Source organism: Nocardioides sp. URHA0020, assembly GCF_000620705.1.
GTDB lineage: Bacteria > Actinomycetota > Actinomycetes > Propionibacteriales > Nocardioidaceae > Nocardioides.
Window position 1 is genome coordinate 138,048 of record NZ_KK211172.1, and the last position, 57,671, is coordinate 195,718.

The window sequence follows — 57,671 nt, forward strand, 5'->3', positions numbered from 1 at the left end:
CCCTCTTCGCCGACCTGCCCCGCCACCAGGTCGAGGGCGCGATGGCCGAGCTCGGCCTGCGCGACTGGGTCGCCGGACTGCCGGACGGGCTCGACACGCTGCTCGGCCCGGGCGGCACCACGCTCTCCTCGGGCGAGGAGCAGCTGGTGGCGTTCGCGCGGCTGCTGGTGCGCGACGTACGCGTGGTGGTGCTCGACGAGGCCACCGCCCGGATGGACCCGCTGACCGAGGCGCGCGTGGTCCGGGCCGCCGACCGGCTGCTCTCGGGCCGCACCGGACTGCTGGTCGCCCACCGGCTATCGACGACCGCTCGTGCCGACCACGTCGCCGTGCTCGACCAGGGCCGGATCGTGCAGCAGGGGCCCCGCGCGACGCTCGCGGCGCAGCCCGGGCCCTTCCGGGCCCTCCTCGACGCCTCCGCCGACGAGGAGCGGGTGCTCGACGAGGTCTCCGACGCGGCGATCGGCGCCGTACGACGCACCGGTCCTCCGCCGCCCCTGGCCGAGCCGGACTCCGGGCCCCGGCTGGCGCGGGCGACCGCCGACGCCCTGGCGATCCACCCCGGGTGGGGCCTCGCCGGCGCGGCCCTCTTCTTGGTCGCCGCCCTCACCGGCGCGTTCGGTGCGGTCACCGGCTTCATCTGGGGCCGCCTGGTCCAGGACCTCGACCGCGGCGGCACGCCGGTCGGCCTGACCGTGGCGCTGGTCGGGAGCCTGATGATCGCGCCCTTCCTGATCGCGGAGGCGTTCCGTCGCTACCCGCGCTGGTGGATCGCGGTGATGCTCCGCGTGCGGATGGCGGTGCTCGTCGGCCAGACCCGCCAGCACCGGCTCACCCGCACCCCGCCCGGCGAGGTGGTGGCCCGCAGCATGGACGCCGACCGCTACGCCCGGTACGCCGACCGCTGGGTCGACCTCGTCAACGGCCTCGCGATCGTGCTCGTCACCACCCTGGTGGCGTGGAGCTTCCTCGCCGGCGGCATGCTGCTGGCGGTGATGGTCGTCTCGGCCGCCGCGTCCGCGGTCGGGACGCCGATCGCCGGGCGCACCGCCGCCGCGTCCTCCGCGGCGCGGGCGGGGTTCGGTCGCTCGCTGGTCTCGGCGCTCGAGTCGGCACGCACGGTCAAGCTCGCGGCAGCCACGCCCTCGGTCCACCGGCACCTGAGCGCGGTCGACGGCGGACGGGTGAGCGCCGCCGTGCGCGAGCACCGCATCCAGGCCTTCCTGGACGGCGTGCCGGTCGTCACCGTCCAGGCCGGAGTGGTCGCCTCCTGGGGTGTCCTGGTCCTCGGCGGGTGGGACCTCGCCACCGCCCTGCTGGTCGCCGCGGCGGTCAACGGCTTCGACTGGTTCGGCCGGGTCGCCGGAGCGGCGATCACCGAGGCACCCGGCACCCGCGCCTGGGCCCAGGCGACCTCCCGGCTGGCCGGCGGCGGCAGCCTGATGGTCCTGCCCGACGGCGTCGACCTCGTCAGCGGCGCGGCTCCGGCCCCCGTGCCGGCACCCCGCGAGCCGCTGCACCGCCTGGAGCTCGACGACGTCTCGGCGGTCCACGACGACGGCACGATCGGCGTGAGCGGGGTGAGCCTGAGCCTCGGCCCCGGCGAGCTGGTGCTGCTGCTGGGACAGATCGGCTCCGGCAAGTCCAGCCTGCTGTCCGCGCTGGCCGGCCTGGTCGGGCACACGGGAGGGATCCGCTGGAACGGCACCGCGGTGACCGACCCGGAGGCGTTCCTGCGGCCCGGTCAGGTCGCGCACGTGGCCCAGGTGCCGCGGGTGCTCTCCGGCACCTTCGCCGACAACATCCGGCTCGACCACCCGCGACCGATCGACGAGCCGGTCCACGACGCCCGCCTCGACGCCGACCTCGGGGCCGCGGGTGGGCCCGACTCCCTGGTCGGCCACCGTGGAGTGCGGCTGTCGGGCGGCCAGGTGCAGCGCCTGGCGTTGGCCCGCGCGCTCGCGACCGAGGCCGAGCTGGTGCTCGCCGACGACGTCTCGAGCGCGCTCGACGCCGCGACCGAGGTCGAGCTGTGGAAGGCGCTGCGCGCTCGCAACCGCACGGTGCTGGGCGCCACGTCCAAGCGGGCCGCGCTCGCGCAGGCCGACCGGGTCGTGGTGCTCGTCGACGGCGTGGTGGCCGAGTCGGGTCCGTGGCACCGGCTGGCACCGCGCTGGGGTCACCTCACCGGCTGACCGGCCCCGGCCTCCGCGGCGCGGCGCGGCGCGGCGCCTTAGCCGAAGAAGACCTGCGCCTCGGCGTACTCCGCCTCGCTGACCAGCTTGAGCTCGGCGGTGCCCTCGGCGAGCGGCACCCGGACGATGGAGGTGCCGCGCAGCGCCATCATCGTCCCGAAGTCGCCCTCGGCGACGGCGTCGATCGCCTGCAGACCGAAGCGGGTGGCCAGCCAGCGGTCGAACGCCGTCGGCGTACCGCCGCGCTGGATGTGGCCGAGCACGACCGCGCGGGCCTCCTTGCCGGTGCGCTTCTCGATCTCGCTGGCGAGCCGGTCGCCGATGCCACCGAGCCGGACGTGCCCGAAGTCGTCGACGTCGCCGGACACCAGGGTCATGTCGCCGCCCTCGCGCGGCATCGCACCCTCCGAGACCACGAGGATCGGCGCGTAGCGGGACTCGAAGCGACTCTCGATCAGCCGGCACACCTCCTCGATGTCGAAGGGCTGCTCGGGGATCAGCACGATGTTGGCGCCGCCGGCGATGCCGGAGTGCAGCGCGATCCAGCCGGCGTGGCGGCCCATCACCTCGACCACGAGGACCCGGTGGTGGGACTCGGCGGTGGTGTGCAGCCGGTCGATCGCCTCGGTCGCGATGTTGACGGCTGTGTCGAAGCCGAAGGTGAAGTCCGTGCCGGAGAGGTCGTTGTCGATCGTCTTCGGCACGCCGACGACGTCGACGCCGAGCTCCGAGAGCTTGGTGGCGACGCCCAAGGTGTCCTCACCGCCGATCGCGACGAGCGCGTCGACACCGTCGTTGGCGAGGTTCTCCTTGATCCGCTCCACGCCGTTGTCGAGCTTGAAGGGGTTGGTGCGCGAGGAGCCGAGGATCGTGCCGCCGCGGGGCAGGATGCCGCGGCACTGCTCGATCCCGAGCTCCATCGTCACGCCCTCGAGCGGACCGCGCCAGCCGTCGCGGTAGCCGACGAACTCGAACCCGTGGGCCTTCACGCCCTTGCGCACCACCGCTCGGATGACGGCGTTGAGTCCGGGGCAGTCCCCGCCTCCGGTCAGTACTCCGACGCGCATGGCGGCTCCCTGGTTCGAGACGTGTCGTTCCCGGCCCGACCGACTCTAGTGCGCCGAGGGCACCAGCGTGCCGAGCGGCTGACCGATCTCCTCGAGCAGGTCGCCGAACCACGGCTCGGACGGGTCGAACGCCTTGCCGCCCTTGATCCGGGAGAACTCGCACACCCGCAGCACGTCACCGGCCTCCTCGTCGTGACCCACGACGCCGCTCTCGCCGCGCAGGGCGGCGTCGACCGCGAGGTCCGAGCACGCACGGATGAGAGCCAGGTCCTCGTCGTTGGCCGCCGCGGACCGGGCGAAGTAGCCGCTCTTCTGGACCATGGTCTTCTCCGCCCCGACCATCCCGGCGAACTGCTTGGCGAACCACGCACCGGGGTTGACGCTGTCGAGCTTGACGTGGCCGAAGGCGTCCCGCTTGGGCTCCTCGCCCCGGGCCAGCATCTCGTCCACGATCGTGGACACGCCGGCGCCCTCGGAGAGGAACACGTTGACGCAGCCGGTCTCGTCCATGATCGCCCGCAGTCGCTCGGCCTCGGCGGCGACGTCGAAGTCGAGCTCGGGGACGTAGACGCCGTGCAGCTCCCAGGAGCGCCGGGTGTTGCCGGCGAAGCCGGCGAACTCCTGCGCGGCGAGCCACTCGCGGTACTTCACCGCGGTCGCGGCCGTCAGCCAGCCGCAGTGGCGGCCCATGACCTCGTGCACGATCAGCATCCGCGGGTTGGAGGAGTGCTCGGCGATGACGTTGCGGGCGAAGAGCGCGCCCTGCTCGGCGGCGGTCCAGGCACCCAGCGACTGCCGGATCGGCACGACGTCGTTGTCGATCGTCTTGGGGAGTCCCACGACGGTCAGCTCGTAGCCGTTGTCGTGCAGGTACGCCGCGAGGTCCGCCGCGGTCGTGTTGGTGTCGTCGCCGCCGATCGTGTGGAGGACGTCGACGCCGTCCTTGGTGAGCTGCTCGGCCGCGACGTGCAGGGGGTCCTGGCCCTCGGCCACCAGCCCCCGCTTCACGCAGTCCTTGACGTTGGTGAGCTTCACTCGGCTGTTGCCGATCGGGCTGCCGCCGAAGCCGTGGAGCAGGTGCGCGCGCTCGCGGTCCTCCGGCGTCACGGTGACGTGCACCCCGCCGAGGAGACCGGCGTACCCGTCGAGGTAGGCGATGATCTCGATCTCCGGCTGGAGCTCGGTGTAGCGCTCGATCAGGGCACCGACCGCCGAGGACAGGCACGGGGCGAGGCCACCGGCGGTGAGGAGGGCGACGCGACGAACGGTCATGGGCCTTCTACTTCTTCCTGGAGCGGACAACGCTTTAGTCCTTTCTAGACTAAAGGAACATCGCGCCGAAATCGCTAGGGTCAGCCCATGACCTTCTCGATCGTGGCCCGCTCCTCCGACGGTGAGTCCTGGGGCGTTGCCGTAGCCTCCAAGTTCCTGGCCGTGGGTGCGGCCGTGCCCGCCGCCGTCGCCGGCGTCGGCGCCATCGCGACCCAGGCCGACGCCAACGTCGCCTACAAGGGCCTGGCCCTCTCCCACCTCGACGACGGCGCCACCGCCTCGGTGGCCCTGCAGCGGCTCCTCGAGGAGGACGAGGGCCGCGACCACCGCCAGGTCGGCATCGTCGACGTCGACGGCAACGCGGCCAGCCACACCGGCGAGGCCTGCCTTGACTGGGCCGGCAGCGTCACGGGCGACGGCTACGCGATCCAGGGCAACATCCTGACCGGCTCCGAGGTCGTCGAGGCGATGGAGGCGGCCTGGACCGCGTCCTCCCCCGACGCCCCGCTCGCCCACCGGCTGCTGGCCGCGCTCGCCGCCGGCGATGCGGCCGGCGGCGACTCCCGCGGACGCCAGTCGGCGGCGCTGCTCGTCGTACGCGAGGAGGCGGGGTACGGCGGGCTCGACGACATCGCCGTCGACCTGCGCGTCGACGACGCCGCTGCCTGCGGGGGTGACCCGATCAGCGAGCTGGGCCGGCTGCTGGCCCTCAGCGACCTCTACCTGACCGCGTCGACCGACGACGAGAAGGTGCCGGTCACCCCGGAGCTGCTCGAGGAGCTGGAGGGGCTGGCGACCGCGGCCGGGCACCGCGACTTCGCGGCCTGGGTCGGCACCGAGAACTACGAGATGCGCGTCGCCCCCGACAGCTCCTGGATCGACGTCCGCATCCTCGAGATCATCCGCGCCGAGCTGGGTCCCGGGCGGGAAGCCGACCGGTGAGCGTCCTCGCGATCGACGCCGGCACCACCGGCGTCACGGCCCTGGTCGTCGAGCCCGACGGCCGGATCTCGGCCCGTGGCTATCAGGAGTTCGCCCAGCACTTCCCCCGGCCGGGCTGGGTCGAGCACGCGCCGGAGGAGATCTGGCAGGCGACGCTCGAGGCCACCCGCGACGCCCTGGCCGCCACCGACGCCAGCGCCCTGCAGGCGGTCGGCATCACCAACCAGCGCGAGACCGTGCTGCTCTGGGACCGCGAGACGCTCGGGTCACCACGCCGCGGGATCGTGTGGCAGGACCGGCGTACGGCGGAGCTGTGCAACCGGCTGCGTGGCGAGGGCCACGAGGACCGGGTGCGCGAGCTCACCGGCCTGCGGCTCGACCCCTACTTCTCCGGCACCAAGCTGATGTGGCTGGCCGAGAACGAGCCGCACACGTGGGCGCTGGTCGAGTCCGGTCGGTATGCGATCGGCACGGTCGACTCCTACCTGATCGCCCGGATGAGCCGCGGCACCTACCACGTCACCGACGTCTCCAACGCGTCCCGGACGTTGCTGCTCGACCTCGAGTCCGGCGACTGGTCCGACGAGCTGCTGGGGCTCTTCGGAGTGCCGCGCGACGCGCTGCCGGAGCTGGTCCCCAACTGGGGAGAGCTCGCGGCGACCGACCCGACGTCGTTCCTCGGGCTGTCCCTGCCGATCTCGGGGATCGCGGGCGACCAGCAGTCGGCGCTCTTCGGCCAGACCTGCTTCGACGTGGGCGACTCGAAGTGCACCTACGGCACCGGGTCGTTCGTGCTCACCAACACCGGCTCGACGATCCAGCGCTCGGACGCGCTGCTGGCCTCGGCTGCCTGGCGCTCCCCCGACGGCGAGCTCACCTACGCCTGCGAGGGCTCGATCTTCGTCACCGGCGCGGCCGTGCAGTGGCTGCGAGACGGCCTCCAGATCGTCGGCTCCGCGGCCGAGAGCCGGGCGGTCGCCTCGACGGTCGAGGACAGCGACGGCGTGGTGTTCGTGCCCGCCCTCACCGGTCTCGGCGCCCCGCACTGGGACCCGCAGGCGCGCGGGCTGATCGTGGGCCTGACCCGCGGTACGACGCGCGCCCACATCGTCCGCGCGACCCTGGAGGCGATCGCCTTCGAGGTGCGCGACGTGCTGGACGTGATGCCCCAGCTGTCCTCGTTGCGGGTCGACGGTGGTGCGGCCGCCAACGACCTGCTCTGCCAGCTGCAGGCCGACCAGGTCGGCGTACCGGTGGAGCGGCCGAGGGTCGTCGAGACCACCGGCCTCGGCGCCGCCTTCTTCGCCGGCCTGGGGGTCGGGGTGTGGGACTCCACCGACGACCTGCGCGACACCTGGGCGCTCGAGCGCCGCTTCGAGCCCACCTCCGACCGTGCCTCCGCCGACGCCGCCCACTCCCGCTGGTCCCGCGCGGTCGAGCTGGCGAAGGGCTGGGCGGACTGAATCGTCGGGGTAGTCCCTGACGTTCCCGGGGTCATTCCGCGCCCACGACCCCGCAAGCGTCAGGGACTACCCCTTCAATTTCGCCAGCGCCGCCGCAGCAGCATCACGGGCCTGGGTCGCGGCGGCGAGCTCGGACTCCGACTGGGAGCGTGCGTCCTCCGCGTCGGAGAGCTCGTCGTCGGTCTCCTCGGCGGAGGCCTCGAGCTCGTCCATCCGGCTGCGCAGCTCGGCGATCTCCGCCTGGAGCTGCAGGCCGCGGGCCTCGAGGTCCTCGACGGCGGTCACCGTCTCGGCGTGCGCCGCGGTCGCCTCCGAGACCGCCGCCTCGGCCTCCTCGAGCGCCGCGGCAGCGGCGGCGACCGCCTTGGCGTCCGCCTCGGGATCGGGTACGACGCGCAGGTCCGGCCGCGCCGGTGGGGCGGCCTCACGCGCCGGGGCGTCGAAGCCAAGCGCCTCGGGCACGGCCACCGCGGCCTCCACGTCGGCCGGGTCCAGGCCGGTGCTGGCCAGGGCGGTGGTGAGCATCCCGCTGCGCAGCGCCTGCCCGCACCGCTCGTCGACCATGGCCGCGGTGAGCGTCGCCTCGACCTGCTCGGCGACCGCCTCGGTGACCCGCGTGCCCTCCTCGCGCGCGATCCGCCGGGCGCCCGTGGTCACCGCGGCGGTCAGCTGACGGCGCTGGCGGCTGAGCGCCCGCAGTTCCTCGGCCGACATCGAGGCCTGCGCCTCGCGCAGCGCGGCACCCACGGTGAGGACCTGCTCGACCTGGGCGGTGTCGCGGCGGACCAGCAGGTTCACGACCCAAGCCGCCGTCGAGGGCTTCTTCAGGGCCTTGACGCGCGGGGCCAGCGGCGTGCCCTTCAGCTCCTTGGCGCGGGCGTCGCGAGCGGGGGTGAAGTCCGGCAGCGGCAGGCCGTAGAGCTCGTCCGCGATCTCGAGGAGGTCGGCCACGCCCACACCCTAGGACGAGCCGGTGGCGCCCGCTCCGGGTGGTCCGACCGGGTGGCTCCCGGACCTGTCAGGCGGGCCGCACGTACCGTCCGCGTCGGTGCACCAGTGGCTCGTCGTCGTCGCCGACCGTCACCTGCTGGACCACGCAGGTCAGCAGCGTCGACCACCCCACGTCGGCGGCGGACTCGAGCGAGACGCCGGCCCAGGTCGGCGCGTCGCTCAGCCGGGGCCCCCAGGTGGTGTCCTCGAAGGACGCCAGCCGCCACGGGCCGCCCGGCGCCGGTCCGGTGCCGGCGAAGGCCTCCGCCAGGTCGCGGTGGCGCCACGACAGCAGCTGGACGACGGCCCGGCCGGTCCGGGCCACCACCTCGGCGAGATCGCTGTCGGGGTCCACCAGCAGCAGCACGTGGGCCGGGTCGCCGTTCGCGACCATCAGCGAGGAGACCGTCAGGCCGGCACGCCCGGAGCCGTCACCGGCCGTGACGAGGCTGACGGCGCCACCGAGGCGACCGCGCAGGCGGCGTACCGGATCGGGATCGGGATCCGCGAAGGGATGCGTGTCGTGGATGGTCACGACGCGAGCTTCGACTCGCCGCCCTGGTCGCCGTCCTTCTGCGCGTCCGCCTGGGCCTTCGAGAGCTCCTTGGCGCGGGTCGCGTACATGTCGACGTACTCCTGACCGGAGAGCCGCATGATCTCGTACATGATCTCGTCGGTGATCGACCGCAGGATGTAGCGGTCGTTCTCCATGCCCTCGTAGCGGGAGAAGTCCAGCGGCTTGCCGAAGCGCACGACCGGGCGGGTGAAGCGGCCGAAGGTCTTGCCCGGGGGCGCCACGACGTCGGTGCCGACGACCGCCACCGGGATGACCGGCGCCTTCGACTCGAGCGCGAGCCGGGCCACGCCGACCTTGCCGCGGTAGAGCTTGCCGTCGTGCGAGCGGGTGCCCTCGGGGTAGATCCCGAAGAGCTCGCCCTCGGCGAGCAGTCGCTTGGCGGAGATGATCGCGCCCTCGGAGGCGTTGCCGCCGGACCGGTCGATAGGGACCTGGCCGGAGCCCGAGAAGAAGGTCTTCTGCAGCCAGCCCTTGAGGCCGGGGGTCGTGAAGTACTCCGCCTTCGCGACGAAGGTGACGCGCCGCGCCAGCGTGAGCGGCATGAACAGCCAGTCGGCGTACGACAGGTGGTTGCTGGCCAGGATCGCGGGGCCCTCGACGGGGACGTTCTCGGCGCCGGTGACGCGCGGCCGGAAGACCAGCTTCAACCACGGCCCGAGCGCGATCCACTTCAGGAACCAGTAGAACACCGCAACCTCCGCCCACCCCTCGAGTCCGTCTCGCGCAGCCTAGGGCATCGCCGCGCCGCCCGACGTGGTGCACACTTCCGCCATGACGATCCACCCGCTCGCGACGCCGTACTCCGCTCCCGCCCAGCCGGAGCTCACCGGCGGCCGCCGCATCGGGGTGCTCCTCAGCCACGGCTTCACCGGCCAGCCGGCGTCGATGACGCCGTGGGGCCAGCACCTCGCCCGGCTGGGGTACGCCGTGGAGGTCCCCCGTCTGCCCGGCCACGGGACGACCTGGCAGGAGCTCAACACCCTGCGGTGGTCGGACTGGTACGCCGAGGTGACGCGGTCGCTCGACAAGCTCGTCGCCGAGAACGACGCCGTCGTCGTCGGCGGTCTGTCGATGGGCGGCGCGCTCGTGCTCCGCCTCGCCGAGGACCGCCCCGAGGTCGCCGGTGTCGTGGTGGTCAACCCGGCGGTCGCGAGCAAGCGGCTCGACGTCAAGCTGCTCCCGGTGCTCAAGCACCTGGTGGGGTCGTTCCCCGGCATCGCCAACGACATCAAGAAGGAGGGCGTCGAGGAGCACGGCTACACCAAGACGCCGCTCAAGGCGATCCACTCCTTCATGCAGGCGTGGCCCGTGATCATCGGCGACCTCCCGAAGATCACCGCACCGCTGCTCTACTTCCGCTCCACCGAGGACCACGTCGTCGACGAGGCCTCCCAGCCGCTGATCACCAGCGGGGTGTCCTCGCGCGACGTCACCGTCGTACCGCTCGAGAACAGCTACCACGTCGCCACCCTCGACCACGACGCCGAGAGGATCTTCAGCGACTCCGCCGCCTTCATCGCCCGAGTGACGGCATCCTGACCAAGGATTCACGTCGGGGGCATACGCTCGTCGTGTGCCGGACCAGCCCCACGACGACGACTTCGACCTCGGACGCGACGCCGAGGCGCATCTCGCCGCCGACGAGCTCGCGTGGCAGTCGATCATCGCCAACTACGGCGAGCGCGCGCAGATCGACGAGCCGCCGCCGGTGGCCCCACCCGTCGCGCCGGTCTCGGACGCGCCGTTCGGCGGACGCTTCGGGGACCCCCGCGCGCTGGAGGGGTACGACGAGGAGCCCGAGGTCCCGGTCGACGACGACGTCGAGGAGGGCTACGTGCCGCCCGAGCCGCCGCCGCTACCGCGGCTCAGCCCCGACCGGGCCCTGGCCTGGGCGGGCGTCTTCGGCTCGCCCCTGGTGCTCCTGCTGGCCCTGATCCTCTCCCTCTCGATCCCGACCTGGCTGGGCTACCTCCTGGTCGTGGGGTTCGTCGGCGGCTTCATCTACCTGGTCGTCCAGATGCCCCGCGAGCCGCGGGACCCCTGGGACGACGGCGCGCAGATCTAGCGGAGCCGAGCAGCGGGTCCGGTGACGGCGGTCGGCGAGCGCGCGAGGTCGTGACCGACGGGGCGGGACCGGGCGTTACTGTGCACCGGTGAGCGTCAACGAGACCGTCGAGATCACCGGCCACCTGATGGACCACGGCATCCTGTCGCGGGTCCTGGACGACATCCGTGAGTACGCCGGTGACTACACCATCGACCGCTTCGACGTCGGACGGGAGACCGACGACGCCTCGCACGCCGTCATCACCGTGATCGCCGACGACGACGAGGCGCTGCAGCGGCTGCTGATGCGGCTGCAGACCCGTGGCGTCAATCAGGTCGACCCGGGCGTCGCGAGCGTCGCCGAGGCCGACCGGGACGGCGTCTTCCCCGACCGCTTCTACTCGACCACCAACCTCGAGACGCGGGTCCGCATCGACGGCGTGTGGCTCGAGGTCCCGAACCCGGAGATGGACTGCGGGCTCATCCTCGAGCGCGACGCCGACGGCAGGCCGGCCAGGGTCTTCACCCTGCCCATGTCCGACGTCCGCACCGGCATGCTGGTGATCACCGGCGCCGACGGCGTACGCGTGACCGTGCCGGCGCCGGACGCGAGCGCCGAGGCGTTCGGCTTCATGGAGTCCGAGGTCTCCTCCGAGAAGCCGCAGGCGGTGCTCGTGCGCCAGGTCGCCGACGGCATGCGCGAGGCGAAGGCCGAGGGCAAGAAGGTCCTCTGGGTCGGTGGCCCGGGCGTCGTCCACACCGGTGCGGCCCCCGCGATGGTCGCCATGGTCAACGCGGGGTACGTCGACGTGCTCTTCGCCGGCAACGCACTGGCCACCCACGACATCGAGTCCTCGCTCTACGGCACCAGCCTCGGGGTCGACCTGGCCATGGGCCGAGGCGTCGAGCACGGGCACGAGCACCACATCCGGGCCATCAACACGATCCGCAAGTCCGGCTCGATCCGGCAGGCCGTCGACGACGGCGTGCTGACCGGCGGCATCATGCACGCGCTGGTGACCGAGGGCAAGCAGTTCGTGTTGGTCGGCTCCGTGCGCGACGACGGCCCGCTGCCCGACGTCTACACCGACGTGATCGAGGGCCAGCGCGCGATGCGGGCCGAGCTCACCGACGTCGGCTTCTGCCTGATGGTCGCGACCATGCTGCACTCGGTCGCGACCGGCAACATCCTGCCGGCCTCGATCCCGCTGGTCTGCGTCGACATCAACCCGGCGACGGTCACCAAGCTCGCGGACCGCGGGTCGTCCCAGGCCCGCGGCATCGTCACCGACGTCGGGCTGTTTCTCGAGCAGCTCGCCGTCGAGCTCGTGCCCGCGTACCGGCGCTCCTGAAGGTCTGACGCGCCAGGTCGGCGGCGCCGATCGCGCCTGCCTCCGGGCCGAGCGCGGCTCGCACCACCGGTGGGACCGTCCGGTGCGGCGCGCCCACCAGCGACTCGCGCAGGGCGCTGCGGGCCGGTTCGAGCAGCAGGTCGCCGGCCGCGGACAGGCCGCCGCCGATGACCACCACCTGCGGGTCGAACGACGCCACCAGGTTGGCCAGCCCCACCCCGAGCCACTCGCCGACCTCGGCGAAGGCCGCCAGCGCGACCGGGTCGCCCGCCTCGGCGGCAGCGGTGATCGCGGGCCCGGCCAGGTCCTCGACCCCCTGCGCGCGGACGAACCGGGTCAGGGCGTTGCCGCTGCAGTACTGCTCCCAGCACCCCGTGCCGCCGCACTCGCAGGCGCGGCCGCCGGGGACGACCTGGGTGTGGCCGAACTCCCCGGCCATGCCGTTGTAGCCGCGGATGACCTCGCCGTCCAGGATCAGCGCGCCCCCGATGCCGGTGCCGAGGGTGACCATGACGGCGCTCTCGGCCTCACCGACCGCGCCGTACGCCAGCTCGGCGCGCGCTGCGCAGTTGGCGTCGTTGTCGAGCACGACCGGGGCGCTCCAGCGCTCGGCGAGGCGCGCACGCACGCCCTCGTCCTGCCACGGCAGGTGCGGGGCGAACCGCACCCGCTCGCCCTGGGCATCGACGAACCCGGCAGCCGCGATGCCGATCGCGCCGACCCGGCGTACGCCGGCGATCTCCTCGACCGCCTCCGTCAGCGCGTCCTCGACGAGTCGTGCCTCGACCCGGCGCCCGGGGGTGGTCCGGACCGCCGTACGCACGACCCTGCCGGACCGGGACACCGCCGTCGCCAGGACCTTGGTGCCGCCGATGTCGACGCCGATGAAGAGGCTCACCGGGCTATTCGATCAGACGGACCGGGTCTCCGCTGACGTACGCCGTCCAGGTCGTCGTGTCGTTGACCGACGCCCCGCCGCCGAAGGTCACGTTGAGTCGGAACCAGCACCCGCCGATGCCGGTGTAGTGGCAGGTGTAGTTGGACGGGATCGGCACCGCGACCGTCTCGGACTTGCCGTTCCACGACGAGTCGATGCTGATCGAGCAGGTCGGCAGGCTCTGCGTCTTGAAGCCGGAGCCCTTGCAGTTCGTCAGCGCGACCGCGGCGTCGGTGGGTGGCACCACGGTGAGCGAGCCGCTGGAGGCGGCGTCACCGATGTCGAAGAACTTGAAGACCAGCGTCTGGCCGGCGGCGGCCGGCATCAGCCGGATCAGGTTGAACGTCTGCGACGCGCCGGTGGCGTTGGCGTAGATCGACATCTTGCCCAGCGCGGACACCGAGAGCGATCCCGCAGGGATCCCCGCCCCGTAGCCGCGCACCGCGAACCGGTTGCTGCCGCCACCCTTGACCGCGGTGTCGTCACCGGTCTGGCGGTACATGGCGAAGTCGGCGAGGTTGCCGGTGGGCTCGTAGCTGCCGGTGGTGGACGTCTTGGGCACGGCGCCGCCGAGCGCGACGTTCGTGCGGACCTGGAGGTAGTAGTCGCCGGCCTCGGTCGGGGTGAAGGTGCACAGGGTCACCCACTGGTGGAAGACGCGAGCCAGGGCCCGGTTGTAGTCGACACTGGACTGCTGGAGCGTCGTGGCCGTCACCTTGTCGGAGGCGTACCCCGGGTACTGCTTGGTGCACCCCGGCTGGGGAGTCGCCGCTCGGGGGTTCTGGGAGTCGGAGGGCTGGCGCAGGCCGAACGAGGTGATCGTCGCTCCCGACGCCGCGTCGGACATGTTGTCGCCGGTGCAGAACGAGTTCGGTGACGTCACGGTCTTGAAGTAGCGACTCTTGGCGTCCGACGTCGCGTAGTCGTTCCAGTTGTCGCTCGTGACGGTGCCCGTCGGAGCCGTCTTGCAGAAGTCGTCCGTCGCGACGAAGGCCGGGTCGTAGAGCTGCAGCGTGATGGCATGGTTCACAGCCGCCGGCTGGATGCGCACCATGTAGAAGTAGCCCATCGGGTCGAACTCGTCGTTCGTGGTCCCGGTGCAGCCCGAGACGTCCGAGGACGCACAGTTGCGGACGGCGTACTGGTCGCCGTTGCCCTTGGTCACGTTCGGACCGTTCACGTTCATCCAGAACTGCGGCGTCGTGCTGCAGATGGCGTCCGCGGGGACCGTCAGCTGCGAGGCGACCGGTCCGGACAGGGTGTTGCCACCCGCGGGCTCGTTGCCGAGCGTGTTGCACGGACTGCCCATCGGCTGAGGACCCGTGTAGTCACTGACAGCGCGCCGGCTGATCGTGGTGGTGCCCAGCCCGAACATCCGCCCGAAGATGTTGTTGACCCTGCTCGTCACGGTCACGTCGAGCTGGCTCGGCTGGGTCCCCGGCTTGACGGTCACCGAGGTCGTGCCCGAGTTGGGGTAGCCGTTGCGCATGGCGATGTTGCGCGCCGTCGAGGTGGCCGAGGCGATGTCCTGCGGCATGTAGATGACGCCGGCGGAGGCGGCCGCGTCGGCAGCCTTCTGCACGCGTTGCGCCTCGGCGTACCACCGGGCCACGTCGACCGTGATCGCGCACAACCCGAACAGCAGCGCGGAGATGAAGAGCGTCACGACGATGGCGGCGATGCCACGCTCATCTCGGACGCGCTCGGGCCGACTGCTCATGAGTGCGGGAAGGGGGACGTGGACTTGCAGGTGTCCGCGGACAGGGGCTCGAACCTGGAGACAGCGCGGTCGTCGACGCCGATCGCGTTCCGGAAGAGTCCGCTCACCCACTTGTGGGTGGCGTGCAGGTAGATGCCGACGGCATCTGCCTCGCCGGCACACGCGTTGATCGAGGTCGACGCCCAGGCACCGCTGAAGTACCTGAACTTCTCCGAGGCGTCATTCCACTTGAACATCACGCAGTTCGTCACGCCGGTGCAGCTGCTCGGCATGGTGCTGTTGCCGTTCGCGCCGGGATACCCCTTGTCGTTGGCCTTGAAGACCAGGACGTAGTCGATGGCGCTCTTCGGCATCGACATGCCGTTGCGCTGGATGGCGTCCGCCGCGATCTGGGCCAGAGCCGGCGAGCTGGCCGGCGTGCACGGTGGGGCGGAAGGGCCGGTCTCGCAGACCCCCGGGCCCGCAACGACCGCCCCCGTCGTCGTCGCGGCGCGTGATCCCACCCGCACGGACGACGCGACCGAGATCTGGTCGCGCACGAGCAGGGACAGCTCGATGATGCCGAAGAGCAGGGTGAAGAGGATGGGCAGCACCAGGGCGGCCTCGACCGCGACGGCGCCGCGCTGGTCGCGGGTCGTGCGGCGGTGCGAACAGCGAGCTCTCCGGGTCACCGGTCTCCCTTCCTGGGTGACCGGACGCTAGTGACGTCACCGGACCGGCACATCCCCTGCGGCCCAAAAGGACCCATGCGGACCACGAGGTCTGGCCACATGGCCGACACGAGTGGTGTCGAGGCTCGGGCCTGGCGGCCCTCACACCTCGACCACCGAGACGGTGGTTGAGGTGCGAGCCGCGCTAGCGGCGAGCCTCGAAACCACCGTGGCGACGTACGCGCGAGCCGCGCCGTCAGTGCGATGTGGTTTCGAGGCTCGGGCCTGGCGGCCCTCACACCTCAACCACCGCCACGGTGGTCGAGGTGCGAGCCGCGCCAGCGGCGAGCCTCGAGACCACCGCCACGGACCAGGGTCAGCGGCGCGAGAGGTCTGCCGCGCCGATCAGGCCCGCCTTGTTGCCCAAGCGCGCCTTGCGGATCTCCGGGATCGGGCGGAAGCCGCGGCCGACGAGCTGGCCGGCGAACGCCGTACGCATCGGATCGAGCAGCAGGTCCTCGGCCTCGCTCACGCCACCACCGATGACGACCACACCCGGGTCGAGGATCTCGGTCAGCGACGCGATGCCCTCGCCCAGCCAGCGCCCGAGCTCGGCCAGCTGCTGGCGCGCACCCTCGTCGCCGTGCTGGGCCGCCTCGGTGATCAGCGGACCGGTGATCCGGTTGAGGTCGCCGCCCGCGCGCTCCAGCATGCCGCGGGCGATCATCGCCCCGCTCATGGCCAGCGCCCGGGCCTCACGCACGAGGGCGGAGCCGCTGGCGTACTGCTCGAAGCAGCCGTGCTTGCCGCACCCGCACAGGATGCCGTTGGGCACGACGCGCATGTGGCCGATCTCGGCGCCGACGCCGTTGGCGCCGCGGTAGACCTCCCCGTCCAGCACGAGGCCACCACCGACGCCGGTGCCCACGGTGACGAGCAGCAGGTCGTCGGCGTCGTGCCCGGCGCCGAACGCGAACTCGCCCCACGCCGCGGCGTTGGCGTCGTTCTCGATCACGACCGGGAGCTCGACGCGCTTCTCCAGCTCGCCCTTGAGGTCCTCGTTGCGCCACGCGACGTTGGGCGCGAAGAGCACCACGGCGCGGGCCTTGTCGACGTAGCCGGCCGCGCCGACCCCGACGGTCTCGATCGGGTGCCGCTCGCGGAGCTGGGTCACCAGGCCGGCGATGGCTTCCTCGATCGCCTCGGCGTCGGTCGCCGGCGACTCCACGCGCAGCTCCTCGACGATGGTGCCGTCCTCATCCACGACACCGCCGGCGATCTTGGTGCCGCCGACATCGATCCCACAGGCCAGGCTCATCGGTCTCCCTCCTCGGGATCAGTTCGTACGTCGGGCTCGTCCGGCCAGTCGCCGGTGTCGTCCAGGTCGATGTGCTCCACCCCGCCCGGTGATCTGCGGGCGTCGGGCGTCGCCGCGACGAGCAGGCCGGACAGCGCCTGCAGCGCCGTCGTGGCCGCCGTCGCCAGCTGCTCCCGGACCTCGGGCCGCAACTCACGCACCAGGTGCACCGTGCGGCAGATCGGGCAGTAGGTGCACTCCGTAGAGCCCGTCGCCAGATGGGCGTCCAGGTCGGGCGCAGCGTCCTGGGCCCAGCTCGAGAGGGCGCCGAGGAGCTTGACGGCCTCCTCCGCCACGGAGCCGACGGCGTCCGTGGGGTCGGTCGTCGAGGGGTCGTCGTCCTGGTTCATGTCACCTTCCAGTCTCGTCCGCAGGGTCCTCGACGAACCGCACTTGCAGCTCCCCCTGCTCCACCCGGGCCCCGGCGACGCGGTAGCGCGCCAGACCGGATGGGAGCGTGATCAGCCGACGATACGATCCCACGGTCACGACGAGATCGTCGCCATTGCGCGCCAGGTGAACCTCCGCGCTCGACACCAGCGGCAGCGACAGCCGGAGGACCGCGCCGTGCTCGCCGCTGCTGATCCGGAAGGGACCAGGTCCGCTGCTGGTCGCCAACGGGTCGGCGTCGTCGTACAGCTCCCGCGCGAGCGCGGTCAGCGCCGCCACCCCGACAGGCTCGCCGGGACGGTACGGCGAGCGCCAGATCGGCAGCCCGGCGAAGGACTCCGTCACCCGCTCGAGCACCTCGTCCTGCGCCATGACCCAGCCCGCACGCCAGTCGTCGGCACCGTCGGCCGGGAAGATGCGGTTGGCCACGACGCCGTCGACGCGGTAGCCGAAGAGCGACAGGCTCGTGTACGCCCGGCGTGCCTCGGCGAGCACGACGTTCTCCGGGGTGAGCACGATCCGCACGCTCGCGTCCGGGCCGCTGAGCAGCCCGCGCACCTCGTCGAGCTCGGCGTGCAGCCGCTCCAGTGCGTCGAAGACGCCGTCGCCGGGCATCGGCACGCCGGCAGCCCGGCTCAGCACCGGCCGCAGCGCCTTGACGACGCGACGCTCGACCGGCAGCACCCGGTGCATGTACCAGCCGAGCGCCTCGGGCAGCGCCAGCAGCCGCAGCGTCTCGGCGGTGGGGGCACAGTCGACGACGATCACGTCCCAGGCGCCGGAGGTCGCCTGGAGCCGCAGCTCCAGGAGCGCCAGCACCTCCTCGGCGCCGGGGATGACCGTCAGCTCCTCGGCCGCGACCGGGTCGAGGCCCGCGACGTCGAGGATGGAGAGCAGGTAGCGCTGGATGTCGGCCCAGGACTGCTCGAAGCGCAGCTGCGCGTCGACCTGCTGGACGAAGAGCCGGTCGGCCACCTCGCTCGGCTCCGCGCCGATGGAGCCCGGCGTGCACCCGAAGGCGTCGGCCAGCGAGTGGGCCGCATCGGTCGACAGCACGAGGGTGCGCTGTCCGTCCGCGGCGGCCAGGGCAGCCGTGCCGGCGGCGATCGTGGACTTGCCGACCCCTCCCTTGCCGGTGAAGAGGAGGACTCTCAGAGCGACTCCACGCGCTTCTTCAGCCCCTTGAGCGCGGTGTCGATCAGGATCTTCTCGCCCTTGCGCTTGAGCATGCCGATCAGCGGGATCGAGACGTCGAGCGCCAACCGGTAGGTCACCTCGGTGGTCCCGTCGCCCTGGTCCACGAGCACGTAGGCGCCGTCGAGCGCGCGCAGCATCTTGCCCTCGACCAGCGTCCAGGTGACCTCGTCGTACCCGTCCCACTCGTAGGCGAGCGTGTACTCGTCCTTGATCGGGCTGACGTCGAGGGAGAAGAAGACCTGCTCGGCCCAGCCGTCGGCGTCCTCGGCGACCACCTCCGCGACGGTGACGCCCTTGGCCCACTCGGGGTACGCCGGGAAGTCGCCGATCACCGCCATGATGTCTGCGGGGGCTGCGTCGATCACGATCGACGAGGTCGTCTGCTCGGCCATCGTGCTCCCCTGGGTGTCGTGGGCGGTTCGGGCAGCGAGCGTACCGGATCGGCAGCCCCCCGCGGGCACGCGGTAACCTCAGCCGGTGCGTGAGTTCTCGACCCCCCTGACGACCGAGATCCCCTCCGTCGGCAACCTCACCGACGACGTGGTGACCAACGCCCGCGAAGCCGGATCAGCAGTGCAGTTCAGCCGTCGTACGGCGGCGGCAGGCGCCTGGGAGGAGGTCACCACCGCGGAGTTCCTGGCCGAGGTGAGTGCTGTCGCGAAGGGCCTGATCGCCGCCGGCATCGAGGTCGGCGACCGGGTCGCCCTGATCTCCAAGACCCGCTACGAGTGGACGTTGCTCGACTACGCGATCTGGTTCGCCGGCGCGGTCACGGTGCCGATCTACGAGACGTCGTCGGCCGAGCAGGTGCACTGGATCCTCAGCGACTCCGGCGCTCGCGCCGTGGTCACCGAGACGCCCGACCACCTGGCCCGGGTGCGCGAGGTCCGCGGTGACCTGGACGACCTCAACCACGTCTGGTCCCTCACCGACAACGCCGTCGACACGTTGAGCCGGCTCGGCGGTGACATCTCCGACGAGGAGCTGGAGCGGCGGCGTACGACGGCCACCCCCCTCGACCTCGCCACGCTCATCTACACCTCCGGCACGACCGGACGCCCCAAGGGCTGCATGCTCACCCACGGCAACTTCATGTTCGAGCTGGGGGTCGCGGTCGACGAGCTCGACGAGCTCTTCCTCGACCACGAGGGCGCGACGCTGCTCTTCCTGCCGCTGGCGCACGTCTTCGCGCGGATCATCCAGGTCGGCTGCATCAAGTCACGCACGCGCCTGGGCCACTCGGCCGACATCAAGCAGCTGCTCCCCGACCTGGCGGAGTTCCAGCCCACCTTCATCCTCGCGGTCCCCCGGGTCTTCGAGAAGGTCTTCAACACCGCCTCGCAGCGGGCCACCGCCGACGGTCGCGGGAAGATCTTCGACGCCGCCGCCGAGACGGCCATCGCCTACTCCCGTGGCATCGAGCGGGGCAAGGTCCCGGTCCGGGTCCGCGCCAAGCACGCGGTCTTCGACAAGCTGGTCTACGGCAAGCTGCGCACCGCTCTCGGCGGCGAGTGCAAGTACGCCATCTCCGGCGGCGCTCCCCTCGGCGAGCGGCTGGGCCACTTCTACCGCGGCATCGGCCTGGTCGTCCTGGAGGGCTACGGCCTCACCGAGACGACGGCGGCGCTGAGCGCGAACCTGCCCGACGCGACGAAGATCGGCACCGTGGGCCGTCCGCTGCCCGGCACCGCCGTACGCGTGGCCGACGACGGCGAGCTGCTCTTCCGTGGCGGCCAGGTGATGGCCGGCTACTGGCGCAACGAGGCCGCCACCGCCGAGGTCATGGAGCGCGACGGGTGGTTCCACACCGGTGACCTCGGCGAGGTCGACGACGAGGGATTCGTGCGGATCACCGGGCGCAAGAAGGAGATCCTAGTGACCGCGGGCGGCAAGAACGTCGCGCCGGCGGTCCTCGAGGACCGGCTGCGCGGCCACCTGCTGGTCGACCAGTGCATCGTCGTGGGTGACGGCCAGCCGTTCATCGCGGCGTTGGTCACCCTCGACCGCGACTCCGTGACGATGTGGGCGCACCAGCACGGCAAGAGCACCGACATCGCCGCCCTGGTCGACGACCCCGACCTGCGGGCCGAGGTCGAGTCCGCCGTCGAGGAGGCCAACAAGGCCGTCTCGAAGGCCGAGTCGATCCGCAAGTTCACGATCCTCCCGGACGAGTGGACCGAGGAGGGTGGGCAGCTCACGCCCAGCCTCAAGCTCAAGCGCAACGTCGTGATGCGCGAGCTCAAGGACGAGGTCGCCGCACTGTACGTCGGCTGACCAGGCCGGCCGCTGCTACCACCCGCGGCGCCCCTCCGTGGGCGTAAACGGGGACCCGCCGGCTCCGGTCCAGACCACTAGAACATGTTTCGGACAGATGTGGTCGAGAGACCCTAATCTGCTCCTGCTCAACCCCGGCGGGGGCGGGGGTTGGCGGCCTTCCGCCGCTGCCCATTTACGTCCGACCGCGCCCGGTTGCCCGAGCGCGGTCCCGCTCGGGAAGGTCTTGGCGACCGTGGCTCATCGGAAGTTCCTCCTCATCGGAGCGGTCCTCGCGGCCGTGGCCGGCGCGGCCCTCGTGTTCCTCTACGTGCGCTCCGCCGATGCCCGCGCGGAGAGCCGGTTCGACACCATCCAGGTCCTGCGCGCCACGGCGCCCATCGAGGCGGGCGAGACCCTCACCGCGGCGTCGCAGGGCGGCAAGATCGCGCTGCAGAACGTCCCGCGCGACCAGGTCCTGCCCGACGCGCTGAGCAGCATCGACTCGCTCGGCGACCAGGTGGCGCTCGTCAAGATCTACCCCGGCGAGCAGATCATCTCGTCCAAGTTCGGCAGCACCGCGGTGGCACCCAGCGCCCTCCAGATCCCCAAGGGCCAGATCGCGATCTCGGTGAACCTCGCCGACACGGCCCGGGTGGCCGGCTTCGTCAACCCGGGCTCCGAGGTCGCCATCTTCCTCAACGGCACGGACGACAAGGGGCCCTACACCCGGCTGCTGCTCGACCGGGTCACCGTGATCGGCGTCGGCTCCACGACGCCGGTGGCGACCACGACCACCGGCGAGGACGGTCAGGCGACCACCGAGTCGCTCCCCCGCACGCTCATGACCCTGGCGCTGGACCAGAAGGACGCCGAGCGGGTGATGTTCGCCAGCACCAACGGCGAGCTGGCGTTCGCGCTCCTCACCAGCGACAGCAAGCTCGCACCGGAGGACGGCGTGGACGCCAAGTCGCTGTTCTGACCCGTCACACCAGCACGGTTCCAGCGCACCAGGGACCGTGAGCACCACCTTGGAGGGAAGCTCGCAATGCCGATCGTCGTAGACCCGGACAGTGGCGCCGTCGCCGCGCTCCTGGCCACCCTGCCCGCCACCGCTCAGGGGTCTGCCCACGGCGTACCGAACGGGGAGCGCCTCCTGAGGTGGCTCGACGAGCACCCGACCGAGTACGTCGTCGTCATCGGCCCCAGCATCCCGCTGGAGGAGGCGCTGCTGCTGTGCGAGCGGCTCCGGGTAACGCGCCCCGCGCTGAGCCTGGTGCTGGTGCGGCCCAAGCTCGAGGCCGCCATGCTCACGCGAGCGATGGCCGCAGGTGTCCGTGAGGTCGTCGCCGTGGGCGACACCGCCGGTCTCCTGGGCTCGGTGTCCCGCGCCGAGGAGCTGCACCTGGCCCTGCGCGGACCCGGTAGCGCCGGTCCGTCCGGCCGGATCGTCACCGTCTTCTCCCCCAAGGGGGGCGTCGGCAAGACCACGCTGGCGGTCAACCTGGCCGTGGCGCTCAGCAAGGGCGGCACCAAGCAGGTCTGCCTGGTCGACCTCGACCTCGCCTTCGGCGACGTGGCGATCACCCTGCAGCTGCTGCCCACGCACTCGATCGAGCACGCGATCGGGTCGGAGATGGCCGTCGACCTCCCGCTGGTCCAGAGCCTGCTCACCAAGCACGAGGCATCGATCATGGTGCTGGCGCCGCCGAACCATCCCGACGTCCGCGAGCGGATCACGGCACTGCTCGTCTCCCGAATCCTCGGGGCGCTGCGCACCGGGTTCGACTACATCGTGGTCGACACGGCTCCCGACTTCGACGAGCACACGCTGACCGCGCTCGACGAGACCGACGAGTGCGTCATGGTCGCGACGCTGGACCTGCCGACGCTGAAGAACGTCAAGATCGGGCTGGCCACGCTGGACTCGCTGGCGATCGCCGCGGGTCACCACCACGTCGTGCTCAACCACGCCGACGAGGACACCGGGCTGTCGATCCAGCAGGCCGAGGAGATCCTGGGTCGCACCATCCAGGTCCGGATGCAGAGCTCGATCGACGTCGCGCGGTCCACCAACCTGGGCGTGCCGATCATGTCGAGCCAACCCGACCACGCGGTGAGCAACGCCATCCGTGGGCTGGCCGCCCAGCTGGCCGGCGGCACCGGCGAGCCGCACGCCGTCGTCGAGGACGACCGCCCCTCCCGCAGGTCCAGCCGCCGGATGAAGCTGCGGAGATGACGCGATGAGCACCCTGTCCGAGCGACTCGCCGCACTGCGCCAGGCGCAGCAGTCGACTGCGCCCGCAGCCACGGCCCGGCACGACGTCGTCGAGACCCAGGCGGACACGCCGAGCGGTGGCAAGCGGCGGTCGACCCCGCCGCCGGCCGAGGTGCAGGCTCCGGTCCGTGTCGGCCGGGCCGGGGCGGACGAGGACCGGCTCGACGAGGTCCGGGCGACCGTGCACGGCGAGCTCCTCAAGACCCTCGGCCCGCAGCTCTACGAGTCCGACCTGGACGAGGACGAGCTCGACCAGGAGCTCCGCACGATCCTCGCCGACGTGCTCGGCGCGCAGGAGCGCCCGCTCAGCGCGAGCGACCGGCTCCGGGTCACCCAGGAGATCCGCGACGACATCATCGGCTACGGCCCGATCGAGCCCTTCCTGCACGACGTGGAGGTCTCCGAGGTCATGGTCAACGGCCCCGACAGCATCTTCGTCGAGCGCAACGGCCGACTGACGGCCGTGCCCGCCCGGTTCACCGACGAGAACCACCTGCGACGCACGATCGACAAGATCGTCTCCCGGGTGGGACGACGCGTCGACGAGTCCAGCCCGATGGTCGACGCGCGGCTGCCCGACGGGTCCCGGGTCAACGCCGTGGTCCCGCCGCTGGCGGTCGACGGCTCCATCCTCACGATCCGCAAGTTCGCCGCCGACCCCTTCACCGCCGACGACCTGGTGCGCTTCGGCACGCTCACCCGCACGGCGGCGGACTTCCTGGACGCCTGCGTGCGCGGCCGCCTCAACGTCGTGGTGTCCGGCAGCACGGGCGCCGGCAAGACCACCACGCTCAACGTGCTGTCCTCCTTCATCCCCACCGACGAGCGCATCGTCACCATCGAGGACGCGGCCGAGCTCCAGCTGCACCAGGACCACGTCGTGCGCCTGGAGTCCCGGCCCTCCAACATCGAGGGCAAGGGCGCGGTCACGATCCGCGACCTGGTCAAGAACAGCCTGCGCATGCGGCCCGACCGGATCATCGTCGGCGAGGTCCGCGACGCCTCCGCGCTCGACATGCTCCAGGCCATGAACACCGGCCACGACGGCTCCATCTGCACCGTGCACTCCAACGGTCCCCGCGACACGCTGTCGCGCGTCGAGACGATGGTGCTGATGGCCGGCATGGACCTGCCCATCCGCGCGATCCGCGAGCAGGTCGCCTCCGCGGTCGACCTGATCGTGCACCAGTCCCGCTTCCGCGACGGCAGCCGACGCATCACCCACGTGACCGAGGTGGAGCGCATGGAGGGCGAGATCATCACGCTCCAGGACATCTTCGTCTTCGACCACTCGCAGGGCTACGACAACGACGGGCGCGTGCTCGGCCGGCTGCGCTCGACCGGGCTGCGGCCCAAGCTGCTGGACAAGCTGCACGAGTCCAACGTCCACGTCGACCCGATGATCTTCGCGACCGCCGGGTGACGCGATGACCTCACAGACACCCCGGCTCCGGAGAGCGCGGCGTACGGCGCGCGCGGCACTCGCGTGCGTCCTCGCTGGTGCTTGCGTCGCAGGGCCGCTAGTTGCGGGGCCGGCGGCAGCAGCAGCCGACGACTCCGGGGCCGGGGTCACCCACGTCGAGGCGGCCGACGGCCGGCTCAGCGTGCTGGTGGCCGTGCCCCCGAAGGTCACGGTGGACCTCGATGCCGTGACCGTGCAGGTCGACGGCAAGGACGCCACCGCTGACGCCGAGCCGGCCGGCGACACGGGCCGGGTGCGGCGCACGGTGGTCCTCGCCATCGACTCCAGCAGCTCGATGAAGGGCGAGCGCGCGGCCGCCGCGCGCGACGCCGCCCTGACCTTCCTCGGCACGGTCCCCGCCGACGTGTACGTCGGGGTCGTCAGCTTCGACGGCGAGGTCTCCAGTCCCCTGGAGCCGAGCCTGGACCGCGACGAGGCCCGCTCGGTGATCAAGGGCCTCGAGCTCGGCAAGGGCACGCACCTGTTCGAGGGCGTCGAGGCCGCGATCGCCATGGCCGGCGATGACGGGCAGCGCTCGCTGGTCGTCCTCTCCGACGGCGCCGACACCACCGACACTCCCGTCACAGAGGTCACGGCATCGCTCAAGAAGAGCGAGGTGCTGCTCGACGCCGTGTCGATCGACTCGCGGGACCCCTCGCTCGCGACGCTCGCGGCCGCCGGCCACGGCCAGGTCATCAGCGCCCGGCCGGACGCGCTCGCCGCAGCGTTCACCCGGGAGGCCGACGCCCTCGGACGTCAGGTGCTCGTCACCGTCACCGTGCCCGACGCCGTCACGGCGACCGAGGCCAACGTGACCGTCACGCTGCCGACGGACGGCGCACCGCTCGAGGCGACGGCGTACACGACCGTGCGCGAGCAGCAGACGTCGTCCTCCTCGGTGTCCGCAGCCGCCGTCGCCGTGAGCTCGTTCGACCCGCCCTCGTGGGTCGTGTACGCCGGCATCGCGGCCGTCGGGGTCGCGCTCCTGCTGCTGCTCCTGCTGCTCGTGCCGGCGGCGCCGAAGGCCATCACTCCCGCCGAGCGCGTCGCGGCGTACATCGGCGGCCAGCAGGGCGCCACGCAGTCCCGACAGGTGGAGCCGCTCGCCCCCGTGCGCGAGGCCGCGACCCGGATGCTCAGCCGCAACCGCGGTCTCGAGGAGCGCATCGGCCTGCGCCTCGAGGGTGCGGGCAGCGAGCTCCGGCCGCCGGAGTGGCTGCTGGTCCACGCCGCGATCGCGGTGGCCGCCACCCTGCTCGGGCTGCTGCTCGGGGGCGTGGTCCTGGGCGCGATCGGCCTGGCACTCGGCGTCTTCGGTCCCTGGATCTTCCTGGGGATCCGACGCACCCGCCGGCGCAAGGCCTTCAACGCCGCCCTGCCCGACGCGCTGCAGCTGATGTCCGGGGCCCTGGAGGCCGGCCTGTCGCTCTCGCAGTCGGCCGACACCATCGTCAAGGAGGGCATCGAGCCGATCGCCTCGGAGTTCCGCCGGGCCCTGGTCGAGACCCGCCTCGGTGTCGACCTCGAGGACGCTCTCGAGGGCGTCGCCGAGCGCCTCGTGAGCGAAGACCTGGCGTGGGTCGTCATGGCGATCCGAATCCAGCGCCCCATCGGCGGCAACCTGGCCGAGCTCCTCGGGACGGTGGCAGCGACGATGCGCGAGCGTGAGTACATGCGCCGCCAGGTCGCGGCCCTCGCCGCGGAGGGCAAGCTGTCGGCGTACGTGCTCGGCGGGCTGCCGCCGCTCTTCCTCGTCTACCTGTTGCTGACCCAGCGGGACTACGTGATGCCGCTCTTCACGACGCCCATGGGCCTCGTGATGCTCGGCGGCGCGAGCCTCCTGCTCTTCGTCGGCGTCTTCTGGATGAGCAAGCTGATCAAGGTGGAGGTCTGAGATGATCCTGCTCTTCGTGCTGGGGGTCGGCCTGGTCGGCGTGGCCCTGGCCCTCGTGTCGGTGGCCCTGCGCCCCGGCGTGCAACCCGGAGGCGTGGCCCGCTCGATCGCCGTCCTGGAGTCGATCACCTCGCCTGCCCCGGTCGAGCTCACGCGGGAGGTGGACCCGCCCTTCGGCGAGCGGATCATCGAACCGCTGCGTCGACGAGCACTGGCCGTCGGCCGACGCCTGACCGGCGCCGACTCGAGCGACCGGATCCGCCACAAGCTCGACCTTGCCGGCAACCCGGCGGGCTGGACGGTCGACCGGGTCGTCTCGGCCAAGGTCCTGTGCACTGCCGTCGCCTTCACCGTCGCGCTGGCCGCCTCGCTCGTGCTCGGGACCTCCCCGACCACGCGGATCGCGCTCCTCGCGATCGGGGCAGCGGTCGGCTGGTTCGGCCCCAACCTCTACCTCTACCAGCGCACCTACGAGCGCACCGAGCAGATGCAGCGGGAGCTCCCCGACTCGATCGACCTGCTCACGATCTGCGTGGAGTCCGGACTGGGCTTCGACGCCGCGATCCAGCAGGTGGCTCGCCGGACTGAAGGCCCGCTGGCCGACGAGTTCAACCGGATGCTCCACGAGATGCAGATCGGCATGGGCCGTGGTGACGCGCTGCGGGCCCTCAGCGAGCGCAGCAACGTCGTGGACGTGCGGTCGTTCGTGGGAGCCATGGCGCAGGCCGACTCCTTCGGCATCCCCATCGCCCAGGTGCTGCGCACCCAGTCGCACGAGATGCGGGTGCGCCGCCGCCAGCGGGCCGAGCAGCGCGCGCAGCAGGTGCCGGTCAAGATCACCGTGCCGCTGATCTTCTGCATCCTCCCGTGCCTCTTCATCGCCGTCATGGGACCCGCGGCGATCTCGATCATGGCGTCCTTCTGATGCACCCGCGTGCGACGGCCTCGGCGACGTCGGCCCACCGCCGTCACGGCATGGCCGGCATCGCGCGGATCTTCGGCCTGCTCGCGGTCCTCGCCCCGGCGCTCTCGTCCGGCGACCGTGCCGTCCTCCTCGGCGTCCTGGCCGTCGGGCTCGTCTGGGTCGCCACCCAGGCGGCCGAGCACCGACGGATGCGAGGCGTTTTCACCATCGAGCTCGTCAGTGCCGGCCTCGTCGGTCTGGTCTGCGCGACGACCTGCCAGCTCGCGCCGGCGTCGGGCTCGGGCATCCTCGGGGTGCTGGCCATCCCGCCGGCCACCGCGGCCATCCTGCTCGGTGCCCGGGCCGGGTTGCTCGCCCTCGCCACCTGCACCGGCGCCTTCGTCACGACCGCCTCGCTGACCGACGCGATGACCCTCCCGCTGGCCAGCACCACGTTCACCTGGATGCTGACGGGCCTCGGCTTCGGGCTGATCGGTGCCGCGCTGCACAGCACGCTGCTCGGGACCGACCAGATCTCCGCGCACCGCAGCGCGCAGTCGCTCATCCACCAGCTCGCCTCGGTCTCCGACCGGCTCGGCTCCCCGCTCGAGCCGGAGGTCCTCGGCACCGACCTGCTCAACCGGCTGAGCGCCTCGCTCGGGGCCGCCGACCTGCCGGCCCGTGGACTGGCCCTGCAGGCGCCGAACGACGGCGCCCTGGTGTGGGTGGCCGGCGCGTCCGCGGCGACCAGCACCCACCTCGCGGTGCAGGCGGCCGGGACCGGTCGGCCGGCGGTCGCGGGCCACTCCTTCGCGCTCCCCCTCACCAGCGAGGGTCGCGTCGTCGCCGTCGTCTCGGGCCACCTCTCCCCCACCGTCGACCGGATCGCCCTCGACGAGCGGCTGCAGCGGCTGGCGAGCGGCCTCGAGGACGACGCGGTCGTGCTCGAGACCGCCCTGCTCTTCACCCGCTTCCGCAACTCCGCGACCGTCGCCGAGCGACGTCGGCTGGCCCGCGAGATCCACGACGGCGTCGCCCAGGACCTCGCGTCGGTCGGCTACCTGCTCGATGCCATCAACGGCCACCCCGACCCGGTCGAGCAGTCGCAGCTGCTCGACCAGCTCCGCGGCTTCCTGAGCGCGGTCCTGGTCGACCTGCGCCGCGCCCTGGTCGAGCTGCGCACCGACACCGGGCCGGGCCAGAGCCTCGGCGCCGCGCTGGAGGACATGGCGCGCAACGTCGAGACGCTCACCGGCATCACGTTCCACGTGCGCGTCGACGAGACCGGCGCCCGGCTGCGGCCCGAGGTCGAGTCCGAGCTCCTGCGCATCGGGCAGGAGGCGATCACCAACGCCGTGCGCCACTCGCAGGCGCGCTCCATCTGGATCACCTGCCGGGTCGAGGCGCCGTACGCCGAGGTCACCGTCAGCGACGACGGCTGTGGGCTCGGCACCCCCCGTGCCGACTCGCACGGCCTCCAGATCATGCGCGAGCGCGCCGGCCTGATCGGCGCCGACCTCACGCTCACCTCCCGCCCCGGTGGCGGCGTGGTGCTCAAGGTGCGGGCGCCCGGTGCGTCCGTGACCAACGATCTCGACTCGGGCACCGAGTCGCACCCAGGAAGGGTTTCCGCATGACCCAGCCCCCCGAGGCGCCCCCCGTCAAGGTGCTGCTCGTGGACGACCACGACCTGGTCCGCGCCGGACTGCGCGGCGTCTTCGAGCGCGAGCCGGACCTCACCGTCGTCGGCGTCGCCTGCAACGTCGCGGAGGCGATGGCGGCGTACGCCGAGCTGCGTCCCGACGTCGTCGTCACCGACCTCCAGCTCCCCGACGGGACCGGCATCGACATCGTGCGCGCAGTACGCCGCGGCAACGACCGCACCGGCCTGGTGGTGCTCACCATGCACACCGGCGACCGGCCGCTGCTCGCCGCGATGGATGCGGGTGCATCGGCGCTGGTCGGCAAGGACGCCCCGTCCTCCGACGTCGTCAACGCGGCCCGCCGCTCGGTCGTGTCGCCGCGATCGTTCGCAGCGACGGGCCTGCTCCAGGCGCTCGGCCGTCGGGCCGCTCGCGACGGCGGTCGTCTCTCCGACCGGGAGACCGAGATCCTGCGCCTGCTGGCCGACGGTCTCGGCATCGGCGAGCTGGCCGCGGAGCTCTACATCAGCCGCTCGACGGCGAAGACGCACGTCGCACGGATCTACCAGAAGCTGGGCGCCGCCAACCGCGCCCAGGCGATCGTGATCGCGATGCGCACGGGTCTGCTGTCGAGCGTGGACACCATCGGCGTCTGAGCGGCCGCTCGGCGCAGTCGGGTCAGTTCTGGCAGCTCGTGCTGCCACCGTGCGCGGCGGCGAGGTGACCGGCGAGCTCGTCGCAGCCCGGGTCGAAGAGGGTGTCGCGGACGCTTCCGCCCAGCAGGAACACCACGGAGGCGATCACGGCCGCGATGCCGAACACCAGCAGGCCGTACTCGACGGCAGAGCTGCCGCGCTCGTCATGGACGTGCATGGTGCCTCCTGCTAGTGGTCCCGAAATGTGTTCCGGCCGTGGTCCGCGTTGCGGGGGTAGCGGACCACGGCCGAAGTCTTCTGCTCAGATCAGCTGCACGCGGACGAGGTGTGACCGGCGGTGCTGGTCTGACCCGACTGGATCGTGGTGCAGGTGTCCGAGAAGGTGTTCTTGATCATGCCGCCGAAGAGGAAGATCACGGCGACGATCAGCGCGGCGATGCCGGCGACGAGCAGGCCGTACTCGACGGCGGAGGCGCCGGCCTCGTCGCGGTCGACGCGGCGGGCCTGAAGCAGGTTGCGGAAGTGCTCGAGCATGTGAAGTGGTCCCTTCTCGGATGACCCGGCCAATCCGGGGAGGGGCGATGCCCCATGACTGTCATCCTGCTCCGGCCCGCGGCTGAGCGGGATCGGGCGATGGTCTCGACCGCAGTAGTCCATTCGGGCCATACCGTCACGCCGATCGTCCCGGCGGCCCGCCGGGGTCAGAAGCCGCGCTCGGCCAGCTGCCTGGCGATGGCGATCCGGGTGAGGCCGATCGGGTGCGAGCCGAACCAGAGCTGGGAGAGCGCGGGCGGCGTGGGGTCGGCGAGCGAGCGCAGGGCGAGCTCCCGCTGCACCGCCTCGAACGAGGCGGCGTCCCGCGTGACCAGGAGGGCGTCGACGTCGGCCCGGGTCTCGATCTCGCGGCTGATGGCGTTCTGCACCGGCGAGGAGAGCAGGGTGCCGATCGCGAACAGAGCGAGCACCAGCGGCACGGCGGCCGGCTCACGCATCGACGGCCGGCCCCGGCCCGCCAGCGCCCCCATCACCAGCGCCAGCAGGCCGACCCCGAAGACCGCGCCCGCGGACCCGAGCAGGGACCCCGTGCGCACGTCGTCGTGCTTGGCGTGGGCGAGCTCGTGGGCGACCACCGACAGTGCCTCGTCGCGCGGCACGTCGTCGACCAGGTTGTCGTAGAGGACGACGCGGCGGGTGCTGCCGAAGCCGGACACGTAGGCGTTGAGCGTCGTCGTACGCCGGGACGCGTCGGCCACCAGCACGTCGTTCACCGGCACGCCCTCGGTCTCGGCGAGCTGGAGGACCTGCGTGCGCAGGGTGCCCTCGGGCAGCGAGGTGAAGTCGTTGAAGATCGGCTCGACGAGCACCGGGTAGACGAACGACCCCAGCAGCACCAGACCACCCAGCAGACCTCCGGCGACCGCGGGCCACGCGCGTCGCCACCGTCGGGCACAGCCGACCAGCACGACCAGCAGCACCGAGGTGGCGACGATCTGGACCGCCTCCGTGCGCACCAGGTCGGCCGCGAACCCGCTCCACGCCTGGTTGCTGAGGCCGTTGTCCAGCACGTGGCGCCTCAGCAGGACCGCGAACGGCAGCGTGATGATCCGACCAACCAGCACGACCGCAGCGACCGCGAGCACCACGCGCACCCACCACCACCCGGGCAGCCGACCGACCAGCCGCGGTCCCCAGCGGGTGAACCCCAGCACGCAGGAGACGACCAGCGAGACCGCCAGCGAGCTCCAGCTCCAGATCCGCGCCCAGTGCGCGTAGTCCTCGGCGCGCGCGATCTGCCGGGCGGTGAAGACCGACGTCGCCGGCGCCGGGTCGGGGGTCCCGCCGGGGACGGGGTGCCACGGCACCATCAGCGCCGCGAGCACCACGAAGGCGACGCCGCCGACCGCGGTCACGACCAGGGCGACGCGACGCTCGCTCATCGGGCCAGCTCCCGCAGCTGCCGGCGCCAGTCGCCGGTCAGCTGGGGCAGGGACAGGCCGGTCGCCGACCTCAGCGCGGCCCCGACCGGGCGCCCCCGGTCCACGGCCCGGTAGAACGCGACGAGTGCGCTCTCTCCCGTGCGCGCGGCGATCAGCCGGCAGGCCAGCCAGGCGCTCTCGTACGTCGCGCCCAGCCGCGGCGTGCTGGCCCCGAAGGCCGCCGCGTCGGGCAGTCGGCGCGGCAGCCCGCCCTTGCGCACGACGGCGATGATCTGGGCCGCGGACCGCTGGACGGGGAGGTTGACGTCGCGCAGCGCCACGTAGTCGGCGAAGCCCTCCAGCAGCCACAGCGGGGTGCGGCTGTCCCACGCGCCGGCGGCGACGTGGGTGGTCTCGTGGCTCATCACCACCTGGGCGCCGGTCGGACGCAGGCTCCCGAAGACCTCCGGGTTGGCGAAGACGTGGACCGGCGCGTCCGGCGCGGTCGAGCCGTCGGCCGAGGTCGTGACCGCGGCGATCTGGTCGTAGTCCCCGTCCGCCGCTCCGAGCGCGTGCTCGAGTGCGGTCGTCGACGACGGCACCTCCACGACCAGCCCGGTGCGCCAGCCGGGCAGCACCCGGCGTACGACCGGCACGGCCGCCTCGGCGCGGGTCGCGTAGCGGTCCGCGTCGGCCGACGTGCCCGCGACCACCACGAGCGTGGACGGCGTACGGCGCACCTGGACCGGGCCGGACAGCCAGACCGGCGACACCCGGTCACCGCCGCCGAAGCCGGTCAGTGCCACCCGGTCACCGTCGTCGACCAGGTGCGCCTCGACCTCGGCGCGGGCGGAGACCGTGTCGAAGCCCCGGAAGCGCCACGTCGCGTCGACCGCCGCGCCCCAGGCGCCGTCGGAGGTCGGCGCACCGTCGTCGTCGACGTAGCGCAGGGTGAAGTCACCGATGCGCAGCGCGGCTGCGTTGGCGACCAGGTCGGCCAGGCGGTCACCCGCCGCCGGGTCGTCGCTCGGCGCGAGCGCCCGGGCGGCGTCGTCGTCCCCGTCGCGCACGGCGCGCTCGAACGCCGCCAGGGTGCTGCCGGCGAGCGTCGGGTCGACGCTCGGCCGGGCCGACCGCGGCGTCGGAGCGACGTACGTGCCGTCGCTGGTCAGCGACCAGGCGAGGAGGCCGGTGGCGACCAGGAGGGACAGCGCTCCACCCCACAGCACCGGGCCGGTCGCCCACCATCGGGGGCGACCGGCCACAGATGGCTGGTCGGGGTCAACGCTCACCCAGGCATTGTGCCGGGCGAGGCCCAGGAAGCCTCAGCCGGGACGGACGGCGCCGACGTACGGCATGGCGTGCAGGCTGGTGACGCGGACCCCAGCACCCGGGTTCTCGGCGTTCACGATCATGCCGTTGCCGATGTACATCCCGACGTGGCTGATCGGGCTGTAGTAGAAGACCAGGTCGCCCGGCTGCAGGTCGCCCTCGGCGACCCGGGTGCCGGTGTTGTACTGCGCACTGGAGGAGTGGGGCAGGCCGACGCCGGCCGCGCCCCAGGCCCGCATGGTCAGGCCCGAGCAGTCAAAGGCGCCGGGACCGGCGGCGCCGAACACGTAGGCCTTGCCGACCTGCGCGAGCGCGTACTTGACCGCTGCCGCGGCCCGGCCGGAGGCGGGCACGTCGGAGGGGACCCGGACGGAGCCGCGCGAGAGCATCTCCTCGCGCTCCTTGTCCTTGAGCCCGTTGAGCAGCGTCTTGGCCTCGGCGAGCCGGTCGTCGACGACCGCCTTCTCGGCGGCGAGCTTCTTCTCGGTCTTCGCGACGTCGGCGGCCCGCTTCGCGGTCGCGTGCTTGCGGATCTGGAGCGCGTCGGACTCGGTGGCGTACGTGTCGTAGAGCTGCGACTGGAGGTCGTTGTAGGCCGACATCGTGGAGAGCTGGGCCAGGAAGCTCGTCGGGTCGTCGGAGACGACGACCTGGCCGACGTTGGAGAGGCTCTGCCCCTCGTACTGACGCACGATGGAGTCCTGGACCTGGTCGCGGACGTCCTCGAACGCATGGTCCTGGCGCGCCTGGTCGGACCGCAGCGAGGCCAGGTCACCCTGGAGGTCGCGCAGCTCGATCTTCGCGTCGTTGTACCGCTCCTGGGCCTGCTCGGCCTCGTGGAAGAGGTGGTCGACGCGCTTCTGGACGTCGTCGATGCTCGGCTCGGCCTGGGCCGGCGAGGACGGCATGAAGCCGACCGCCGCGATCATGGCGCAACCCGAGAGAATGGTGATGAATCGCTTCCGGCTCTTCTGCAGCACGAGCAGGAGTTCTCCTTGTACGTCGTACGCCTACCGGGTGAGCTGACGGATTCGGGCACGACATTTGCCCTACTCCGATCGGGTCCCGGCACACGTGCCGTCACCGTCTCGGAGATTCACCCCTGGCAGCGAGCGGACCCGCCACCGATGGTTCCCCGGCTCCCAGCACCTCGACAGGTCGAGAGCTGGGACTCAGCGCGGTGGCCGCGCGGATCCTCGTGATCCACTCACCGGCCACCTGAACGGCTGAGGTTAGTCGGAGACCTGCGGCGCGACCAAACTTTCGGGCCGGGACGCGCCCGGATTTAACGGTGAGTTTGTGCACGACCGGTCGGAACTGCCACCGAGGCGTCACATCAGTCACGCTTGCCCCAGAAGTCACAGCAGTCACAGCAGCCGTGTCACGCGGACTCCATGTGCGGCGGGTCGACCGGCCGGACCAGCCGGAGCGGCGGCACGAGCCCGCCCTCGGCCAGGACGTCGAGGGCCCGCTGCTCGTCGTCGTCGAAGGTGAGCTCGGGCGGTGGGCCGAGCAGGACGGTGACCACGCAGTCGTGGCAGTGCAGGCCGCGCACCTCGCAGGTGTCGCAGTCGATTCTGGTGCTCATGACAGGAACGGTGACAGGGCCCACCGACAGTCGCCCGGCGAGGCGACGAGGTCAGCGGGCGACGAGGCCGAGCAGGGCGTCGGGGTCCACCACGCGGGCGCCGTCGCGAGCCACGTCCACGGCGACCTCGCGGTCCGCGGTGACGACGAGCACGACGCGGCCCGTGGGCTCCACGGCCACGAGGTCGCGGATCACGTCGTCGGCGATCACGCCGCGCGGGCTGTAGAGCACGCGTACGCCGCGCGGCGCGACGACCGGCGGCCGGTGATCGGTCTCGGCGGCGTCGAAGACCACCGTCGTCTCCGCCCCGGTGCGAGCGACGAGCGGCGCCAGGCTGCCGGCCAGCCGGTTGCGCTGCGCCTCCAGCGACGAGCTCGGCCAGGCCCGCTTGCTGACGTTGTAGCCATCGACGATCAGGCGGGAGCGTGGCATCGCGAGGTACTGCTCCAGCAGCCCCGGGTCGGCCGCCCCCAGCGCACCGGCCGAGCTCGGGACCCGCACCCCGCTCGCGGCCACGTCGGCCTCGACGCGGTCGGCGGGAGCCCCCTCGATCGCGGGCAGCGCGAGCTCGCGCCGCAGCCCGGTGGCCGCGTCGATCACGGACTCGAGCAGGAGCCGGGCTCGCACGGTGGCCTCGTCGCGCTCGGAGCGGGCGTCGCGCCGGGCCTGGACACCGTCGGCGTCGTGGCGCTCGACCTGCGCCCTCAGCTGCCGGTTCTCCTTCTCGAGCGCCGCGATCCGCGTCGACGCCTCGGTCCGACCCGTCGCCAGCTCGGCGTCCATCCGGTCGGCGCGGGTCGTGGCCTCGCGCTCGGCCGCGCGGGCCTCGCCGAGCCGGCGCCGCAGGGTCGCGTGCTCGGCCTGGTGCTCCTCGCGGAGGCTCTCCTCGCGAGCCAGCTGGGCCGCACGCAGCTCGCGCACGGCCTGCTCCGCGTCGGCGAGCCGCTTGCGCAGGCGCTCCAGCTCGCGGTCCCGGCTCTCACCGACCGCAGCGGACTCCTCGATCCGGGCGAGCCGCTCGCTGACGACACCCTCCCAGCCGTCGGGACGGGTCAGCCACGCCCGCGCGACCACCGCGACGTCGTCGGCGTCGTCGGGCTCGGCGCGCGCCGCGACCTGGACCCCGACCCGCTCGCGCACCTCGTCGTCGGCGAGAGCGTCGACGATGGCACTGGCTCCGAGGCGGGCCCGGCGGGCGGGCGCGAACGACGCCACCCGTCGTACGGCCGGCGGCAGGGTGGGTACGTCGGGCAGCACGTCGGACACCTGGGCGACGACGCGCGTGCGGACCGGCTCGGGGAGCCCGGCCAGCGGGAGCGGCTGGGATGAGGACACGACGGCTCCGTCAGCTCGGCTCGAGGTCGGCGCCGACGGACTCGAAGCCGGCCACCAGCTCGATGGCGTCGGAGCGGCCGCACCAGCGGCAGGTCACCTGCTCGACCGACTCGGTCCGCAGCTCGGTCTCCTCGACCCGGTGCTCGCCGGCGAGGTCGAAGTGCCAGAACTCGGTCGTGCGGCGGGTGCGGGTCACGTCGAAGCGGGTGAGGTTGCCGCAGCCGGCGCAACGCCAGCGCTGCCCGCTGTCCGGGATCGTCGTCATCGCACCTCCTCCACCGCCTCGGTGGTCAGACCCCAGCCTACGACCGGGTCCCGCGCGGCGCCGTCCGATTGTCGGTGGCCGCCTCTAGCGTCGACGGCATGAGCGGTTGGGAGGTGCAGCGGAGCTTCGACGAGCTGGGGCGTCCGCTGCGTGACCTGACCTTCTGCGTCGTCGACCTCGAGACGACCGGCGGCTCGGCCGAGGGCGGCTCGATGATCACCGAGATCGGCGCGGTCAAGGTGCGCGGTGGCGAGGTGCTGGGCGAGTTCCAGACCCTGGTCAACCCGCGGACCGAGATCCCCGCCTTCATCGCGGTCCTCACCGGCATCACCAACGGCATGGTGTCGGGTGCCCCCCCGATCGAGTCGGCCCTGCCCGCGTTCCTCGAGTTCGCCGCCGGGTGCGTGCTGGTCGCCCACAACGCGCCGTTCGACGTCGGGTTCCTGCGCTACTTCGCCGAGCAGCAGGGCCGCGCCTGGCCGACGTTCGAGGTGCTCGACACCGCCAGGCTGGCGCGCCGGGTGATCACCCGCGACGACGCCCCCAACTGCAAGCTCTCCTCGCTCGCCCGGCTCTTCAACTCCTCGACCACGCCCAACCACCGCGCGCTCGACGACGCCCGCGCCACGGTCGACGTGCTGCACGGGCTGATGGAGCGGCTGGGCGGGGTCGGCGTGCTGACCCTCGAGGAGCTGCAGACCTTCTCCTCGCGCGTCACCACCGCCCAGCGGCGCAAGCGGCACCTCGCCGAGGGACTCCCCCACGCCCCGGGCGTCTACCTCTTCCGCGACGACCGGGCCCGGGTGCTGTACGTCGGCACCTCGCGCGACCTGCGCACCCGCGTCCGCTCCTACTTCACGGCCTCCGAGACCCGGTCCCGGATGGGCGAGATGGTCGGCATCGCCAGCGTCGTCGACGGCATCGAGTGCGCCACCCCGCTCGAGGCCGAGGTGCGAGAGCTGCGGCTGATCGCCGAGCACAAGCCGCGCTACAACCGGCGCTCCCGGTTCCCCGAGCGCGTCCACTTCATCAAGCTGACCCGCGAGCCCTGGCCCCGGCTGTCGCTGGTGCGCCGCGTGCTCGACGACGACGCCGACTACCTCGGGCCCTTCTCGTCGAAGAAGACCGCGGAGAAGTGCCTGGCCGCCCTGCACGACACCTTCCCGATCCGGCAGTGCTCCGACCGGATGTCCCGGCAGCCCGTGGTGGGGCGCAGCGCCTGCGTGCTCGCCGAGATGGGCCGCTGCCTCTCGCCCTGCGACGGCAGCGTCGACGAGGCGACGTACGCCGTGGTCGTGCGCCAGCTGCGCGACACCCTGCTGCGCCGCCCGGACGAGGTGGTCGAGGCGATCAACGCCCGGATGGCGGCGCTGGCCGACGACGAGCGCTTTGAGGAGGCCAGCCACCACCGCGACCGGCTCGCCGCCTTCGTGCGAGCAGCCGCCCGCACCCAGCGGCTCTCCGCGCTCACCCGGTGCTCCGAGATCGTGGCCGTCCGACGCGACGACGCCGGGCGGTGGGAGGTCCACGTCGTCCGCCACGGTCGGCTGGCCGCGGCCGGCGTGATCCCGCCCGGCGCCGACGCCGTCGGCTACGTCGACACCCTGCGGCAGTCTGCCGAGACCGTCCGCACCGGACCCGGCCCCGTGCCGGCCGCGACGGCGGAGGAGAGCGAGAAGATCCTGCGCTGGCTGGAGTCCCCGGGCATCCGCCTCGTCGACGTCGACGGCGAGTGGACCTGCCCGGTGGCCGGCGCGACGCGCCACCTCGCCGTGCACGACGCCGTCAACCAGTCCCGGCTCTCGCTGGTGCCCTTCGACGACCGGCGCAGCCTGACCCCCGTGCACCAGCCCGCTCGCTGACCGGCTGTCCACTACGCCCGTGTCGGCCGAGTGGCCATATCTCCTAGTCACCGCGGGCCATCGCCCCGCTGCGGCGTCCTGCTCGACTCCCGGGTCTTCTAGCGTGGCCGCGACCACGAGAGAGGACCACCCGTGTCTGCAACGCTGGCGCCGGACCCGGACACGGACGTCGCGACGACGCCGGACCGGCCGCGCCGCAGCGTCGTCCCCGTGCTCACGAGGTCGGTGCTCCCCTTCCTGCTGCTCCTCGGCTGCCTGCTCGCGGCCGTGCGCCTGGCGGCGATCCCACTCACCAACTTCGACACCTACTTCCACCTGCGCTTCGGCCACGAGTTCCTGACCGACTGGTCGCTGCGCCACCCGGGATCGGTGACGACGTACGCCACCGCCGACTGGGTGCCGACCCAGTGGCTGCCCGAGGTGGTGATGGCCAGGGCCGAGGACTGGTTCGGACTGGCCGGGGTCGCCTGGCTCTCCGGCCTCCAGCTCTGCACGCTCGTCATCGTCTTCTACCTCGTGGCCCGGCGACAGGCCTCGGCGATCATCGCCGCCACGGTCACCGTGTTCGCCCTGATCGCGTCCCTGCCCGGCCTCACCATGCGCCCCCAGGTGATCAGCTACATCCTGATCGCGGTCACGATGGCCCTGTGGCTGCGGGCCCGTCGCGACGGCACCGCACCCTGGCTGATGGTGCCCATGACCTGGGTCTGGGCCATGTCCCACGGGATGTGGCCGGTCGGGATCGTGATCGGTGCGGTCGCCGCGGTCGGGCTGCTGCTCGACCACGACCGGGCCGCCTGGAGGCAGCGGCTGCTGGTGCCGCTGCTGTCCCTGGTCGCCGCCGGCCTCACGCCCGTCGGCCCCGCGCTCTACTCGGCGGTGCTGCTGGTCAGCTCCCGGGCGCAGTACTTCTCCGAGTGGGATCCGCCGCGCTTCACCACCCCGAGCTGCCTGGCGCTCCTGGTCCTGCTCGCCCTCACCGTCACGGTGCTGCTCCGCCGCGACCGGACGCCGTGGTTCGACGTGCTGATGCTGCTGCTGGCGGCCGGCTTCGCCGTCTACTCCAACCGGACCGTCCCGGTCAGCGCGGCGATGATGGTGCCGCTCGCCGCCCTCGCCCTGCAGGTGCCGAGCGGCCCCAGGACCGCTCCGGGCCGGGTCGAGCGGACCGCCGTCGCGCTGGCGTACGCACTCGCCCTCGTCGTGCTGGCGATCGCCGTCCCCCGGACCTCGGATGCGCCCCCGGTGCAGCCCGCCTGGATGGACCAGACGCTCAGCGCGCTTCCCGCCGGGACACCGGTGCTCGACGAGTGGGTCTGGGGCGGGTACCTGATGTGGCGCTACCCCAACCTCGACCTGACCTCCCACGGCTACGGCGACACGTTCACGACGGCCGAGCTCGACCGCAACACCGACGTCCCGAGGCTCGAGAAGGGCTGGATCCCTGCGGTGAGCAAGATGGGGGTGGACTACGCCCTGTTGAGGACGGACTCACCGCTGGCCTACGCGCTGCGGACCACGCAGGGGTGGACGGTGCTGCACCGGTCCAAGGCGCTCGTCCTCCTGCATCGCCCGACCGACGCCGCGGATGCCCCGGTCGGCTAGTTTGGCGCCATGATCACCGCCATCGTGTTCGTGAAGGCCGACGTCGCCCGGATCCCGGAGGTCGCCGAGGCGATCGCCGCGCTCGACGGGATCAGCGAGGTCTACTCGGTGACCGGTCAGATCGACCTGATCGCGCTGGTCCGGGTGCGCGACCACGACGACGTGGCCTCGGTGGTGGCCGACCGGCTCAACAAGGTCCCCGGCGTGCAGGCCACCGAGACCCACATCGCGTTCCGGGCCTACTCCCGCCACGACCTCGAGTCGGCGTTCTCCCTCGGGCTCGACTGAGCGCCCGGGGTCGGCCAAACGGTCAGACCCCGTGGCCCGGGCAGGCCATCTTCGACGCTGAGCAGCGTGGCGGACGGCAGCGCCGTCGTACCGTCGCGACTCGGTCTTCGGGAGAGGAACAACCGTGCCCACTGCCCGGTCTCGTACGCGCGTGCTCGCCGCTCTGCTGGTCTCCATCGTGGTCAGCGCCGGGCTCGGTCTGGTCGGCGCCGCACCGGCGCTCGCCCTGGAGGCCCCGACGGGTCTGGCGCCGGCCGGCGGTGAGGCCGTCGCCTCCACCCCGGTCCTGAGCTGGGACCGGGTCCCGGGAGCCGCGAAGTACGACGTGCAGGTGTCGACGAGCGCGGAGTTCGGCTCGACGCTCGTCAGCATCACCACCGTCAACCACCAGTACGCCCCGGCTCGCCAGCTGCCGAGCGGCGCGCTCTACTGGCGGGTCCGGGTCAACGGCTCCGGCGATGCCTGGAGCACCGCGGACTTCTCCCGCTCCACCCTGTCACCGCCGGTGGTCACCGGTCCGGGCGACGGCGCCCAGCTCGCCCAGCCGCAGTCCCCTCCGACACTGACCTGGGAGCCCGTCGCCGGCGCCGACGGCTACGAGGTGCAGTACGGCAAGGACCCCCACTTCACCGACCAGACCTCGAGCAAGACGACGGAGAGCACGACCCTCATCGTCGACCTGCAGCCGCCGGCGCCGTACTTCTGGCACGTGCGGGCGCAGCTCGGCGACGGCATCTACACCGATTGGTCGAGCTCGCGCACCTACACGGTCCTCGGGCTGTCGGGCCCGGGTGACGACCCGCAAGCGCCGGACAACGACGAGAACCAGAACGTCCAGGACGTCGTCCTCGACTGGGCGCCGATCGCCGGCGCCAAGAGCTACGACGTGCAGATCGGGACCGACTCCCAGTTCCTGACCAAGGTCCACGAGCGTGGTGGCATCCTCGGCACCCGCTACTCCCCGCCGCAGACGCTGAACAACGACCAGTACTGGTGGCAGGTGCGCCCGGTCGACGGCGCCGGCAACAAGCTCGACTGGTCGCAGGTCCCCGTCTGGCAGTTCCGTCGCAACTGGCCCGACCAGCCGGTGCTGCGCTACCCGGTGGACAACGCCACGGTGGGCGATCCGTTCTACTTCCAGTGGTCGCCGGTCAAGCACGCGAGCAAGTACACGGTGCAGGTCAGCCCCAACGTGAGCTTCAAACCCGACAACCTCACGAAGACGTGCACGACGGTCCACACGACGCTGGCCATGGGCGACGGCGGCAGCTGCTTCCCGGCTGCCCTGGGCACGTACTACTGGCGGGTGCTAGCAACCGACGAGTTCGCGACGAACGCACCGGTCACCGACATCCTGTCCTCGGACACCCAGGTGCACCGGTTCACCTACGACCCGGGCCTGGTCACGCTTCTGGGACCGGGCAACGGGTCGACCGTCGCGGTGCCCACCCTGTCGTGGGCACCGGTGGCAGGTGCCGCGAAGTACCGGGTCACGATCGGGTCCGCGACCTACACCACCCCGTCCACCTCGTTCACTCCGCGCGGCTTGGGCGAGGGGACCTACCGCTGGGACGTCCGCACCATCTCGGAGGACGGCCGGCTCGGATCCGGCCTCCTGACCGCCGGGCAGCGCACCTTCGTGCTGCCCGCGCCTGCCGATCCGCCGGAGGACCCGCCCGTCGTCTACCCGACCCCGACGCCTGCGGCCGTGGCGCCGTCCTACCGCTTCCCGACACTGCGGTGGACCGAGGTCCCCGCAGCCGAGCACTACGAGATCCAGGTCCGTCCGAAGGGGACGATCGGCTGGACCACGGTCGGCGCGGAGTTCGAGTTCCCGGCGGGCGAGGATACCGGTACGGACTTCCTCTCACCCGGCAAGTACGAGTGGCAGGTCGACGCCTACCTCCCGGACAACGTCACGAGGTCCGGCTCCACCGGCACCTTCGAGATCCTCGAGCTGCCGCCCGTCCCGGTCACCAGCTACCGAGCGGCCCTGACCGGCAACGCCCTCCTCGGGAAGGCAGGGGCGTCCGTCGACGCCTGTGATGCGAGCCTGCCGGCCACCTGCCAGAACCTGCGGCAGACCCCCGTCCTCGGCTGGACCTCTCCGGACCCCAACGTCGGCTACTACGAGCTGTACGTCGCCAACGACCCCGAGCTGACCAACCCGGTCTTCCAGAAGCCCATCAAGGTGTCCTCGACGATGTGGACCTACACCGCGGCGCTCCCGGACAACCAAGCAGCGACCGGGTACTACTGGGCGCTGGCGCCGTGCACCACCAGCGGCTACTGCAGCGCGCCGGAGCACGCGACGCACGCGTTCAACAAGACCAGCAGGGCGGCGACCCTGGTCTCCCCCGCCGACCAGGCGGTCGTCCAGGACGACGTCACCCTGACGTGGGCCGACTACCTCGACAGCCAGGCGGTCGTCGACGGCGCGGACCCGGACACCGCGACCCCGCTCGACACACCGGCCGAGACCGAGGCCCGGCAGTACCGGGTGCAGACGTCGACCGATCCCGCCTTCACCAACAACCCCACGACGACGACCACCACCACGGTGGTCGACCAGCGGACCTTCACGTCGTTCGGCGACACCTACCCCGAGGGCACGATCTACTGGCGGGTCCAGGCGGTCGACGGGTCCGGCAACGCGCTCGCATGGAGCGCGACGCGCAGCTTCGTCAAGCAGTCACCCACCCCGGCGCTGACCGCACCGGTCCCGGGCGCCACGATCCCGGGCGACGACGTGCTGGCGTGGGACCCGCTCGACTTCGCGGGCAGCTACGTCGTCGAGGTCTACAAGGGCAACGACCAGCTCGCGAACTCGGCCAACCGGGTGGTGAACGCCACGGTCAACCGGGTCGGCTACGTCCTCAACTCGCTCGACCCCGACCTCGGTCCCTACACCTGGCGGGTCCGCCGCAACGACGCGGCCGGGCGGCCGGGCGCGTGGAGCGCCCTCCGGTCCTTCTCGGTCACGCGGCCGGCACCGGTGCTGGCCGCCCCACCGGTCGACGCTGACGTCCAGCCCTCGGACGCGCTCTTCACCTGGGGTGCGGTGCCCCGGGCGACCAAGTACCGCTTCGAGCGGCGCCTGGTCGGCGCCGCCACGGTGGCGGAGACCCAGGTGACCCCGGCGCTGGCCTGGGCCCCGACCGCGGCGATCGCCGGCGGTGCCTGGCAGTGGCGGGTCACGGCCCTCGACACCCAGAGCCACGCGCTGGGGACGTCGGACTGGCGGGCCTTCTCCGTCATCGACACCCCGGTCGCGACCATCCCGGTCTCGATCTCCGGGTCGGGCAAGGTCGCGACGCCGCTCACCCTGGTCCCGCCGACCTGGAACATGCCGGCCGAGACGGTGACCACGACCTACCAGTGGTACGTCGGCGGCTCGGCCGTCAAGGACGAGACCGGTCCGACGTACGACGTCACGACGGCCGACGTCGGCAAGGCCGTCACGGTGCGCGCGACAGCGACGCGGCCCGGCTACAAGTCCGGGAGCTCCACCAGCAACGCCATCGCTGCCGGGCTAGGTGCGGTCATCCACGCCACGAACCCGCCGTCGATCACCGGCACCCCCGCGGTCGGCGCCGTGCTGACCGCCAGGAGCGGCACGTGGCCGGGCGCGCCCAGCTACCAGTACCAGTGGACGTCGAACGGGGTCTCCATCCCCGGCGCCACCGGCTCGACGTACCGGGTGCAGACCAAGGACGCCGCCCGACTGCTGCGGGTGCGGGTCACGGCGACCATCGCCGGCTACTCCCCCGGCTCGGCGACGAGCAGCGGGCTCACGATCCGCAAGATCGCGACGAGGACGACCTCACGGCTGCGGGCGGCCAAGGTCACCGCGGCGCGGCACGGCATCGTCGAGGTGACCGTCACCGCCAAGGACGTGCCCAAGCCGGTCGGCAGGGTGCGGATCACCGAGGGCTCGAGAGTCCTGACGACGGTCACCCTCGGCTCGAGCAGGGGCGGGCGCATCGCGATCAGCGTGCCGCGGCTCAAGGTCGGCACCCACCTGCTCAAGGCGAGCTACCTCGGCGGCACCGTGACCCTGCGGTCCACCGCACGCGTGGTCCGACTGGTGGTGACGAAGCGGTAGTGCCGGTGGCCGTCAGGAGGAGCTGGCGGCCACCCAGCGCTCGAGCGCAGCCTGGGCCGCGCCGGAGTCGACGGCCTCGGTCGCCCGGACCATCCCCGCCGCGAGCGCTGCCTGCGGCTCCTCGGTGGGCGCATCGTGCACGGCCAGAGCCGCCGCCGCGTTGAGGAGCACGGCGTCCCGCACCGGACCCGTCTCCCCCGCAAGCACCCGGCGTACGACGTCGGCGTTGTGAGCGGCGTCGCCACCGCGCAGCGCCTCCGTGGTGCCGCGCGGGACGCCGAGCTCCGTGGGGTCGACCACGCTCTGCGTGACCTGACCCCCGTGCACCCGCCACACCCGCGAGGTGGTCGTCGTGGTGAGCTCGTCGAGCCCGTCGTCCCCGCGGAAGACCCACGCGTCGACACCGCGGCCGGCGAAGACGCCCGCCATCACCGGCGCCTGGCGCGGGTCGGCGCAGCCGATCGCCTGGGCACCGGCGCGAGCCGGGTTGGTCAGCGGACCGAGCAGGTTGAAGGTGGTGCCGATGCCCAGCTCGCGCCGGGCGACCGCCGCGTGCCGCATCGCGGGGTGGAAGGTCGCCGCGAAGCAGAACGTGATGCCGGCCTCGGCGGCCACGGCCGCGACCCGCTCGGGTGCGAGGTCCAGCCGGATGCCGAGCTGCTCGAGGACGTCGGCGGAGCCGGACTTCGACGACGCGGAGCGGTTGCCGTGCTTGACCACCTTCGCACCGGCGCCGGCGGCCACGATCGCTGCCATGGTGGAGATGTTGACCGACATCGAGCGGTCCCCGCCGGTGCCGACGATGTCGAGCAGGCGGCCGGGGATCGAGAGCGGGGTCGCGACGGCGTACATCGCCTCGACCAGCCCGAGGACCTCCTCGATGGTCTCGCCCTTGGCCCGGAGGGCGACCGCGAAGCCCGCGATCTGCGCCGGGGTGGCCTCGCCGGAGAGCAGCTCCCGCATCGCCCAGGCGGTCTGCGTCGTGTCGAGGTCGGTGCCCGCGACCAGGGCGCCGAGGACCTCGCTCCAGCTCGTGTGCTGAGCGCTCACGTGGTGGCAGGCACGCGCGAGCGCAGCAGCGCGACGACCGTCTCGGCCAGCTGGATCGGGTCCAGCGGGTGCGGTACGGCGCCCTCGGCCCGCGACCACGTCGCCAGCCAGGCGTCCTGCGGCCGGCCGGTCAGCACGACGACGGGCGGGCACTGGTAGATCTCGTCCTTGAGCTGCTTCGCGATGCCCATCCCACCGGCGGGCGCCGCCTCGCCGTCCAGGATCGCCAGGTCGATCGCGCCGGAGTCCATGTTCTGGATGACGACCGGCTCCGTGGCGACCTCGACGTACTCGAGCTCGGGCAGGTCCGGGTGCGGTCTGCGGCCGAGGGCCAGGATGACCTGCTGGCGGGTGTTCACGTCGTCGCTGTAGACGAGCACCTTCAACGGGGCCGTCGGGGAGGTCGAGTCGCTCACGTTCGCGAGCCTACCGGTCACCGTCGGCCGCGCGGGCGGTTGCCGCGCGTTCGGCCTCGGCACGTTCGCGCGCCTCGAGCAGGTCGAGGCGCCGGTCCTCCCGGCTCGCCTCCTGCATCGACTGGCGCACCCACTGCACGAAGAGCACCCCGAAGAGCACCAGCGCGATCAGGTCGCCCGAGCCCCACAGGATGCCGCCGGCGAGGTGCTGGTCGTCGATCGGCGCCGGCAGCCAGCTGCCCATCGGGCCGTCGTGCAGGTCGGCGTAGTGCGACCCGCCGATGATGTCCTCCTCGGCCATGATCGTGACGCCGAGGAAGGCGTGGAACGGCAGCGTCAGGACGACGAGCAGCATCCGGAACGGGTAGCCCACCCGCCCCGGGAGCGGGTCGATGCCCACGATCGGCCAGAAGAAGAGGCAGCCGACCACCACGAGGTGGATGTGCATCATCTCGTGGAGGTACGTCGAGTCGAGCGTGGCCGGGTACCAGCCGGAGAAGTAGAGCGCCCAGGGCGAGATGACGTACAGCAGGAACGTCAGCGGGGGGAACGACAGGACCCGGGCGACCCGGGAGTGCAGGACGACCAGCAGCCAGCGGCGCGGGGCCGCCGGCAGCGTCCGCAGCGCCAGCGTCACGGGGGCGCCGAGCGCGAGCGTCATCGGCACCAGCATCGAGAGGATCATGTGCTGGACCATGTGGACGCTGATCAGCGTGTCGTCGTACGTCCCGAGGCCGGAGGCGGTCGCGAAGTAGAAGAGCCCCATCCCGACCGGCACGAACGAGATCGTGCGGCCGATCGGCCACCGGTCCCCGCGCCGGTGCAGCTTGACGACGCCCCAGACGTACAGGCCGGCGACCCAGACCGTCAGGACGAAGGCGACCGGCTGCAGCGACCACCCCGTGAAGACCGTGCTGAGGGTGAACCGAGGCAGGTCGGACTCGGTGTCGAGGGCGGCGATGAGGTCGGGGACGAGCACATTGTGAACTTTATGACGCCGAAACCGAGGGGGTCGGGGTGCCCTCCCTCCCCGGTCACGACATAATGATCTGGTGGCGACAGCAACAGCGATCCCAGCGTCCCGTCTGCACGGGCACCACGACCGTCCGAGCATGGTCTCGGTCGGCACGATCATCTGGCTCTCCAGCGAGCTGATGTTCTTCGCGGCCCTGTTCGCGTCGTACTTCACGATCCGAGCGGTGAGCCCCGAGCTGTGGGCCGACAACACCGCCGTCCTGAACGTGCCGTTCGCCTCGGTCAACACCACGATCCTGGTGCTGTCCTCGCTGACCTGCCAGCTCGGCGTCTTCGCGGCCGAGCGTGGCCAGGTCGGCCGCACCGGCTCGGTCCTCAACGTGCGGGGCTGGGGTCTGCGCGAGTGGTTCGTGCTCACCTACATCATGGGCGCGATCTTCATCGGCGGGCAGGCCACCGAGTACGCCTCCCTCGTCCGCGAGGGCGTCACCATCCAGGACTCGGCCTACGGGACGATGTTCTACCTGACCACCGGCTTCCACGGTCTGCACGTGACGGGTGGGCTGATCGCCTTCCTCTTCGTGCTCGGCCGGACGCTGGTCGCGAAGAAGTTCACCCACGAGCAGGCCGTGAGCGCCATCGTCGTGTCGTACTACTGGCACTTCGTCGATGTCGTGTGGATCGGCCTCTTCGCCACGATCTACCTCGTCAAGTAGTAGCGCCGCGCGGCAACCGAACCGGACCCAGAAACCGAAGGACATGATGTGCGACTTCTGAACCGCTCGGCGGGTCGACTCTCGCGGCACCGCCGCGGCCCCCTCGCGGGCATGCTCGTCATCATCGCGGGCCTGCTGCTCACGGGCGGGATCTTCACCGCCCTCGTCAACACCACCGCCTCGGCCGACGAGACGGTCTCCAGCGCCGACCAGGTCGCCCAGGGGCGGCAGCTGTTCCTGGTGAGCTGCTCCTTCTGCCACGGCCAGAACGGCGAGGGCGTCCGCACCGAGGACGGCAACCAGATCGGCCCGCCGCTCGCCGGTGTCGGTGCCGCCGCGGTCGACTTCCAGGTCGGCACCGGCCGGATGCCCATGGTCCAGCCCGGCGCGCAGGTGCCGAGCAAGCCCGAGTCCTTCACCGACGAGGAGACCGCCGCGCTCGCGGCGTACGTCGCCTCGCTGGGCCCCGGCCCGGCGATCCCGGACGAGAGCGACTACAGCATCGAGGGCCTGTCGGACAGCGAGCGGGAGCAGGCGATCGCCAACGGTGGTCAGATCTTCCTCACGAACTGCACGGCCTGCCACAACTTCGAGGGCTCCGGCGGCGCCATGCCGCGCGGCGGCTACGCACCCAACCTGCACTCGACCAGCGCGCGCCACATCTACGAGGCGATGCTGACCGGCCCGCAGAACATGCCGAACTTCGCCAACGGCAACCTCTCCCCCGAGGAGAAGCGCGACGTGATCGCGTACCTCTACTCGCTGCGTGAGATGCCCAGCTACGGCGGGTTCGGCCTCGGCGGCCTCGGCCCCGTCCCCGAGGGCCTCGCGGCCTGGCTGCTGGGGATCGGCGGCCTCGTCGGGTTCGCGGTCTGGATCGCGGCCCACACGACCCGGACCAACAAGAAGAAGGTGGAGGCGTGAGCACCCCTCCCATCGACCAGGCCCACGACGCGGGTCACGACGAGCCCGTGGACGAGAACCTCCCCGCCCGTGACGACCTCTTCGCCAACCCCGGCCTCGAGGAGCACCACTGGCGTCCGACGGACGTCGACCCCAAGGCCGAGAAGCGTGCCGAGCGGCAGGTCGCGGCGCTGTTCGCGCTGTCGGCGCTGTGCACCATCGGTCTGCTCGTCGCCTACGTCACCATCGACTCCGACGACACCGTCGGCGACCTCGGTGCGCAGAACCTGGCCTTCGGCCTCCTGCTGGCAGGCGCCCTGCTGGGCATCGGCATCGGCATCATCCAGTGGGCCCGCAAGCTGATGGCGGACGTCGAGATGGTCGAGTACCGCCACTCCGCCGCCTCCTCGGAGGAGGACCGCGCGGCCACCGTCCAGGCGCTCGCCGACGGGCTGGAGGAGTCCGGCATCGGCCGCCGTCCGCTGGTGCGCAACTCGCTGCTCGGCGCGGTCGGCCTGCTCGGCCTGCCCGCGATCGTCTTCCTGCGCGACCTCGGCCCGACCAACGCCCAGGTGGTCAAGAACCCGCCGTTCATCGGCTCGGGTCTCGAGCACACGGTGTGGAAGAAGGGCATGCGCGTCGTCCGCGACGTCGTCGGCACCCCGATCAAGGCCTCCGACCTGCAGATCGGCGACCTGGTCAACGCGGAGCCCGAGGCTCTCTTCAACGGCGGCGAGGACGGCGAGCCCTTGGAGGGCGTCGCCCTGCAGGTTGCCAAGTCCAAGGGCGCCGTCGTGGTCGTCCGGATGCAGCCCGACGAGATCACCCCTGGCAAGGGACGCGAGAACTGGACGGTCGACGGCATCATCTGCTACTCGAAGATCTGCACCCACGTCGGGTGCCCGATCTCCCTGTACGAGCGCACGACCCACCACCTGCTCTGCCCGTGCCACCAGTCGACCTTCGACCTGGCCGACTCCGCACGTGTGGTCTTCGGACCTGCCGCCCGCCCACTCCCCCAGCTCGCGCTGGAGGTCGACAGCGAGGGCTACCTCACGGCCCAGGCCGACTTCGACGAACCCGTAGGACCTAGCTACTGGGAGCGTGGCTGATCATGGATACCAGCAAGGTCGCCAACAGCAACACCACGACTGCGGCCACGGCGAAGAAGCCGAGCCGGGCCGCCGCCGCTGCCACCTGGGCCGACGAGCGTCTCGGCCTGGCCGGCATGGCCAAGAAGAACCTGCGCAAGGTCTTCCCGGACCACTGGTCCTTCATGCTCGGCGAGATCGCCCTGTGGAGCTTCGTCGTCCTGCTGCTCACCGGCGTCTTCCTGACGCTGTGGTTCACGCCCAGCATGGGCGAGGTGCAGTACAACGGCACCTACGAGCAGCTCCGCGGCATCCACATGTCCGAGGCCTTCGCCTCGACCCTGCGGATCTCGTTCGACGTCCGCGGTGGCCTGTTGATGCGCCAGATGCACCACTGGGCGGCGATGCTCTTCGTCGCCTCGATGATGGTGCACCTGCTGCGCGTCTTCTTCACCGGCGCCTACCGCAAGCCGCGTGAGCTCAACTGGGTCATCGGCTCGCTGCTGCTGCTCCTCGGCACGCTCGAGGGCTTCACCGGCTACTCGCTGCCCGACGACCTGCTGTCCGGCACCGGCATCCGTGCCGCGGACGGCTTCATCAAGGCGAGCCCCGTGGTCGGCTCGTACATGTCGTTCTTCCTCTTCGGCGGCGAGTTCCCGGGTGAGTCGATCATTCCGCGGCTCTACACGATCCACGTGCTGCTGATCCCGGGCCTGCTGCTGGCCCTGATCGCCGCCCACATGCTGCTGCTCGTCTACCACAAGCACACCCAGTGGCCCGGCCCCGGCCGCACCGAGAAGAACGTCGTGGGCTACCCGATGCTCCCGGTGTACGCCGCGAAGGCCGGTGGCTTCTTCTTCATCGTCTTCGGCGTCACCGCCTTCCTGGGTGGCCTGCTGTCGATCAACCCGGTGTGGAAGTACGGCCCGTACGACCCGTCCAAGGTCACCGCGGGCTCCCAGCCCGACTGGTACATGGGCTGGCCCGACGGCGCACTGCGGATCATGCCCGGCATCGAGACGCACCTCTGGGGCTACACGATCAGCTGGAACGTGATGCTGCCGATCCTGGTGCTGCCGATTGCGGCGTTCGCCTTCGTGATGATGCTGCCCTTCATCGACGCCTGGATCACCGGCGACAAGCGCGAGCACCACCTGCTGGAGCGCCCGCGCAACGCCCCGACCCGGACGGCCCTGATGGTCGCCCTGATGACGATGTACGGCCTCTTCTGGATCGCCGGCGGCAACGACATCATCGCGATCAAGCTGCACTCGTCGATCAACGCGATCACCTACTTCCTGCGAGGGGCCGTCTTCATCGGCCCGGTGATCGCCTTCATCATCACGCGGCGCTGGTGCATCTCGCTGCAGCGCAAGGACAACGACACCCTGCTGCACGGCTACGAGACCGGCATCATCATGCGGTCCGCCGAGGGTGGCTACTCCGAGCGGCACCTGCCGCTCCCGGGCACGCGGGCCTACACGCTCACGGCTCGCGAGCGCGACCCGGCCCTCAACGGCGGTCCGAACGGTCACGGCACCGACGCCAACGGCGTCCCTGCTCCCGGCACGGGCCGGCTCGCCGGCTTCCAGCACCGCGTCCGCACGCTGTGGTGGGCCGACAACGTGCAGAAGCCCACGGTGGCGGAGCTCGAGGAGGGCCACCACCACGCGGAGCACGAGCACGAGCTCCAGGAGTCGACCGACGGCCACGCGGCTGACGGTCACCAGTTCGACGGCCACCACCTGGTCGAGGACGAGACCCTCCGCGGGCACTAGCACCAGAGACAGCGCGAAGGCCGTCCCACTCCCCTAGGAGTGAGGCGGCCTTCGTCATTTGTCGGGGGCGAGGGGCGCCCGCTGGTTGAGGTGCGAGGGCCGCCCCGGTGGTTGAGGTGCAAGGGCCGCCAGGCCCGAGCCTCGAAACCACGACCGCAGCCTGGTTGAGGTGGTTTCGAGGCTCGCCGCTAGCGCGGCTCACACCTCAACCACCGGTACACGCTGGTTGAGGTGCGAGGGCCGCCCCGGTGGTTGAGGTGCAAGGGCCGCCAGGCCCGAGCCTCGAAACCACGACCGCAGCCTGGTTGAGGTGGTTTCGAGGCTCGCCGCTAGCGCGGCTCACACCTCAACCACCGGTACACGCTGGTTGAGGTGCGAGGGCCGCCCCGGTGGTTGAGGTGCAAGGGCCGCCAGGCCCGAGCCTCGAAACCACGACCGCACGCTGGTAGCGGTGGTTTCGAGGCTCCCCGCTAGCGCGGCTCACACCTCAACCACCGGTACACGCTGGTTGAGGTGCGCGAGGGCCGCCAGGCCCGAGCCTCGAAACCACAACGACGCGCCCGCCCGCTGGTGGCGGTGGTTTCGAGGCTCGCCGCTAGCGCGGCTCACACCTCAACCACCGGCACACGGTGGTTGAGGTGCGAGGGCGGCCCCCGGTGGTTGAGGTGCGAGGGCCGCCAGGCCCGAGCCTCGAAACCACTGCGGCCCCGCGACGACGATCCCGCTGCCGGCAGCAGCGCCTCGTGCACCCGCTGCGAGGCGCGATCGATCAGGACAGCGCGGAGCCCTGCTGGAACTTCGAGAACGACTCGTTCCAGTCGCCGTAGCCGTTGCTGAAGGTCATCGGACGGTCGGTGCCGGTGTACTCCACGACGTCACCGCGGCGGCTCATGTCGAAGAGCCACTTCGCGTTGGCGTCGCTCATGCCGGTGCACCCGTGCGAGACGTTCGCGTAGCCCTGCTGGCCCACCGACCACGGCGCGCCGTGGATGAACTCACCCGAGTAGGTCAGCCGCATCGCCCACTTCACGTCGTCGAGGTCGTACGCCTCGGAGCCGGTGATGCCGACGGTCTCGGAGTTCATCCGCTTGGTCGAGAACTTCTCGATGATGACCTTGACGCCGGAGCGGGTGGTGAAGCCGGGCTTGCCGGTGGTGATCGGGATGGTCTTGATCAGCTTGCCGTTGCTGAGCACCTTCATCTGGTGCGTCTTGGCGCTCACCTTGTAGACGTGGCGGGCGCCGACGTGGAAGTCGAGCTCGCGACTCTCCTGGCCGTAGATCCCGTTGCCGGCCGAGACGCTGTTGACGTCGACGTCGACGTGGACGTCGGTGCCGGCCCGCCAGTAGTGCTTGGGGCGCCAGTGCGCCTCGGTGTCGCTGAGCCAGTGCCAGGCTCCCCGCTGGGCGGGCTGCGCGGTCACGGTCATGTGCTTCTCGAACGCCGCCCGATCGGTGACCGGCACGTCGAAGGTCACGATGACCGGCATCCCGACACCCACGGTCTCGTCCGCGAGCGGGGCGACCGAGGCATACGTCTGCTGCTCCAGCGAAAGCGCCTGGGTGGCGAACCTCAGGGTGCGGACGACCTGCTTGCCGTCGTCGCGGACCGCGGTCGTGCGCACGACGTACGACGCGCCGGGCTCCAGCCGTCCGGTCGCCTTCCAGCCGGAGCCGTCGGCGGCGACCTTGCCGGCGACGCTGCCACTGGCGGACGTGGCCTCGACCGAGCGGATGGTGCCGCTGCGGGCCGTCAGCGTCAGGGCGGTGTCGACCGGGACGTCGGTGGCTCCCCGCTGGACGTTGGCGACCAGGCGGACCGGGACCACCGCCGAGGCACTCGGCGACGGTGAGTCGCTCGAGTCCCCGGAGACCGACGAGACGCCGGGCACGTCCTTGGAGTCGCAGGCGGTGAGCGCGAGCGCGGCCAGGATCAGGGCCGCGGTCGCCGCCCGCGGACGGAGGCCTCGGTCGGACATGCTGGAACTCCCCCGTGAAGCGTGTGTACGGTCCCTGCCAGGGTAACGGGCGAGCCCCAGGCTCTCCGATTCGACAGGCGGACCGGCCCCCGCCTCAGTGGGCGTGCACACCCCGGTAGTACTCGAAGATCCAGCCGGTCAGCGTCACCGCACCGATGAGCACCCCGATGATGAAGAGCCACCAGGCGCCGGCGGCCAGGCCGAACACGCACACCCCGAGCGCCAGCGCGCACCACAGCGGCCACCACGAGTACGGCGGGAAGAAGCCCAGCTCGCCCGCGCCGTCGGCGATCTCGCCGTCCTTGCGGTCCTCGGGACGCGGGTCCATGTTCTTCGCGTGGAACCCGAGGTAGATGGTCACCATCAGGGTCAGCAGCGTCGTCATGGTCAGCGCCGAGGTGCCGGTCCAGTCACTGGTGATGAACCAGTACGCCGGGCTCACCAGCACGAGGAAGATCGTGCAGATCCCGAAGACCCATGCCTCGGACTTCATCAGGCGTCGCCCTCCGGCTTGTTGTTCTCGGTGCGGTCGCGCAGCATCTCCTCGCGACCCTCCATGTCAGGTGCGTCCGCAGGTCCACCGACCCGGGCCATCTCGTTGTCCTCCAGCTCGATCGCCGCCACCTCGGGGTGGTGCAGGTCGAAGGCGGGGGACTCCGAGCGGATCCGCGGGATCGTGACGAAGTTGTGGCGCGGCGGCGGGCAGCTGGTCGCCCACTCCAGCGAGCGGCCCCAGCCCCACGGGTCGTCGACGTTGACCAGCGGCGCACGCCGTGAGACGTAGACGTTGTAGAGGAACGGCAGCGTCGAGGCGCCGAGCAGGAACGCACCGATCGTGGAGATCTGGTTCAGCGTGGTGAAGCCGTCGCCGGGCAGGTAGTCGGCGTAGCGACGCGGCATGCCCTCGACGCCGACCCAGTGCTGGACCAGGAAGGTGAGGTGGAAGCCGATGAACAGCAGCCAGAAGTGCAGCTTGCCGAGACGCTCGTCGAGCATCCGCCCGGTCATCTTCGGCCACCAGAAGTAGAACCCGGCGAACATCGCGAACACCACGGTCCCGAAGACGACGTAGTGGAAGTGCGCGACCACGAAGTAGGAGTCCGACACGTGGAAGTCCAGCGGCGGACTGGCCAGGATGATGCCGGTCAGGCCACCGAACAGGAACGTCGTGAGGAACCCGATCGACCACAGCATGGGGGTGTCGAACGAGACCGATCCGCCCCACATCGTGCCGATCCAGTTGAAGAACTTCACCCCGGTCGGGATCGCGATCAGGAACGTCATGCCCGAGAAGAACGGCAGGTCCACCGCTCCGGTGACGAACATGTGGTGCGCCCACACCGCCACCGACAGGATCGCGATGCCGAGCGTCGCGCCGACCAGCCCGATGTAGCCGAAGATCGGCTTGCGGCTGAAGACCGGCAGGATCTCGGTGATGATGCCGAAGAACGGCAGCGCGATGATGTAGACCTCGGGGTGGCCGAAGAACCAGAACAGGTGCTGCCACAAGATCGCGCCGCCGTGGGCGGTGTCGAAGACGTGGGCCCCGAGCTGGCGGTCGGCCTCCAGGGAGAGCAGCGCGCCCGCGAGCACCGGGAAGGCGATGAGCACCAGCAGACTGGTGACCAGCGTGTTCCACACGAAGATCGGCATCCGGAACATCGTCATCCCCGGTGCGCGCATGCAGATGATCGTGGTGATGAAGTTGACCGCACCCAGGATGGTGCCCAGACCCGCCATCCACAGCCCCATGATCCACAGGTCGCCGCCGACGCCCGGCGACCTGACGGCGTCGGAGAGCGGCGTGTAGGCGAACCAGCCGAAGTCCGCCGCGCCCTGCGGGGTGAGGAAGCCCGAGGCCGCGATCAGGCCACCGAAGAGGAAGAGCCAGTAGCTGAACATGTTCAGCCGCGGGAACGCCACGTCGGGCGAGCCGATCTGCAACGGCATGATCACGTTGCCGAACCCGAAGAACAAAGGCGTCGCGAAGAGCAGCAGCATGATCGTGCCGTGCATCGTGAAGAGCTGGTTGTAGAGCTCGTCGTTCACGATCTGCATGCCCGGGTAGGCCAGCTCGGAGCGGATCAGCATGGCCATCAGGCCGCCGACCATGAACCAGGCGAACGACGTACCGAGGTAGAGCTTGCCGATCAGCTTGTGGTCGGTGGTCGTCAGGATCGTCGCCAGCATCGCGCCGAGCGGCCTGCGCGGCACCGGAACGGCGCTGGTGGTGGGCTGTGCGGCCGTGGCAGTCACTTGCCTTCTCCCTCGGGGTTCTCGTCCAGTCCGGCCTGCGTCGTGGCGTTCTCGCCACCGAGCAGCGGCAGGTCGGAGGTCGCGCCTGCGGCCTCGAGCTGCTGCAGGTGCGCCTGGTAGTCCTCCATGCTCACGACGTGGACGTTGAAGAGCATTCGCGAGTGGTAGACACCGCAGAGCTCGTAGCACTTGCCGCTGAAGTCGCCGGTCCTGGTCGGCTTGATCACGTAGTGGTTCACGCGTCCCGGGACGACGTCCATCTTCATCAGGAAGGCGGGGACGCCGAAGTCGTGGATGACGTCGGGCGAGTGCAGGTTGAAGCGGGTGGTGACGCCGACGGGCAGGTAGAGGTCCGCGATCTGCGAGCCGGTGCCGGAGTTGTGGACGTACGACGAGTACGGGAACTTGCCGTCCGTCGCGTCCTCGTTGGCGGAGCTGTCCATCTCGCCGACGCCGTAGTTGAAGGTCCACGACCACTGCTGGCCGACGACCTCGATGGTGTTCTCCGGCGGGCTGCGGTCCTCGTCGAGGACGTAGTTCTGCGTCTTCACCGTGTGGGCGAAGAACACGACGACCATGATGACCGGCGCGATCGTGTAGAAGATCTCGAGCGGCAGGTTGTAGCGCGTCTGCACGGGGATCTCGTCGTCGCTGCGGCGACGGAAGCGCCAGATCGCGTAGAAGATCAGGCCCCAGACGATGATGCCGGTGATGAGCGCGGCGATCCACGCTCCCTGCCACAGGCCGAGGATCCGCTCGCCCTGCTCGGACGCCGGGTCGGGCATCGCGAAGCGCTCCCACTCACCCTTCGTCTGCGACGAGCAACCGCCGAGCACCAGGACACTGATACCCACGGCGGCGAGGGCGGCCATACGCCGGACGACAGCCGGCTTCCCGGCCGTACGCCTGGGGAGTTGCAGACCCACGAACGAGCCCCTCTCTCAACGATCACGGACAGGTTTCACACTATCCGAATGACCCCCCGGTTGAGCCGCTGGGGTGCCGGTAGATTCGCGATGTGACAAATGCCGCGGCCTACCTGGACTCCGCGTCGTCCGAGCCGTTGCACCCCGCGGCACGCGCGACCCTGCTGGCGGCGTACGACCGTGGCTACGCCGACCCGCGGCGCCTGCACGGCCCCGGTCGGGACGCCCGGTTGCTCCTCGACAACGCCCGCGCGGTGGTCGCCGAGTGCCTCGACGTGCGGGTCGACGAGGTCACGTTCACCGCTTCGGGCACCGACGCCGTGCACCGGGGTCTGCTCGGCCTCCGGCGTGTCGGTGCGACCGTCGCCCACTCGGCCGTCGAGCACTCGGCCGTCGTCCATGCCGCCACCTGGGCGGGCGACCCCGTCGAGATCCCGGTCGACCGCGCCGGCCGCGTCCGTCGCGAGGCGATCGGCCCGCTCGCCACGGGTGTCGTCGCCGTGCAGAGCGCCAACCACGAGGTGGGGACGCTCCAGCCGGTGGCCGAGATCGCCGCCGGGCTCGACGTACCTCTCTTCGTGGACGCCTGCGCGTCGATGGGCCGGCTCCCGCTCCCCCACGGCTGGGACGCCCTCGCCGGGTCCGCGCACAAGTGGGGCGGCCCGCCCGGTGTCGGCGTGCTGCTGGTCCGCAAGGGCGCGCGCTGGCTCAACCCCTTCCCCGGCGACGACCGCATCGACGAGCGCTCCGGCGGCTTCGAGAACGTCCCGGCCGCGCTCGCGGCGGCCGCCGCCCTTCGAGCGGTCGTGACGGAGCGCGACGAGGTCAACGCCCGGCAGCATGCGCTGGTGGACCGGATCCGGGCTTCGGCCGCGCAGGTCCGCGACGTCGAGGTGGTCGGCGACCCCGTCGACCGGCTCCCCCACCTGGTCACGTTCTCCTGCCTCTACGTCGACGGCGAGGCGATCGTGACCGAGCTCGACCGGCGGGGCTACGGCGTCGCGAGCGGCTCGGCCTGCACCGCCTCGACGCTCACCCCGAGCCGGGTGCTGGAGGCGATGGGCGTGCTGACCCACGGCAACGTCCGGGTCTCGCTCACCCGCGACACGACCGCCGAGGACGTCGACGGCTTCCTGGCCGTGCTGCCCGACGTCGTGCGCGATCTCCGCGCCGAGGTCGGCCTGTGAGCACCCCGACGACGGCGGACCTCGAGCTCGACTGCCGCGGCATGCTGTGCCCGCTGCCGATCATCGAGCTCGGCAAGCGGTACGCCGAGGTGGCGGTGGGTGGGCTCGTGGCAGTGGTGGCGACCGACGTCGCCGCGCGCACCGACGTGCCGGCGTGGTGCCGGATGCGCGGTCAGGAGTACGTCGGCGAGGAGCTGGCAGACGACGGCTCGCCGCGCTACGTCGTACGCCGGGTCAGCTGATGCTCTTGAGGTGCGGCTCGACCTCGTCGGCCGCCTCGCGGCCGTAGGAGAGCTCGACCCGGGCCAGGAACTGCGCCGGGGTGAAGGAGTACTCCTGCGTGCCCACCGTCTCGACGACGTACGCCGCCAGCACGCACCCGACCTGCGCCGCCCGCTCGAGGCCGAGGCCCCAGGCGAGCGCGGCGAGGAAGCCGGAGCGGAAGGCGTCGCCGACTCCGGTCGGCTCGACCGCGGTGACGCCGGACGCCGCCGGGAGCACGATGTCGGCCTCGCCGAGGCGCTGCACGCGGACGCCGTCCTTGCCCAGCGTGGTGACCTGCACGCCGACCCGGTCGAGCACCTCGGCGGCGCTCCAGCCGGTCTTCTGCTCGATCATGTGCGACTCGTACTCGTTGGAGAAGAGGATCGCCGCACCGTCGATGAGCTTGCGGATCAGCTCCCCGTCGCTGAAGGCGAGCTGCTGGCTGGGGTCGGCGATGAACGGGTAGCCGCGCTGACGGCACTCGTCGGTGTGGCGCAGCATGCCGTCGGGGTCGTCGGCACCGATCAGCACGTAGTCCGGCTGGCCGACGCGGTCGACGACCGGGCCGAGCTCGATCAGCCGGGCCTCGC

52 protein-coding genes and 1 riboswitch (2 of these 53 cut by a window edge) are annotated in these 57,671 nt (G+C 71.5%); of the genes, 24 read left to right on the top strand and 28 right to left on the bottom strand.

Going from position 1 to position 57,671, the window contains the following annotated elements; all coding sequences use genetic code 11:
• Positions 1-2,195, top strand: partial view of an ABC transporter ATP-binding protein gene (locus N542_RS0121735; RefSeq protein ID WP_036509522.1) — the 3' portion only. The gene continues 1,321 nt to the left of window position 1, outside the view; only the last 2,195 of its 3,516 coding nucleotides appear in the window; the start codon falls outside the window, past its left edge; it ends in the stop codon at positions 2,193-2,195.
• A gap of 38 nt (positions 2,196-2,233) precedes the next feature.
• Here the strand turns inward: N542_RS0121735 and N542_RS0121740 are convergent, their stop codons facing one another.
• On the bottom strand, positions 2,234-3,262 hold the full coding sequence (locus tag N542_RS0121740) for a 6-phosphofructokinase (protein ID WP_028645726.1): 1,029 nt from the start codon (positions 3,260-3,262) through the stop codon (positions 2,234-2,236).
• A gap of 45 nt (positions 3,263-3,307) precedes the next feature.
• Positions 3,308-4,534, bottom strand: coding sequence for a pyrophosphate--fructose-6-phosphate 1-phosphotransferase (locus N542_RS0121745; protein ID WP_028645727.1), 1,227 nt, complete (start codon positions 4,532-4,534; stop codon positions 3,308-3,310).
• An 87-nt stretch (positions 4,535-4,621) separates the two neighbouring features.
• Between N542_RS0121745 and N542_RS0121750 the strand changes: the two genes are divergently transcribed.
• A complete protein-coding gene (locus tag N542_RS0121750) occupies positions 4,622-5,476 on the top strand; it encodes a DUF1028 domain-containing protein (protein WP_028645728.1) in 855 nt (284 codons plus the stop codon).
• Positions 5,473-6,939, top strand: coding sequence for an FGGY family carbohydrate kinase (locus N542_RS0121755; protein ID WP_028645729.1), 1,467 nt, complete (start codon positions 5,473-5,475; stop codon positions 6,937-6,939). Before N542_RS0121750 ends, N542_RS0121755 begins: the two co-directional genes overlap by 4 nt.
• 66 nt (positions 6,940-7,005) lie before the next feature.
• On the opposite strand, the gene N542_RS0121760 is transcribed toward N542_RS0121755, so the two are convergent.
• From N542_RS0121760 to N542_RS0121770, 3 genes are all read right to left on the bottom strand, one after another.
• Positions 7,006-7,890, bottom strand: coding sequence for a hypothetical protein (locus N542_RS0121760; protein ID WP_028645730.1), 885 nt, complete (start codon positions 7,888-7,890; stop codon positions 7,006-7,008).
• Positions 7,891-7,957: 67 nt separating this feature from the next.
• On the bottom strand, positions 7,958-8,464 hold the full coding sequence (locus tag N542_RS0121765) for a flavin reductase family protein (RefSeq protein ID WP_028645731.1): 507 nt from the start codon (positions 8,462-8,464) through the stop codon (positions 7,958-7,960).
• A complete protein-coding gene (locus N542_RS0121770) occupies positions 8,461-9,195 on the bottom strand; it encodes a lysophospholipid acyltransferase family protein (RefSeq protein WP_028645732.1) in 735 nt (244 codons plus the stop codon). Before N542_RS0121770 ends, N542_RS0121765 begins: the two co-directional genes overlap by 4 nt.
• An 82-nt stretch (positions 9,196-9,277) precedes the next feature.
• On the opposite strand from N542_RS0121770, the gene N542_RS0121775 reads away from it, so the two are divergent.
• The 3 genes from N542_RS0121775 (at position 9,278) to N542_RS0121785 (ending at position 11,904) form a co-directional block, all read left to right on the top strand.
• Positions 9,278-10,045, top strand: a complete 768-nt coding sequence (locus N542_RS0121775; RefSeq protein WP_051552236.1) for an alpha/beta hydrolase — start codon at positions 9,278-9,280, stop codon at positions 10,043-10,045.
• Positions 10,046-10,079: 34 nt separating this feature from the next.
• Positions 10,080-10,571, top strand: coding sequence for a hypothetical protein (locus N542_RS26920; RefSeq protein ID WP_028645734.1), 492 nt, complete (start codon positions 10,080-10,082; stop codon positions 10,569-10,571).
• 88 nt (positions 10,572-10,659) lie between these two features.
• Positions 10,660-11,904: an ornithine cyclodeaminase gene (locus N542_RS0121785; protein WP_028645735.1), complete on the top strand. Its 1,245-nt coding sequence runs from the start codon at positions 10,660-10,662 to the stop codon at positions 11,902-11,904.
• Here N542_RS0121785 and N542_RS26055 read toward each other — a convergent pair.
• From N542_RS26055 to N542_RS0121820, 7 genes are all read right to left on the bottom strand, one after another.
• Positions 11,837-12,802: an ROK family protein gene (locus N542_RS26055; protein WP_051552238.1), complete on the bottom strand. Its 966-nt coding sequence runs from the start codon at positions 12,800-12,802 to the stop codon at positions 11,837-11,839. The two genes, N542_RS0121785 and N542_RS26055, sit on opposite strands and share 68 nt — an antisense overlap.
• A 4-nt stretch (positions 12,803-12,806) precedes the next feature.
• Positions 12,807-14,561, bottom strand: coding sequence for a pilus assembly protein TadG-related protein (locus N542_RS0121795; protein ID WP_028645736.1), 1,755 nt, complete (start codon positions 14,559-14,561; stop codon positions 12,807-12,809).
• Complete coding sequence (locus N542_RS26925) at positions 14,558-15,232, bottom strand: TadE/TadG family type IV pilus assembly protein (protein WP_051552240.1); 675 nt, start codon at positions 15,230-15,232, stop codon at positions 14,558-14,560. The genes N542_RS0121795 and N542_RS26925 overlap by 4 nt, the downstream gene beginning before the upstream one ends.
• Positions 15,233-15,587: 355 nt before the next feature.
• Entirely contained in the window at positions 15,588-16,529 is a 942-nt protein-coding gene (locus N542_RS0121805; RefSeq protein WP_028645737.1) for an ROK family glucokinase, read from the bottom strand.
• Positions 16,526-16,918, bottom strand: a complete 393-nt coding sequence (locus tag N542_RS0121810) for a hypothetical protein (RefSeq protein ID WP_028645738.1) — start codon at positions 16,916-16,918, stop codon at positions 16,526-16,528. Before N542_RS0121810 ends, N542_RS0121805 begins: the two co-directional genes overlap by 4 nt.
• 1 nt (position 16,919) lies before the next feature.
• Positions 16,920-18,113, bottom strand: a complete 1,194-nt coding sequence (locus N542_RS0121815) for an ArsA family ATPase (RefSeq protein ID WP_028645739.1) — start codon at positions 18,111-18,113, stop codon at positions 16,920-16,922.
• Positions 18,110-18,547: an SRPBCC family protein gene (locus N542_RS0121820; protein ID WP_028645740.1), complete on the bottom strand. Its 438-nt coding sequence runs from the start codon at positions 18,545-18,547 to the stop codon at positions 18,110-18,112. The genes N542_RS0121815 and N542_RS0121820 overlap by 4 nt, the downstream gene beginning before the upstream one ends.
• An 85-nt stretch (positions 18,548-18,632) precedes the next feature.
• Between N542_RS0121820 and N542_RS0121825 the strand changes: the two genes are divergently transcribed.
• The 8 genes from N542_RS0121825 to N542_RS0121860 all read left to right on the top strand — a co-directional run bounded on the left by N542_RS0121825 (position 18,633) and on the right by N542_RS0121860 (position 29,245).
• Positions 18,633-20,429, top strand: a complete 1,797-nt coding sequence (locus tag N542_RS0121825; protein ID WP_028645741.1) for an AMP-dependent synthetase/ligase — start codon at positions 18,633-18,635, stop codon at positions 20,427-20,429.
• Positions 20,430-20,664: 235 nt separating this feature from the next.
• Positions 20,665-21,390, top strand: coding sequence for a Flp pilus assembly protein CpaB (gene cpaB / locus N542_RS0121830; RefSeq protein WP_197026055.1), 726 nt, complete (start codon positions 20,665-20,667; stop codon positions 21,388-21,390).
• A gap of 66 nt (positions 21,391-21,456) precedes the next feature.
• Positions 21,457-22,647, top strand: coding sequence for an AAA family ATPase (locus N542_RS26065; protein ID WP_051552242.1), 1,191 nt, complete (start codon positions 21,457-21,459; stop codon positions 22,645-22,647).
• A 4-nt stretch (positions 22,648-22,651) separates the two neighbouring features.
• Positions 22,652-24,109, top strand: a complete 1,458-nt coding sequence (locus N542_RS0121840) for a CpaF family protein (RefSeq protein WP_028645743.1) — start codon at positions 22,652-22,654, stop codon at positions 24,107-24,109.
• A 4-nt stretch (positions 24,110-24,113) separates the two neighbouring features.
• Positions 24,114-26,042, top strand: coding sequence for a type II secretion system F family protein (locus N542_RS26930; protein WP_081795476.1), 1,929 nt, complete (start codon positions 24,114-24,116; stop codon positions 26,040-26,042).
• Position 26,043: 1 nt separating this feature from the next.
• Positions 26,044-26,967, top strand: a complete 924-nt coding sequence (locus tag N542_RS0121850) for a type II secretion system F family protein (protein WP_028645745.1) — start codon at positions 26,044-26,046, stop codon at positions 26,965-26,967.
• A complete protein-coding gene (locus N542_RS26935; protein ID WP_028645746.1) occupies positions 26,967-28,583 on the top strand; it encodes a sensor histidine kinase in 1,617 nt (538 codons plus the stop codon). The genes N542_RS0121850 and N542_RS26935 overlap by 1 nt, the downstream gene beginning before the upstream one ends.
• On the top strand, positions 28,580-29,245 hold the full coding sequence (locus N542_RS0121860) for a response regulator transcription factor (protein ID WP_028645747.1): 666 nt from the start codon (positions 28,580-28,582) through the stop codon (positions 29,243-29,245). Before N542_RS26935 ends, N542_RS0121860 begins: the two co-directional genes overlap by 4 nt.
• Before the next feature lie 22 nt (positions 29,246-29,267).
• On the opposite strand, the gene N542_RS26075 is transcribed toward N542_RS0121860, so the two are convergent.
• From N542_RS26075 to N542_RS0121900, 8 genes are all read right to left on the bottom strand, one after another.
• Complete coding sequence (locus N542_RS26075; protein ID WP_036509379.1) at positions 29,268-29,462, bottom strand: Flp family type IVb pilin; 195 nt, start codon at positions 29,460-29,462, stop codon at positions 29,268-29,270.
• 89 nt (positions 29,463-29,551) lie between these two features.
• The gene (locus tag N542_RS0121870; protein WP_028645748.1) at positions 29,552-29,779 is read right to left on the bottom strand and encodes a Flp family type IVb pilin; all 228 of its coding nucleotides are present in this window, start codon (positions 29,777-29,779) and stop codon (positions 29,552-29,554) included.
• Positions 29,780-29,946: 167 nt separating this feature from the next.
• Positions 29,947-31,182, bottom strand: coding sequence for a M48 family metallopeptidase (locus tag N542_RS0121875; RefSeq protein WP_028645749.1), 1,236 nt, complete (start codon positions 31,180-31,182; stop codon positions 29,947-29,949).
• Positions 31,179-32,453, bottom strand: a complete 1,275-nt coding sequence (locus N542_RS26940) for a hypothetical protein (RefSeq protein WP_155993301.1) — start codon at positions 32,451-32,453, stop codon at positions 31,179-31,181. The genes N542_RS0121875 and N542_RS26940 overlap by 4 nt, the downstream gene beginning before the upstream one ends.
• Positions 32,454-32,486: 33 nt before the next feature.
• Complete coding sequence (locus N542_RS0121885; protein WP_231482830.1) at positions 32,487-33,422, bottom strand: C40 family peptidase; 936 nt, start codon at positions 33,420-33,422, stop codon at positions 32,487-32,489.
• Between the two features lie 63 nt (positions 33,423-33,485).
• Positions 33,486-33,681, bottom strand: a riboswitch (cyclic di-AMP (ydaO/yuaA leader).
• A 193-nt stretch (positions 33,682-33,874) separates the two neighbouring features.
• A complete protein-coding gene (locus N542_RS0121890; RefSeq protein ID WP_051552247.1) occupies positions 33,875-34,081 on the bottom strand; it encodes a hypothetical protein in 207 nt (68 codons plus the stop codon).
• A 51-nt stretch (positions 34,082-34,132) separates the two neighbouring features.
• Positions 34,133-35,416: an NYN domain-containing protein gene (locus N542_RS0121895; protein ID WP_028645752.1), complete on the bottom strand. Its 1,284-nt coding sequence runs from the start codon at positions 35,414-35,416 to the stop codon at positions 34,133-34,135.
• A 10-nt stretch (positions 35,417-35,426) separates the two neighbouring features.
• Positions 35,427-35,681: a hypothetical protein gene (locus N542_RS0121900; protein ID WP_028645753.1), complete on the bottom strand. Its 255-nt coding sequence runs from the start codon at positions 35,679-35,681 to the stop codon at positions 35,427-35,429.
• 98 nt (positions 35,682-35,779) lie between these two features.
• Between N542_RS0121900 and N542_RS0121905 the strand changes: the two genes are divergently transcribed.
• From N542_RS0121905 to N542_RS26945, 4 genes are all read left to right on the top strand, one after another.
• On the top strand, positions 35,780-37,543 hold the full coding sequence (locus tag N542_RS0121905; RefSeq protein WP_036509382.1) for a DEDD exonuclease domain-containing protein: 1,764 nt from the start codon (positions 35,780-35,782) through the stop codon (positions 37,541-37,543).
• 132 nt (positions 37,544-37,675) lie between these two features.
• The gene (locus N542_RS0121910; protein ID WP_028645755.1) at positions 37,676-39,148 is read left to right on the top strand and encodes a hypothetical protein; all 1,473 of its coding nucleotides are present in this window, start codon (positions 37,676-37,678) and stop codon (positions 39,146-39,148) included.
• A 9-nt stretch (positions 39,149-39,157) separates the two neighbouring features.
• Positions 39,158-39,436, top strand: a complete 279-nt coding sequence (locus N542_RS0121915) for an Lrp/AsnC family transcriptional regulator (RefSeq protein ID WP_028645756.1) — start codon at positions 39,158-39,160, stop codon at positions 39,434-39,436.
• Positions 39,437-39,560: 124 nt separating this feature from the next.
• Positions 39,561-43,541, top strand: coding sequence for an Ig-like domain repeat protein (locus N542_RS26945; RefSeq protein WP_155993303.1), 3,981 nt, complete (start codon positions 39,561-39,563; stop codon positions 43,539-43,541).
• Between the two features lie 12 nt (positions 43,542-43,553).
• On the opposite strand, the gene trpD is transcribed toward N542_RS26945, so the two are convergent.
• Genes trpD through N542_RS0121935 form a run of 3 tightly spaced genes read right to left on the bottom strand, consistent with a single transcriptional unit; the run spans position 43,554 to position 45,986 of the window.
• Positions 43,554-44,591: an anthranilate phosphoribosyltransferase gene (gene trpD, locus N542_RS0121925; RefSeq protein WP_028645758.1), complete on the bottom strand. Its 1,038-nt coding sequence runs from the start codon at positions 44,589-44,591 to the stop codon at positions 43,554-43,556.
• Positions 44,588-45,007 (bottom strand): Rv3143 family two-component system response regulator, encoded by a 420-nt coding sequence (locus N542_RS0121930; protein ID WP_028645759.1) that lies wholly within the window; start codon positions 45,005-45,007, stop codon positions 44,588-44,590. Before N542_RS0121930 ends, trpD begins: the two co-directional genes overlap by 4 nt.
• A 10-nt stretch (positions 45,008-45,017) precedes the next feature.
• Positions 45,018-45,986, bottom strand: coding sequence for a cytochrome c oxidase assembly protein (locus N542_RS0121935; RefSeq protein WP_028645760.1), 969 nt, complete (start codon positions 45,984-45,986; stop codon positions 45,018-45,020).
• A 73-nt stretch (positions 45,987-46,059) separates the two neighbouring features.
• Between N542_RS0121935 and ctaE the strand changes: the two genes are divergently transcribed.
• The 4 genes from ctaE to qcrB are packed head-to-tail and all read left to right on the top strand — an operon-like array spanning position 46,060 to position 50,470.
• On the top strand, positions 46,060-46,698 hold the full coding sequence (gene ctaE, locus N542_RS0121940) for an aa3-type cytochrome oxidase subunit III (RefSeq protein WP_036509388.1): 639 nt from the start codon (positions 46,060-46,062) through the stop codon (positions 46,696-46,698).
• Between the two features lie 48 nt (positions 46,699-46,746).
• Positions 46,747-47,622: a cytochrome bc1 complex diheme cytochrome c subunit gene (gene qcrC / locus N542_RS0121945; RefSeq protein WP_028645762.1), complete on the top strand. Its 876-nt coding sequence runs from the start codon at positions 46,747-46,749 to the stop codon at positions 47,620-47,622.
• On the top strand, positions 47,619-48,713 hold the full coding sequence (gene qcrA / locus N542_RS0121950; RefSeq protein ID WP_331279604.1) for a cytochrome bc1 complex Rieske iron-sulfur subunit: 1,095 nt from the start codon (positions 47,619-47,621) through the stop codon (positions 48,711-48,713). Before qcrC ends, qcrA begins: the two co-directional genes overlap by 4 nt.
• A gap of 2 nt (positions 48,714-48,715) precedes the next feature.
• On the top strand, positions 48,716-50,470 hold the full coding sequence (gene qcrB / locus N542_RS26090) for a cytochrome bc1 complex cytochrome b subunit (protein WP_036509394.1): 1,755 nt from the start codon (positions 48,716-48,718) through the stop codon (positions 50,468-50,470).
• A gap of 769 nt (positions 50,471-51,239) precedes the next feature.
• Here qcrB and N542_RS0121960 read toward each other — a convergent pair.
• From N542_RS0121960 to ctaC, 4 genes are all read right to left on the bottom strand, one after another.
• On the bottom strand, positions 51,240-52,448 hold the full coding sequence (locus N542_RS0121960; RefSeq protein ID WP_028645764.1) for a L,D-transpeptidase: 1,209 nt from the start codon (positions 52,446-52,448) through the stop codon (positions 51,240-51,242).
• A 94-nt stretch (positions 52,449-52,542) separates the two neighbouring features.
• Positions 52,543-52,941: a cytochrome c oxidase subunit 4 gene (locus N542_RS0121965; RefSeq protein ID WP_028645765.1), complete on the bottom strand. Its 399-nt coding sequence runs from the start codon at positions 52,939-52,941 to the stop codon at positions 52,543-52,545.
• Entirely contained in the window at positions 52,941-54,704 is a 1,764-nt protein-coding gene (gene ctaD / locus N542_RS0121970; protein WP_028645766.1) for an aa3-type cytochrome oxidase subunit I, read from the bottom strand. Before ctaD ends, N542_RS0121965 begins: the two co-directional genes overlap by 1 nt.
• Positions 54,701-55,630 carry an aa3-type cytochrome oxidase subunit II gene (gene ctaC, locus N542_RS0121975; protein WP_028645767.1) on the bottom strand — a complete coding sequence of 310 codons (930 nt, stop codon included), beginning with the start codon at positions 55,628-55,630 and terminating at the stop codon, positions 54,701-54,703. Before ctaC ends, ctaD begins: the two co-directional genes overlap by 4 nt.
• A gap of 92 nt (positions 55,631-55,722) precedes the next feature.
• On the opposite strand from ctaC, the gene N542_RS0121980 reads away from it, so the two are divergent.
• On the top strand, positions 55,723-56,817 hold the full coding sequence (locus tag N542_RS0121980) for a cysteine desulfurase family protein (RefSeq protein WP_028645768.1): 1,095 nt from the start codon (positions 55,723-55,725) through the stop codon (positions 56,815-56,817).
• On the top strand, positions 56,814-57,059 hold the full coding sequence (locus N542_RS0121985; RefSeq protein ID WP_028645769.1) for a sulfurtransferase TusA family protein: 246 nt from the start codon (positions 56,814-56,816) through the stop codon (positions 57,057-57,059). The genes N542_RS0121980 and N542_RS0121985 overlap by 4 nt, the downstream gene beginning before the upstream one ends.
• Here N542_RS0121985 and N542_RS0121990 read toward each other — a convergent pair.
• Positions 57,052-57,671, bottom strand: partial view of a carbohydrate kinase family protein gene (locus tag N542_RS0121990; protein ID WP_028645770.1) — the 3' portion only. Its footprint extends 364 nt past the window's final position; 620 of the gene's 984 nt are visible here — the last part of the coding sequence; its start codon lies off the right edge, out of view; its stop codon occupies positions 57,052-57,054. The two genes, N542_RS0121985 and N542_RS0121990, sit on opposite strands and share 8 nt — an antisense overlap.

Excerpts from the sequence above, each read along its gene's own strand:
- N542_RS0121740 (WP_028645726.1), bottom strand. The coding sequence starts at position 3,262 with ATGCGCGTCGGAGTACTGACCGGAGGCGGGGACTGCCCCGGACTCAAC.
- N542_RS0121745 (WP_028645727.1), bottom strand. The coding sequence starts at position 4,534 with ATGACCGTTCGTCGCGTCGCCCTCCTCACCGCCGGTGGCCTCGCCCCG.
- N542_RS0121750 (WP_028645728.1), top strand. The coding sequence starts at position 4,622 with ATGACCTTCTCGATCGTGGCCCGCTCCTCCGACGGTGAGTCCTGGGGC.
- N542_RS0121775 (WP_051552236.1), top strand. The coding sequence starts at position 9,278 with ATGACGATCCACCCGCTCGCGACGCCGTACTCCGCTCCCGCCCAGCCG.
- N542_RS0121795 (WP_028645736.1), bottom strand. The coding sequence starts at position 14,561 with ATGAGCAGTCGGCCCGAGCGCGTCCGAGATGAGCGTGGCATCGCCGCC.
- N542_RS0121805 (WP_028645737.1), bottom strand. The coding sequence starts at position 16,529 with ATGAGCCTGGCCTGTGGGATCGATGTCGGCGGCACCAAGATCGCCGGC.
- N542_RS0121810 (WP_028645738.1), bottom strand. The coding sequence starts at position 16,918 with ATGAACCAGGACGACGACCCCTCGACGACCGACCCCACGGACGCCGTC.
- N542_RS0121820 (WP_028645740.1), bottom strand. The coding sequence starts at position 18,547 with ATGGCCGAGCAGACGACCTCGTCGATCGTGATCGACGCAGCCCCCGCA.
- N542_RS26065 (WP_051552242.1), top strand. The coding sequence starts at position 21,457 with ATGCCGATCGTCGTAGACCCGGACAGTGGCGCCGTCGCCGCGCTCCTG.
- N542_RS0121840 (WP_028645743.1), top strand. The coding sequence starts at position 22,652 with ATGAGCACCCTGTCCGAGCGACTCGCCGCACTGCGCCAGGCGCAGCAG.
- N542_RS26930 (WP_081795476.1), top strand. The coding sequence starts at position 24,114 with ATGACCTCACAGACACCCCGGCTCCGGAGAGCGCGGCGTACGGCGCGC.
- N542_RS0121850 (WP_028645745.1), top strand. The coding sequence starts at position 26,044 with ATGATCCTGCTCTTCGTGCTGGGGGTCGGCCTGGTCGGCGTGGCCCTG.
- N542_RS26935 (WP_028645746.1), top strand. The coding sequence starts at position 26,967 with ATGCACCCGCGTGCGACGGCCTCGGCGACGTCGGCCCACCGCCGTCAC.
- N542_RS0121860 (WP_028645747.1), top strand. The coding sequence starts at position 28,580 with ATGACCCAGCCCCCCGAGGCGCCCCCCGTCAAGGTGCTGCTCGTGGAC.
- N542_RS26075 (WP_036509379.1), bottom strand. The coding sequence starts at position 29,462 with ATGCACGTCCATGACGAGCGCGGCAGCTCTGCCGTCGAGTACGGCCTG.
- N542_RS0121870 (WP_028645748.1), bottom strand. The coding sequence starts at position 29,779 with ATGCTCGAGCACTTCCGCAACCTGCTTCAGGCCCGCCGCGTCGACCGC.
- N542_RS0121875 (WP_028645749.1), bottom strand. The coding sequence starts at position 31,182 with ATGAGCGAGCGTCGCGTCGCCCTGGTCGTGACCGCGGTCGGCGGCGTC.
- N542_RS0121885 (WP_231482830.1), bottom strand. The coding sequence starts at position 33,422 with ATGATCGCGGCGGTCGGCTTCATGCCGTCCTCGCCGGCCCAGGCCGAG.
- N542_RS0121890 (WP_051552247.1), bottom strand. The coding sequence starts at position 34,081 with ATGAGCACCAGAATCGACTGCGACACCTGCGAGGTGCGCGGCCTGCAC.
- N542_RS0121900 (WP_028645753.1), bottom strand. The coding sequence starts at position 35,681 with ATGACGACGATCCCGGACAGCGGGCAGCGCTGGCGTTGCGCCGGCTGC.
- N542_RS0121905 (WP_036509382.1), top strand. The coding sequence starts at position 35,780 with ATGAGCGGTTGGGAGGTGCAGCGGAGCTTCGACGAGCTGGGGCGTCCG.
- N542_RS0121915 (WP_028645756.1), top strand. The coding sequence starts at position 39,158 with ATGATCACCGCCATCGTGTTCGTGAAGGCCGACGTCGCCCGGATCCCG.
- qcrB (WP_036509394.1), top strand. The coding sequence starts at position 48,716 with ATGGATACCAGCAAGGTCGCCAACAGCAACACCACGACTGCGGCCACG.
- N542_RS0121960 (WP_028645764.1), bottom strand. The coding sequence starts at position 52,448 with ATGTCCGACCGAGGCCTCCGTCCGCGGGCGGCGACCGCGGCCCTGATC.
- N542_RS0121965 (WP_028645765.1), bottom strand. The coding sequence starts at position 52,941 with ATGAAGTCCGAGGCATGGGTCTTCGGGATCTGCACGATCTTCCTCGTG.